We start from the raw sequence: 48,502 nt of genomic DNA, 5'->3' as shown, positions 1-48,502 counted from the left end.
CTAATAATCAGTGGGGGATGAAGAAAACCCCCACTGATTAAAGTTTCACTTTATGAAAAGGGAGAAAATGCGACTATAAGGTGGGGGATATGGCACATAGCTGATCATAATCGGTACCATCAAGCTCATATTAGTCAGTTAAGAAAACTATATAGAGCTAGATACACGCGAGATGAAAAATTTGAATTTTAATTATATTTAAATTGTTGTATAGTAGTAAGAAGAAACTGAACAAGGGGTTTTATAATGAAAGCTATAGCAGTAGGGATATTGGCATCATTTTTCTTTGCCTTTACCTTCGTTTTAAACCGGGCGATGGACTTAGAAGGTGGAAGCTGGATTTGGAGTGCATCATTACGGTACTACTTTATGGTTCCGATGCTTTTACTTATTGTCATGTATAGAGGAAACTTAAAGCAACTCTTTCAATATATGAAAAACAATCCGAAAGAATGGTTAGTTTGGAGTATCGTTGGATTTGGTCTCTTCTATGCACCACTTAGTTTTGCCGGAGCTTTTGGACCTGGTTGGCTCGTTGCATCAACATGGCAAATTACAATCGTCGCAGGGATTTTATTAACACCATTTTTTGCGGTAGATCCATTACATAAAAAACTCCCAATGAAGGAATTAGTTATGTCGGGTATTATTTTATGCGGTGTTGTACTTATGCAAGTAGAACATGCTTCTTCATTAGGAATTCGTGAAACTGTTTTATGTGTCGTTCCTGTACTTATTGCAGCGTTTGCGTATCCTCTTGGAAATCGAAAAATGATGCAAGTTTGTAAAGGGGAGTTAGATGTATTCCAGCGAGTTCTCGGTATGACTTTAGCCAGTTTACCATTTTGGTTTTTACTATCTGGTTATGAAGTATCAACAGGCGGACTACCGTCAAGTAGTCAAGTTTTTCAATGTTTTATTGTAGCAGTTAGTTCTGGCTTAATCGCAACGGTATTATTCTTCTTTGCGACAGATCTTGTAAAAGATGATCCACAAAAACTAGCAACAGTGGAAGCGACTCAGTCCGGTGAGGTTTTATTTGCGCTAGTAGGAGAACTTATCTTGTTATCTGCACCAATTCCGTCATCTTTATCTTGGATTGGTATGAGCCTCGTTATTATCGGAATGATACTACATAGTTATGTAGCGGTCGTTGTGAAGAAAGAAGAAAAAATAACTGCGTGATGAGATTAGCTCTTTATATAAAGAGCTAATCTTTTTTCATAGAAAGGAATGATGATATGAATTTGCAATGTGTTAAACAAATTGAGAAAGATCCCATATTAAATGTACTACTGTATGCAGTCGGCCCAAGTGAATCTAGCAAAAAGAAAGCAGTTTTATTTTATGAAAGCAATAAAGGGACTTTGCATAAATATGAGGAAAAGGCTTGCATAGGTATTGAAATAACCGGAGCAAATAAAGCGAGAATATGCCACATAGCAGTGGTACCGCAATATCGTCATAAAGGAATAGCGGTGCAAATGATAAAGGAAATAGTAAGAATGTATCAATTGACGTATCTAGAGGCAGAGACAGACGCTGAGGCAGTAAAATTTTATAAGAAAATGGGTTTTCAGATTCAAAGTTTAGGAGAAAAATATCCGGGGATTGAAAGGTTTCATTGTTATTTGGAAAAATAGTACGAAAATATGCAAATATATATTGTGTTTAGTTTGAAAAAAGTAACATTTACATTATATAATAAAGGTATCTGGAAAAATATAGATAATGGAAATTAGGTGTATAACACATGAGAATGGATAAAAGTAAATTTATAAAAATTGCTACTTCAATAGGGGTATCATCTTTTTTATTAACTGGATGTGGTGATTATGAAGAAGATACTGCTCAACAAGAAAGTACTGCTGTTAAAACAGATGGTGCAAAACAGGGAAATGAACAAGAAACATTAAATTGCGATGATAAAACGCCTACTAATGAAAATGTAGAAAATGATGAGTTATGTAAGGAAATGAATCCATCATTTTCATCGTATCATGAAAATTCACATTTACCGATACTTCCATTCGTAGCAGGATATTTATTAGCAAGCAGAACTTCAAATATGAATTATACAGCAAAACCAAATATAATGAAGAAACCGTATGCAAATAATATTATTCCATATCGTGAGAAAGACCAAAGTAGAACTGGTGGCAGCGGTGGAGGAGGATACTACGGTGGAACTAACAGCAACAACAATAATTCTTCTAATAAAGTGGATTTAAATAAACAACAGCCAAATTCCTCAAATAAAGCGACGCCAGATACAAATACGCCAAAATCATCTACGACACAAACGCCAAAAGTGAATTCAGGTTCAAGTGGAATTGGGAACGCAAAAGCGCCAGCCGGATCATAACACGAAAGGATAATAGAATCATGTATACAGAACAAGAGCAGAAAGAGTATATGAAAGTATGGTTTTCACTAGCGGAAGAGGCTGGTCGGAATGGATTTACTTGGCCGAGTCTATTAGAAAATGAAGAATGGAATCAATATATGGCAACAGGTATGTATCGTATGCCTGTAAACACATATACTGCTATTTCGAAAGCAACAGAAGAAATTATGTACGTGTTATATAGAACGTATCAATATATTCTCAATACGGCAGAAGATTTTCAAACACTAGGATTTCCTGCTGAAACATGGGAAATTGCGAGAATGAAACACACTGGTTTGTTTTCATATTTTACGAGATTTGACTTTATCGTAAATGGTGAAGATATAAAGTTAATAGAAGTAAATTGTGATACACCAACAGGTTATTTAGAGCCATCTGTTGCAAATGAAGTGTTGTGCCGTTATCACGATGTAAATCACCCAAATCATATAGAAGAGCATATTGTGCAGGCGTGGGAACAAATTAAACATGACTATAGTATAGATCCTAGAGAAACGATTTATTTTACGAGTTATGATTGGCATGATGAAGACCATCAAACGGTTCAATTTTTAAGAAGTTATTGTTTAGATCAATCAACGGATTATATAGGTATACAAGATATTGTCGTTGCAGATGATGGTATATATACGCAAAATGGTGAACGAATTCATTATTTATATAGACTATATCCAATTGAATATTTAGTTTCAGATGCTGATAAAAACGGGAAAAGAATTGGACTCCAGTTTTTAGATCATATTGCGCAAGGTAGAGTGAAAATCATTAATCCACCAGCTGCTTTTCTTATGCAAAATAAAAGTGTACTCGCATTAATATGGCAACTTTACGAAGAGGAAGTTTTCTTTGAGGAAGAGGAGCGAGGAATCATTCAGAACTACTTTTTACCGACATATTTTACAAATAAACCGTTTATAGAACGAAATGAATCATATGTATCTAAACCTTTATACGGCCGTGAAGGCGGAGGAGTATCTATATACGAAAATAATGAACTATTAGCTGAAGATAAAACAGAGTATTACTTTGAACAGCGGAAAATATATCAGCAATACATAGAAATGCCTGACTATACAATTGACACATGGGACGGTCCGTATACTGGTAAACTATTAATTGGTTCACACTGTATTAGCGGGAGAGCTGCTGGTTTATTTTTACGTGTAGGTGAGAAAATAACGGGAAACTTATCGATGTTTACTGGAGTTACAATTGAAGGATAAATGGAACAAAGAGCTCATCATTTTTGATGGGCTCTTTCGTTTAAATATATTGTTTTTATTGCTGTGATGTAACGCCTTCATGTTGCTTCTTTTGTTATATAAAACTAATTTATTACCATTTTTTGTGTAGATAAAAATGATTAAGTTAAAAATTAAGAAAAATATGATAATATATGTATGTAGTAGTTTAAAACAAAATGGGGGAACAATCGTGAAAATGAATGAAATAGTGGCAAGTACGCCATTGCCAAATACAATTAAAACAATTACAAATGATTTAAGAAAATTAGGATTAGAAAAAGGAATGACAGTTATTGTACATTCTTCGTTAAGTTCCATAGGCTGGGTATCTGGAGGCGCAGTTGCAGTAGTAGAGGCGTTAATGAATGTTATTACAGAAGAGGGAACGATCATTATGCCAACTCAATCTTCGGATTTATCTGATCCGAAACATTGGTCAAGACCACCTGTACCTGAAGAATGGTGGCAAATTATTCGGGATAACGTCCCAGCATTTGAGCCACATATAACGCCAACAAGGGCAATGGGAAAAGTAGTTGAATGTTTTCGTACATATCCGAATGTAGTACGTAGTAACCATCCATTAGGAAGTTTTGCTGCATGGGGAAGACATGCAGAAGAAATAACGATGAATCAGTCACTATCAATGAGTTTAGGAGAAGAATCTCCATTAAGAAAAATATACGATTTAGACGGATACATATTATTAATTGGTGTTGGATATGATTCCAATACTTCTGTACATTTATCAGAAGTACGTTCTGGTGCGTGTGAGTTAATAAAAGTAGGGGCACCCATTATAGAAAATGGTGAAAGAGTGTGGAAAGAATTTGTTGATATGGATTACGATTCTGACAAATTTGTAGAAATTGGTGTGGAATTTGAGCAAAAGGGAACTGTGAAAATAGGAAAAATAGGAAACGCAAAGTGCCGTCTTATGAAACAACGTGATATAGTTGATTTTGGAACAGAATGGTTTCGTAAGAAAAATTAGTAAGGGATGGTTACAATGAAGGGGAAAAAGGTATTAATTACAAGCGGTGGTTGTTTAGAAAAATGGGATCAAGTTCGTGGTCATACGAATATGGCAAAAGGAACAATTGGAAGAATAATCGCCGAAGAACTTATAAGTAAAGGGGCCTATGTTATATATTTACATGGTTATTTTGCGGAGAAACCGAATGATATAAACAATCAATTAGAATTACACCCATTTGAAGGAATTGTTGATTTACAAGATAAAATGAAGAGTATCATTACGCATGAAAAAGTCGATGCGGTTATTATGGCAGCGGCTGGATCTGATTGGATTGTGGAGAAGATTTGTGATCAAGAGGGCAATGTTCTTGATATGAATGGAAAAATCTCAAGTGATATAGCGCCAATTATACATTTTCAAAAGGCACCGAAAGTATTAAAACAAATAAAAGAGTGGGATCCAGAAACTGTACTCGTTGGCTTTAAACTTGAAAGTGACGTAAATAAAGAAGAACTGTTTGAAAGAGCGAAAAATAGAATGGAAGAAGCGAAGGCGAGTGTAATGATTGCAAATTCACCACATTCTTTATATTCGCGCGGAGCAATGCACTACGTAATTGGACAAGACGGTAAAGGGCAGTTCTGTAATGGAAAAGATGAAACAGCGAAAGAAATTGTCAAAAGGTTAGAAGTACTATGTAATCGCGTTACTGCTTCATAATTTTAAGTATTTGGATAAGAGTGAGTCCGCATAGTATATATTGGTAAGCGAAACTTTAATTTATGGGAATTTTACTTTTGCACAAACGTTAACCATTCAATATGGATACATAGAATAATTGGTGAGGAGTGAATTCTATGGAACATTTATTAAAGCAAGCTATTAAACTCCGGAAAGAAAAGAAATATGCGCAGTCTAAAGAGATACTCATCGGATTAACAAACTTTACGAGGGATGCAGAAGTACTTTATCAATGTGCCTGGATACATGATGTAATGGGTCTTGAAACAGAAGCTATGCCGTATTATGAACAGGCAATTGCAAACGGTCTTGAAGGGGAGTCACTTTGCGGCGCATATATCGGTCTTGGTAGTACATATCGTTGTATAGGCGAGTATGATAAAGCAATTACTGTTTTAGAAACAGGTTTGCAGCAGTTTCCAGATAATGATGTGATGAAAGTATTTTTGTCATTAGCGAAATATAACGTAAACGATCATGAATCCGCGATGAAATTATTACTTGAAACAGTCGTAAAAGTAGAAGAAGTTAAAGAGTTTGAACGGGCTATTTCATTTTATAAAGACCATTTAAACGAGGTTTTTAAATAGAGGAGTGAAAGTATGAGTGTCACACTTTCGCGAAGGCGAAAAGGTATATGGATTGGACTCGTATCTTTAATCTTATTATCAAACTATTTATTGTATGCTCTTCCGATTGTACCAGCTACTCCGAAAGAAGTTGTTCTTGGGTCATTATTAGATTGTATGTTTGTAATTCCGGTCATTACGTATTTCTTTATTATTCGAAAAAGATACTCGTTAACGTATATATTCCCTGTCGTAATAGCTGGTTATATATTTGCAAGATTTATTATTCCAAGCGACTATTTACAAGCTTTTTCATACGTTTCTTATATTATAGTTGCAGGAGAAATTGCTTTTGTATGTGTAGAGTCATTCCTTCTATATAAAATTGTTAGAAAGCTTCCTAACATAATAAAAAAATATAAAGAATATAAAAGTGAGTATTCTTCATTTTCTTATGCAATTGATGCTGCGTTTGACGCTGCTATGAAAAGAAATAAATTAGTAGATATTATTGTAACAGAGTGTAAGTTAATCTATTATGCATTTTTATCGTGGCGTGAAAAAGTACCAGAAGGTGAATACGTATACTCATATCACAAAAAGACTGGCGCAATAGGTGTATATATTATGATCATCCATGCGACCTTAATAGAAAGTATTGGCTTTCATTATTTGTTTCATCAATGGAATCCAGTTGTAGCATGGGTGTTACTTACTTTAAACGTATATGCAATGTTTTATTTTTTAGCTGAAATACAAGCAATGCGTAAAAATCCAATTATTGTTACGGAAAAAAAGATAATCATTCAAATCGGATTAGGAAAGAAAATTATTATACCTTTTACACAAATTGATAAGATTACGTTCTATAAAGGAGAACTTTTAAAGAAAGAGAAAGAGGTTCTTGACGCAACGGTGATGGAATTTATAAAGGAACCTCCAACATTTGAAATTATACTTAAAGAGCCGGCGAAAGTACAATTGTTATATGGGTTTTCTAAAACAGTAAGTCGTGTTCACTTAAATGTTGATGAGGAACGGAATTTTTATGATGTGATGACGGAGAAATTGAACCATGAATAATGCTACTAATTTTCATCGTACGTTTGGTGTGTATGGCATTTGTATCGAAAACAATAACATATTAGTAATAGATAAAATTAAAGGTCCATATAAGAACAGATATGATCTACCTGGAGGGAGCTTAAATGAAGAGGAGTCGTTGTTATCGGCACTCCGTAGGGAATGTAAAGAAGAAACTGGATTAGAAGTAAAGGTCATAAAGCAAGTAGGTACGGTTGATTTTCAATACCCTTCAAAGTTTAAAGATTATACACATGTACACCATATTGCAGTTTTGTATGATGTTGAAAAGAGTGCAGGGAAAATCATAGTACCAAAACAATTTGAAGGTCAAGATTCTTTAGGAGCGAGATGGGTTTCTATAGAAAGCATTACAGAAGACAATTCATCTCCACTTGTATGTAGTGCAGTAGAGTGGCTGAAAACAAATGAGCTTCCATTAGAAGTGAAAAAATATGAAGCATGGACAGTGAAAAACTCCTTCTAAAATAAGAGGGAGTTTTATTGTGTACTTGGAGACCAAATACTTCTTTATGACTATATAAACCGATATAATAAAGCTAGAAATAGCATAAGGGGAAACAAAGAATGAATAAATTACTAACATCCAAAAGTGAAATTATAGAAAGAAAAATACGATATGACTCGACAACAGTAGAACACACTTGTTTATTACTTGAAAAGCAGTTGCGAAGTATCGTGTTATTTCATGAGGTTCAGTATTCATTTACGATGAATACACATGATTCAAGTTTAACAATCCCGAAAGGCAGTTACACCATTGCATACTACTGGGAGGATCGTCCGTACAATTTATACATATGGAGAGATAAGGATGGAATGTATGTAGGCTCTTATTTTAATGTTGTAAAAAATACGCAAATAACAGATGAACTAGTGTCATTTGAAGACTTAATTATTGATATTTTGGTACTTCCAAGTGGAGAATATTTTATTTTAGATGAGGATGAGTTGCCTGAGTCTTTAGAGGAGTTTGAGGATGGTTATGTGAATGAAGCTCTTCATGTATTAGAGGAAATAATTCAAAAGACCCTTCCTCAAATGATTGTAGAAACAGAAAGAGTGAGGTTAAACTAAATTGTAATCGATTTGAAGATAGAATACGTGTTTAATGAAATTGAGTAGTCTCAAGTTATATAATCTAACTTTTTTGATAAGTCTAAGGTTAGATGTATATTTCTTGGGATTACTCTTTTTTGTGGAAATTAATATTGACTGAATATAGTTCAGTCGTTTATGATTGAATCAGATTCAGTCGAGGACAAACTTAGTAGGAGATGGCCTATGAAAAGAATATCAAAAGAACCAGATATAAGACGACAAGAGTTAATGGATATTGGCTTTGAACTATATATGAAAAATGGTATGAAAGGATTTGGCATAAAAGATGTTGTGAATCATGCAGGTGTAGCAACAGGCTTATTTTATTATTACTTCAAGTCTAAAGATAACTTTGTTGATGAAGTGTTAAATGATTTTATTGTGAAAAATATGAAGTTAATCGAAGAAGTACTAATTTCAAATGAACGGTCTGTCATGCAAAAGATGGAAGATTCTCTAAATATATTTTGGACATTTATTGAAAAATTAGCGCCTTATAAAAATGTGAGTTCTTTTCAGACAGAACAACATTTTCAACTGGAACAGAAATTATTCACGCGAATTCAGCCATTAATTCGACAAGTGATTGAAGAAGGGATGAAAACGGGGATTTTTAATACTGATAACTCATTACTAGCTTCAGGTTTTATTTTATACGGTCTTAGCAGTGTTGCTCATTCAGAGGTGAATTTGAATTTAGATACGAAGCAAGAAATGGTTAATTTAGTATTAAATACACTACGATATGATCAAAGAGAAGGAGAATGTATATGAAGATTATGATCGATGGAAACAATATTTCGAATGAACAACTTACAAAATGGAAAAGAGAACGTATTAAAAAAGTTTTAAATACATTAGGACATAAAGAGCAAGAATTAAATGATACAGACGTTATGATAAAAAAACTAACGGAACTAAAATTAAATTATTCATACGATGAAATGTATGATAAGTTGAAGTCTAAACTTAAATTAAGTGAAATGGGTATGCGTATCGCTACAGTTTTATCTGGTAATAGACGGAAATTTTCAAAAACAAGTATTTATTTAGATGGGATTACAGCAGAAGAAGCGATAAATGGGATTGACAGTTTTATGCTTGAACAATCACGTGAAAATAATCAGGTGAACTTGTCAGCTTGTCCTGATCACTATGTACTAAGACCGTTTGGGGAAAATGAATTAGAAGTTATCGAAACTACTGGTAATTCTCCATTTCCAGTTCAATTTTTTATTGTTTTTGGTGACGAAACGGGATTGAAGACACCTAGAGATAAGTCTTATCAATACCAATCAACAGGTGTTGCACGTATGAAAGACGGTACTACTATTGGTGGAGTTCGACATCAATTCAAAGATACAGATACTGGTATAGAAGTAAGTCTAGTTGTAGAGTTTCCAGCACTTTGTCCTAATAGCCTTATTAAATCGCACCAAATGCATTTGGCATGTGAGTTTTCTTATTGGTTACAGTGGATTAAGAACCATAAAAAATAAATAACAATAAGGATGTTCAAACGAACCATATGTATTTTTAAACAAAACCTAGTTGACTTATCGGAAATATTTGTATAATATGTACTTAATTCTATTACGTATTGCTGATTGGAGAAACCAAAGGCATTTTATCTATTGATAAAATGCCTTTGGTTTTTTTATTGCATAAATACTGAATCTGTTCATTTAGATGAATCATTTCAAGGAGGCGAAGAAGTGACTGTTTCAATTGATGGAGTATCAAAATATTTTTCGAAACAAACTCGTACTGTTCAAGTATTAGAGAATATTAATTTTCAATTAGAGAAAGGGGATTTTGTTACAGTAATTGGTCCGAGTGGTTGCGGAAAAAGTACACTATTAAAAATTATTGCAGGCTTAGACGGCGAGTTTGAAGGAGAAATCATTATTGACGGGGAGCGTATAACAAAACCGAGTAAGAAGCAAGGATTTATATTTCAAGAGCATCGATTGTTTCCGTGGCTTACAGTGGAAGAAAATATTGCGGCGGATTTATCATTAAAAGATAAGTATGTGAAGGATAAGGTAAAGGAATGGGTTGAAATTGTTCGGTTAGACGGTTTTGAAAAATCATATCCGAAAGAAATATCAGGCGGGATGTCACAACGTGTTGCGATTGCAAGAGCGTTGCTAAGAGATCCAAATGTATTGTTACTTGATGAGCCATTTGGAGCATTGGATGCATTTACCCGAAGTCATTTGCAAGAAGTACTGCTCAACATTTGGGAACAAAAAAAGACGACAATGATATTCGTTACACATGATATAGACGAAGCAATATATCTTTCAAACAGAATTGTCATCATGAGTGCAAAGCCTGGAAAAATACATAAAGTGATTGAAAATAATTTACCTTATCCGCGTAGTAAAACTTCGGAGTCATTCCAAGAAATTCGAAAGAAAGTATTACAGCAGTTTGAACGCGGGGGACTAATTCAAACAAGTATATAGGGAAAGGGTGAGTATATGTATAAAAAAATCAAAATTCTTTCTTTTGCATTAGCTATTTCTTTCTTTTTATTCGGATGTGAAAAAAGCACAGCAAGTAGTAAGAAGGAAGATGTAACAGTACAAATTGGTATTCAGCAAGGATTAAGCCCACTTTTATTGGCACAGAAAAAGGGATGGTTTGAAGAGGAGTTTAAAAAAGAAGGAGTTAAGGTGAAATGGACAGAGTTCCAAAGCGGACCTCCTTATTTTGAGGCAATCGCATCAAATCGATTAGACTTTGGTGAAGTTGGCAACTCTCCAGTTATTTCCGCGCAAGCAGCAGGTATTGAATTTACTGAAATTGCTAATACGAGTTATGCGAGAAAAGGAACAGGCATTCTTGTACAAAAAGATAGCAAGATTACGAGTGTAAAAGATTTAAAGGGTAAAAAAATCGCAGTAGCAAAAGGAAGTAGCGCATTTAATTTATTGTATCGAGCGCTTGATAAAGAAGGTATCAATGCAAAAGATGTAAATGTCATTCAGTTACAACCAGATGAAGCGCAGCCAGCATTTGAATCAGGATCAGTAGATGCATGGGCGATTTGGGATCCTTTCATATCGTTACATACGGTAAATAAAGGAGCGAAGGTGATTACAGATGGTGAACAATTAAACGTATCTTCCCCAGAGTTTTTAATTGCGAGAACAAAATTTGCGAAAGAGCATCCAGAATTAGTGGAGAAATTCCTTAAAGTATATGAAAAAGCACGTGTATGGCAAGATGAAAACTTGGATGAAGCAATAAAAATATACACTTCTGCAAAGAAAATAGATGCAGATATTGTAAAAGAAGTGTTTAATCACGACAAACCCATCTTAGTTCCGGTAACGAAAGAAATAGTTGCAGAACAGCAACAGACAGCAGATTTTCAATATAAGCTCGGTTCTATAAAGAAAGAAATCAAAACAGATAAAGTTGTAGATAATTCTTTCGTAGAAAAAGCAATAAAGGCGAAATGAAAAGAGGTTTTGTAAATTGGAAAATACGAAGACTGCTGTGAAAAGGGCGAGTTTAACGATTGGCAAAAGTAATGTCAATGTAAAAAAAGTGCGAAAGACAAATGTAAAAGTGTTAGTAAGAGCGATTACGATACCAATTGTCGTATTAATTATTTGGCAGTTAGCTGGCGTATTCGATTTAGTCTCTAAAACAGTATTACCAACGCCATTACATATATTTCTAGCTTTCCAAGAACTTATAAAAACAGGAGAGTTATACGGTCATCTAAGTATCAGTGTATTCAGGGCTGCGGCTGGTTTCTTTATTGGTGGGAGTCTAGGAATTATATTAGGAACGATTGTTGGGTTTTCAACGAGAAGCGAGCAATATTTAGATCCTTCAGTACAAATGTTAAGAACTGTGCCTCACTTAGCTGTTGCACCGCTTTTCGTATTATGGTTCGGTTTTGGTGAAACATCGAAAGTGTTATTAATTGCAGATGGTGCATTTTTTCCTTTATACGTAAACGCGTTTCTAGGAATACGAGGTGTAGATTCAAAGTTATTTGATGTTGCGAGAGTGTTAGAGTTTAGTAAAAGAAAATTAATTACAAAATTAATTTTACCTGCCGCATTACCTAACCTTTTACTAGGAGCAAGATTATCATTAGGAGTTGCATGGGTGAGTTTAGTAGTAGCAGAACTTATGGGATCTACAGAAGGTATTGGCTATATGATAATGGATGCAAGGCAATTTTCAAATACAGATATTGTATTTGTCGGTATTATTATCTTTGCATTCGTTGGGAAGTTTTCTGATTCACTTGTTCGTTTACTAGAAGTGAAGTTTTTAAGATGGAGAGATAATTTTAAAGGAGAGATAGGAAATTAACATATAAATTATTAGGGGTAATTTATATAGAGTATTTTAGTGTATGTTTCAACATAAATAAGGGGTGTGTAAAGGTATGGAATTATTATGGTTTATTCCGGCGTATGGAGATGGTCGATATTTAGGAACGACAAAACGAGGAAGAGCAGCTGAGTATGGTTATTATAAACAAGTTGCACAGGCAGCCGATTATTTAGGATATACAGGTGTGTTACTTCCAACTGGTCAAGGTTGTGAAGATCCATGGGTACTTGCATCGGCACTTGCAGCTGAGACAGAGAAATTAAAGTTTTTAGTAGCAGTTAGACCAGGACTAATGTCACCGACAGTTGCAGCGAGGATGGCTTCTACATTTGATAGAATTTCAGACGGGAGGTTACTTATTAATGTAGTAGCTGGAGGGGATCCAGTTGAATTACAAGGAGATGGATTATATCTTGAACATGATGAAAGGTATGAAGCAGCTGATGAATTCTTAAAAGTTTGGAAATCGACTTTGCAAGGTGAGACCATTTCACTAGAAGGAAAACATATTAAAGTTACAGATAGTAAAGTTGTGTTCCCACTAGTTCAAACGCCATACCCTCCTATATATTTTGGAGGATCATCCACTGCTGGAAAGGAAGTTGCAGCAGAACATAGTGATGTATATTTAACGTGGGGAGAGCCGCCAGAGCAAGTGAAGGAGAAAATAGAGGAAGTAAGAAAACTAGCAGAAGAGAAGGGGCGTTCAGTACGATTTGGCATCAGGTTACACGTAATTGTAAGAGAAACAGAAGAAGAAGCGTGGGAAGAGGCAGAACGTTTAATTCAATATGTAGATAATGAGACAATTGAGCTTGCTCAAAAGACATTTGCAAGATATGATTCAGTTGGTCAAAAACGAATGACCCATTTAAATGAAGGTACACGAGAGTCGTTAGAGATAAGTCCTAATTTATGGGCTGGCATCGGGCTTGTAAGAGGTGGTGCAGGTACTGCGCTTGTTGGAGATCCGCATACAGTAGCAAATAGAATAAAAGAATATGAAGCGTTAGGAATTGATACATTTGTTTTATCAGGATATCCACATTTAGAAGAGGCATATGAAGTGGCAGAACTGTTATTTCCTTTATTGAAGGAAGATAAGAAGCAAGAAAATAAAATTGTTGGTGAAATGATAGCTGATGCATATGCATTAAAAAAATAGTGAGAAATAAAGTGAAGCTTTCATCCTTTGGGTGAATTGTCCCAAAGGATTATTAGCCTTCACCAATTGGGTATTTAGAGGCAGTTTCACCTATGTTTTGCTTCATTTTGTTTACTGCCTGTTAATACGGGGTAAAAAACTCGCAAGTAAATGACTTGCGAGTTTTCATCGTAAACTATTAGAAAATATGATAAAATTAAATAGTAACTTAAGGTACGGTTGGTTGTTCAATTATCACTTCTCCAACTAGGAGGGGGGTGATAATAAGTGAGTGAAATAGCGTTGTTACTGCAAGGTGGACTGTTTCTCGTTGCATTGTTAACATTCGTCGTCGTTTTAATAGACAAGCTCAAAAAATAACAACCCACCTATGCCAATAGAATGTGGGTTGTTTTGTTTGTAAGAAACAAATAGGATAAATGAACAATCCAATCTGCTAAGTTACGTGGACTAGTGTGTAGCCGCACACTAGTCTTTTTTATTTATATACAATTTATAATTGGTTTATGTGATTGTATTGTTCTTTTCATACTTATTATAACACAGTGTCTTTTCATCAAGAAAGGAGACCGTATGTTCTGTTTCTAATTAAATAGAAGGTGACTTTTCTTTAAAGAGCCCGTCCATATACTGTTTTAAAGTTTGAACGTAAAATTCTTGCTTATTTACATCATTAACGCCGACAATTGGTGAAGGAAGTTCATATCTCTTTTCTGATAAATGAACGACAACATCAAAAATATCAAATAGACGAATGAAACAGAACAGGCCATCTTTATCACTTAATAAAATAAAGTAGTGGTTTTCGCTATTTGTATTTAATGTATTCCATAAAGAACTTTTGCTTAAATCGCGAACAATGCTCTTTTCTTTTAATTCCATGAAGTCGGCATTTGATAGGATGCTAGAAATATCAATCGCATCTGGATCTTCAAAATAGCCATCGACTGCTTGTACAGCGAAAGTATAAGCCATTTTTAATACACTCATTTTATACTTACGGTTATCTAAAAGTAATTCACGTTGAATAGAGCTAGCTACTTTCGTTACACGTTCTTCTTTCCAAATTTCATTATGTAGTGAAATATCGTGCTTTTTACATAGTTTCATAATTAATGCATTGGAATAAAGTATTTCGTCACTTACTTCAACAACATCCGTCTCAGCCGCTGCAAGTTCCTCACCATGCTCATTCGTATAGAGTGGGGAGTCAATCTGTTTTTTCATGTGCTCAATCTTAAACTGACTTAATTTATGCCGAATTAAAGGGCGATCAATATTTGTTGTCATTTGTTCATGACAAGTATCACAAATTGAGTTTGTGAAATAATATCCACATAATATTTCTGGGATGACATATTGTTCACTAAGTTCTTTCGTATCTTTTCTGCAAATGATGCATTGTGTCATTTTTATCACCTTTACCTGCAAATTTGTATGTAATCTCATTGTAGTGTATTTATTGGTATTTTGGAATATTGTAAAGGAAAATATTATGTGAAATTGTTACTTATTTTGGTACAATGAAGAGAAGTGCTAGTTTAAAGGAGGACGTTTTTTTGAAATCGAAAGTGCACTTTTGGACATTAGAAGTGCTAATGGTTGTAGCGATCATATTTATTTGCACAAAAATATCGTTTCTATTTCAACCGATTGGTATCTTCATATCAACGCTGTTTTTCCCAATCTTAATCGCGTTATTTTTATACTTCATATTTAATCCGGTATTAGTCTTTTTAGAGGAGAAAAAAGTACCTAGAAATTTAGCGATTTTACTGTTATATCTTTTTATCATAACATTAACTGCGGTTGGCGTTGGGGTAGTTGTTCCAACGATCTCACAACAGCTAATGGATTTAGTGAAAAATATGCCAGGCTATATAAAAGAGGGAAAACTATACATACAAGATTTATCCCATCATAGATTGTTTGAATGGTTATCTACGCAAAACTATGTTTCCATTGAAACAATTGAAAAAAATGCAATTGAATACTTAAAGGATATACCAAACACAATTACGTCGAGTGCAACGGCTTTATTTGGTATCATAACGAACGTCGCATTAGTTATTTTTACAGTACCGTTCATTTTATTTTATATGTTTAAAGATGGACATGCGTTTCCAGGAAAAGCGGTAAGTTTATTACCAGAGTCATACCGTGAAGAAGGGCTTCGTATCATTAAGGAAACGAACGAAACATTATCTGCATATATTCAAGGGCAAGCGCTCGTTTGTATATTTGTAGGTGCTTTTACTTTTATCGGTTATTTAATTATCGATTTACCGTACGCTTTTGTTTTAGGAATTATAGCTGCATTTACAAATATAATTCCTAACTTAGGTCCATTTATCGGTGCAGCACCAGCTGTTATTGTAGGTTTGTTCGTATCTCCGATGCAAGCGTTGTACGTAATTATTATCGTAACAATTGTACAACAATTTGAAAGTAACATCATTTCACCGCGTATTATGAGTTCAAAATTAAATATCCATCCGTTAACAATTATTATTTTAATTTTAGGGGTAGGTAACTTTGCGGGAATTATCGGAATGATCTTGGCGGTGCCAGTGTATGCAGTAACGAAAACAGTTGTATCGAACTTAGTGAGATTGTTTAAGACGAAACGAAGTAATCGAAAATAGTATATGTTTAGAAAGATACACCGCTTTTTAAGTGGTGTATCTTTTTGTTTATTAACCCAATGTTGAAAAGTGTACAAATGCAATTTTATTGTATATTTATTACATATCAAGTATAACGTTCAAGTTGTATAATATAGCTCCAATAAAACTATGTGGAATCCCTCTGAACTATCCAAATCATTTTCTTACAACGTGCTATCAACATCATAATCGACTCCTTTCAAGTTTTATATTTTTAAAGGATTATAGGTGAGTGTAGTATTTGCTTCTACGATTTCGAATTTCGTCCATAATCTTTTTGTATTGTTGCTCTTGTTTTAATTCATCTTCAGAAAAGATTTCTTTTTGGATTGTAATTGTTAAGAAGAAAAGATGAAACTTCATGATACATTCCTCCTTTCGAAAGGAATTATAGATGGCTACAGTAGTGACTTTGACGTTCTTTTACATCTTCCATAGCTTTATTAATTTGATGGTCATGCAATATCTCACTGTCCGAGAACTTAGTTTTTTGAATTGTGATCGTTAAAAAGAATACTTTAAATTTCATTAGATAAAACCCCTTTATAAGTTTATTAGAAAAGACGGCTGTAATAAGAAGCTTGACGTTCTTTTACTTCGTCCATAATAGTTTGAATGTGTTGCTCACGCAAAATCTCTTTCTGTGAAAGTTTACGTTTTTGAATGGTGATCGTTAAAAAGAATGCTTTAAATTTCATTAGATAAAACCCCTTTATAAGTTTATTAGAAAAGACGGCTGTAATAAGAAGCTTGACGCTCTTTTACTTCGTCCATAATGGATTGAATGTGTTGCTCACGTAAAATTTCGTTGTGAGAAAGTTTACGTTTTTGAATGGTGATCGTTAAAAAGAATGCTTTAAATTTCATGAAGGTAGTTCTCCTTAAAAATATATTTTTAATACATATGCGTATAATATGAACTTTTAATGTCAGTCATTTTATCAGTCAGTTGTTTTATTTGTTGTTTACGATGGATCTCAGCTTCAGTTAAAGTGTTTTTCTGAAGTACAGTCGTAAAAAAGAAAATATGAAAAGTCATAAATGAATTCCTCCTTTCGAAAAGGAATTACATGTGATCACAATAAAGTGCTTGGCGCTCCTTAACATCATTCATAGCTTTTTCTATTTGCTCATTATGAAACATTTTATCTTTAGAAATTTTATTTCTTTGAATCGTAATACTTAAAAACAATACGCTAATAGTCATCGAATGTTGCTCCTTTCTTTAAAAAATAATGTAAGAGACTAAAAAATCGCATAAAAAAGCCACAGGAAGATATAGTTCTCCTATGGCCAGGCGTGAAAAAGCCACAGGAAAGTATACGACCTCCTGTGGCGAATTTATGAATTAATCGAAATAATGTACGATTTTCAATTCTCCATTAGGGTGGTCGAATTCATATTGAATTGTCCAGAAAACACAGGTGCAGTTAACGCTAAAGTTAAAGCATGTAATTGTAATTTCATCATTTCCTTCGACCTCCTTTTAGAATATTTTTCTTACGTTAGTAAGTATATACAATTAATGGATAATTGTAAACATAAAAAATGAAAATTTTTAATTTTGATTAAAATGCGTATATTTTAAAGGGTTTTGAGAAGGTGTATTGTAATTAACGAAATATCGATAAAAATGGGGGATGCTAAATGAAATATATGCATCGTAATGTAGTTGTTATGCTAACAATTTTTTTATGTATTACTGCTTGTTCTAGAGGAGAAAGAATAAAAGAAATATCCGATGTTGAACCTGGTGATTTTAATAAATATGCAGGGACATACGTTGGGAATAACTCAGATGTAGTTGCAATTGTTAATCATTTACCTGGTGGTGAAACATTTCAAAGTGTAAGTTTAGAGAATGAAAGTATAAAGGTGAACTATGGTGCAAAAGGGAATGGCCCCCTTACAGAAGACATGGTTGAGACGTATTGGTTTGATGGTAAGGATACAATAAAGAAGAATTTTCTCTTTAATGCTATTTATCTAGCGATTTTAGTACCAAATGCAAAAGCTTTTGATTTCCAAGTAGAAAATAAAAAGTTTACGATAAAAAGAGAAGAAATACTACCAATATTGTATGAAAATTTTAATGATTTTCCAAAAGAAGATAATATATGGGATAAAAAGAAAGTAGTAAAGTTCCTTAATGATAATAACGAAAAAATGAATAGGCTTGTGAATGATAAAGATTTCCGAAAATCTTTATTTGTTAAACATCCAGTAAAGTAGTCGAAATAATTGGAGGGAAAAAGATGGAGTTAGTATACAAAATTACTTATCATAGAATACAGGCTCATTATTTACCTAAGTTAGTACAGGCAGTTCAGTTTGTTAGTGAAGAGAATTTATGGAAACAAGGGGAGTCTGTTAATTCAATTGGTGGAATCGTACTACATATTTGTGAACATATGCAGAGAAATACTAGTCGTTATAAAAATCCAAATATAGTTTTTGAAAAGGGAATCGAGGAGTATTTTCCAACAAAACGACAACATACTGAAGTTTTGCTACAGTACGTTGAAAAGGTATTTGATGAATGGGGAAAAGCATATATACAAGCATGGGAAGAAAAAAGACATATTGAACTTCATAGTTTATTACATTTAGTGGAGCACACAAGTTATCATTTAGGGCAAATAGTAGATCGTACAAAGTTAATAAAAGGACAACAATTTAACTTTTGTCAAAATGGTATAAATGAAAAGAATTTAAGAACAAGAGTTGAAACTTCAAAATTTTAGAAAGAGAGTCATTCTTAAACGAATGACTCTCTTTTTTTGTAAAAGAAATTTATGGAAATGAATATGTTTATGTGGTATGGTTAATTACATAAGTAATGAACCTATGAACCGAACTAAGGTGGTGAAATTGTGAAACCTACTCTGGAGCAAAATAAATTAATATACTTACAAATTGCAGAAACGATTGAATCTGATATTTTAAAAGATATATTGCTTGAAGAAGAACAAGTTCCATCAACAAATCAATTTGCGAAGATGTTACAAATAAATCCAGCTACTGCAGCTAAAGGGGTAAATGTATTAGTTGACGAAGGGATTCTATACAAAAAGAGAGGGATCGGAATGTTTGTTGCAAAAGGAGCAAAAGAAGTCGTACTTAAAAAAAGACAAAATACTTTTATGACCGAATATTTACCGAAAGTGTGGGAAGAAGCAAAAGTATTAGAAATATCAAAAGATGAATTGATGGATATGATTCAAAAAATTACGAAGGAGGGGAAAGAGGGATGATTCCACTTGAAACGAAAGATATAACGAAAAAATATAAAAAGAAAGTAGCAGTAAATGAAGTAACGATTTCATTGGAAGAGCATAAAATATATGGTTTGCTCGGTAGAAACGGTGCAGGAAAAACGACACTATTAAATTTACTTGCAGGCCAAATTACTTCAAGTAGTGGTAGCATATCAATATTTGGTGAAAATGTTTTTGAAAATAGTAAAGCAATGCAAAATATTTGTTTTGTTAGAGTGAAAGAAGAAGCACATTTCAGTTATAAAGTAAAAGATATTTTTAAGATGTGTAGCATGTTTTATAAAAACTGGGATGGAAAGTATGCTGAAGAACTCGCTAATAAATTTCAGCTTAATATGAAAGTGAAATATCATAAGCTATCACACGGTATGCAAACAGTTGTTGGAATTATTCAAGGATTAGCAAGTAGGGCACCAATTACTATTTTTGATGAACCAACTACAGGTTTAGACGCAGCACATCGTGAATTATTTTATAGTCTACTCCTAGAAGATTACGGTGAGTATCCACGAACAATTATATTATCAACACATCTAGTAGAAGAAGTAACCCATGTGATTGAAGATGTGATCATCATAAAAGAAGGAAGATTAGTTGTTCAATCATTGGTGGAAGATTTATTACAACAAGTTCAGATTATTTCAGGGCAAAAGGATAAAGTGGACGAGTTCTTGATCGATAAAAAAGTATTAAATCGAGAAGTTTATGGAAATAAGGGTATTGCTGTTATATGGGAAGAATTGTCTAATGAAGATTATGACTCTATTGAAAAATTAGGATTAGTAGTTGATGGAATAACATTACAAAAATTATTTATTCACATAACTGGTGGTGAAGTGAAATGACGATATTAATGAAGCAGTTAAAGTTACATATTAATTTTCATTATAAAGCAATTTTAATATTTTGGATTGTAGCCTTATTAATAAAAGAGGTTTTAAATGCTGCTCATTTAAATGGAGCGAACATTGGTTATTTACCCGAAATTATAAATAACCCTTCAATAGCAATTATGTTATTTATAGTAGGGAGTGTTTTCATCATACAAGATGAGCTATTTCGTTTAGCAGTTTCATTCGGTGTAACGAGAATACAATATTTTATCGGGGCAATTTGTTATATCGTATTGCAATCTGCATTATTTTCATTTCTTCAAGTTATGCTTTTACAAGATATAAAATATAATTTAGTAAATGTTAGTTTTGGAGAGCAATCGGTACAACAATTTATTTTGCACTTTTTATTTTATGTTACAACAGCATGTTTCTTTCAAGTGGTAGTAGTTTTTAAACAACGATTTCAGTGGATCGGTCTTATGATTGGTGGGACCCTTTTCTTATCAACAAATAGTGTACTTTATGGAGAAGCAGGGGTAACCGGTTTATTATTTACGAGTGATGGATCTTTAGTAGATATACCGTATTTTATTGTTATTTCAATTGGATTAACTGTTCTTTATATCATAACTAGTAGTATATTTATTCGTAAAGTATCATTCGAAAAAACGATTTGAAATATTATTAGATTACTATAGAGAGAAGGATAGTAAATGGGAGACACATCTTCACTCATTACAGTCTTTTTAGGGATTGCACTATTAATATTCTGGCGTCGTTATCGCTCCATGCATAAGCCAATAAAGGGATCAGGAAAACGTATGTTATGGCCATTATTATTTTTAACACCAGGGATTATATGGTTTTTTGGCCCCGTACATCCAGCTATATTACAAGTAGTTATAGCGGTATTCATTGGGGTACTTTTCGCTGTGCCGCTTATAGTATTAACAAATTATGAACGAAGAGATGATGGGAATATTTATACGAAAAAAAGTGTTGCCTTTTTAATTACTTTTATTGCACTTATCGTTTTAAGGTATGGTTCAAGGAAATATATTGCTAATTTAGATCAACAAACGATAGGTTTATTATTTTACGTCGTTGCAGTATCGTATATTATTCCTTGGAGAATTGCTTGTTATATAAAGTTTAGGAAAGTTTTGCGTGGGACTAGTAATCATGCTAAATAATTTGTTGATGTTCAAGGCTATCATAGAATACGATACATATTAAAATGAGAGGAAAGTAGAGGGATAAAAATGCGTACTATTTTAGTCTTTCTAAATAACATGTCCATCGATAAAATAGAGGACATTAGACAAAAACATGATCCTTTATTTAGATTAATTCCACCGCATATAACAATCGTATTTCCATTTAAGAGTAATATTTCAAATGATGAATTAAAATCTCATATTTTGAATTTATCAAAAGGGGTAGGCAAAATTGAAATTGAGTTTGCAAATCGTATCACTAGTGTAGGAAACTATTTGTTTTTAGAAGTTGAGGGAGGGAAAGAACAAATAGAAGAACTACATGACTTGCTGTATACAGGACCTTTAATCCAATTTTTAAAAGAAGATATTCCATACATACCGCATGTAACAGTCGGGAGAAAAGAAAGTGCGGAGTTAGCAGCTGAAGTAGCTAAGGAAATTCATAGTTTCCCTCAAAAGTTACAATGTGTAATTGATAGAATTAGTGTAGAGCGAATTGGAGAGAACGGGGAATCAATTATTGAATTTGAAGTACCGTTGCAAAAAAGCTGACAAAAGTCAGCTTTTTTTATTCGCAACATGAAGTAAAGCACCAATCGCACCGCTATTACCACCATCTTGTAAAAAAATAGGTATTTTATTTTGATATTTTGTGTAGCTACTAATAATATTTTGAAGATGTATGTTATTACATAGAGTCGAACCAATATAAATAATATGGTCAATGTTTTTTGTTTCGGCAAATTGAAGGCTTAATGCAGTAACGACTTCACCGACGAGTCCTTGTACAGTAGCAAGTATATCTGAGCTATTATAATTTGATTCTATAGTAGCGGCTTTACCAAAATTGCTTGCAGTTAAACTATTATCAATAGGGGAGAGAATACCGCCATAAATATCACCAACTGTAATATCTAATTCTTTTCTAGAACCTACTTTTGTTAAAGGGATCACATCTTCAAAATGCTCTAGATTTGTTAACAATTTTGAAAGTCCCATAATAGTACCACCGCCAACACCAGTTCCGCCAGCTCGAATATATTGGTCATTATAAACGTAATGAATAGAAGTACCTGTGCCGATATTTGTTAAAATAAAGTTGTTTATATCATACTTCTCTTCTTTTAAAATGTATCGGACGCCTATAAGAGTAGCTTCAAATTCATTTAGTTCTACTATTTTATATGAGTTTGAAAGTAGTTGCTGTAATTGTTTTGCTTTACCACCTGTAATACATATTTGTTTTTTACCAGTGTTTTGCTTAAGCCAATCTATTATTTTATTTTGTTCATTTGAATAAAACTTTTCAAAAGCTAATTGCATTTTTTCGTTCAAATAAGCAATTTTCGTTAATGTTCCTCCAGCATCGATACCGATCGTACTTTCCATTTACCTGCTCCTAACTACGTAATATGCTTTCGTGTTAAATCATACTCTCAACTAATGTAAGGAACACTCTAATCAGCTTGATATATTAATAGCTTTTCTATCGTTACAATCGGCTGATTATTAACAGTTGCGGTCCCTTTACCTAGAATAAAACCTCGGCGATTGCGAGTTAGCTCATAATGTAAATCAAGTTTATCACCAGGATATGCTTTTCCGTGGAATACAACTCCATCTAAAGAGGAGAGAAAGCCTAGTCCTTCAGAGTCACTCGTATGTACAAATGCACTAAGCTGAGCAAGTGCTTCTACAATTAACATATGAGGCATATGTTTTTGACTATCATTTATAAACCACTCATTATTTGTAATGAGTTTATATCCTGTAACGGATTCGCGTTGTTTTACATTTGTTACTTTATCAATCATTAAAAATGGATAACGATGAGGAAGAGTGTCCTTAATATGCATATGAAAGTACCTCCAATAAATAATACCCCTGCTACAGTTAAGCAGGGGAGTTATTCATTAATTTTTAACTAATTCATTAATTTTTTCAAGAGAAAAAATACCGCTATTCCTAATGTTTTCAATAACTTGTTGTAACACTTCTTTATCTTGAACGAGTGCAATACGTACAAAGCCTTCTCCGTGAGGTCCAAATGCATGACCTGGCGTAACAACGACATTCGCACGATCCATTAATGCGTATGCGAAATCTATAGAAGTCCAGCCGTTCGGAATTTCAGCCCAAACGAACATACTACCAGCTGGTTTATCGACATTCCAGCCAAATGTTTTGAACCCATCGATTAAAGTATCTCTACGTTCTTGATAAATACCGCGGTTTTTCTCGCAAAAAGCAGCGCCATTTTTTAGTGCAGCACATGCCGCTTTTTGAATTGGTAAAAACACTCCGTAATCTGTATTGGATTTAAACTGGGTAAGCGCACGAACAATTTCTTCATTTCCAATCATATATCCAATACGACTACCTGCTAAACTATAACTTTTTGACAAAGAGTTGATTTCTACGCCAACTTCTTTAGCGCCAGGTACAGAGAGGAAGCTAATTGGTTTATTACCATCAAAATAAAATTCAGCATAAGCAAAATCATGGACAACAATAATATTATGCTTTTTCGCGAATACAATTACCTCTTTAAAGAAATCTGCATGAGCCATTGCTGGAACCGGATTCCCTGGGAAGTTTAAAATCATCATCTTCGCTTTATCTGCAATTTCTTCAGGAATTAGCTCTAAGTTAGGTAAGAAACCATTATTTTTCTTTAAAGGCATGTAGTAAGATGTTGCTCCAGCCATTTGAATTCCTGTTTCATAAGCTGTATATCCTGGATCAGGAACTAATATAATATCTCCCGGATTCGCATAAACCATAGGTAAATGAACGAGTCCGTCCTGTGACCCCATTAATAATAAAACTTCTTTATCGGCATTTAATATAACATTATGAGTGTTGTTGTAATATTCAGTTACAGCTTCGTGAAATTCTTGAATACCACTTAATGTGTATCCATAGCTTTCTTTTTGATTTGCTGTATGTACCATTTCTTCTCTTACGAAATCAGCAGGTGGCATATCAGGATTCCCGATACTTAAATCAATCATTTTGTGGCCTGCTGCAATCTTTTCTTTTTTATAGGCCCCTAATTCACTAAATATAGAAGATTGGAATGCTTTCATTCTAGTTGCTAACGTGTAAGTCATCAAAACCCCTCCTAAAAACAGTGTTTTCTTTCTGCGTTTTTAATTATTCTGAAAACACATGAGTACATTTTATCATTTTTTTATGAAAATTAAAACGATTGACAAATTTAGAGGGAGGATAAAAATAACGCAGAAAACATTTTCTGCGTTTTAAATGAAGAGTAATCATTTCTTTTTATATGTACATAATTTTTCCACTGCATAAAAGTATACGTTTAATTTGCCATCGACAACTTTTAAAGTTTGATCTGATGTAAATGAGTTACCATAATCAATGTGATATACATTAGAATCCTTAACAAATGAACCTTTGTATAAATCATCTTTTTTCTTCGTTGTTTGCATCTCTACTAAATATTGAATGATTTTTTCTTTCTTTTCTTCTTTTACAACTGTTTCAAATTTATACGATACAGGACAAAGACCGTTTTTGTTATCAATGACTTCCCAAGTACCGTATATGTCATTATTGCTACATCCACTGAGTAGTATAATGAATAACGGAATAATGAATAGAACCTTTTTCATTTTGTACTCCTTTCTTTTCATTTTCGATAAACGTGCGAATGCGATACGAATATTGTAATAAATAAAGTTTAAATTTTTATAAAGAATTATTTAATTTCATATAAAGTGAAACTTTAATCAGTGGGGGTCTTACTGTCCATTAAATTGGGGAAGGTAGAGTTTTTAAAATAAAAAGGCATGAATCAAATGTAATCCAGATTCATACCTAATGTGCTATCTTATATTTTGTTTTTTGAGGATAAATGAAGCGGAAAGAAGAATGACAATGCCGTTTAAAATGTATACATTTACAATAGAAGAGGTTAGGTTAATTGCTCCCAAACCAGCGTTATCCAATATAGAAGTGAGTGCCGTAATTGTCAAAAAAATAATAGGCATTAGTAGTAAAAATATGAAGCCTGCCAAAACCCTTCTTTTAAAGCTATGTTGAGATAGGGAAATTGCTAAAAAGTTTATGATGCTAAACATAACGAATACAACAAAAAGGATAATAAATAACTGGATGCCATCAGACATTTTGCGCCTCCTATATACTTTATTTATATATTATATTCGAAAGTAAAATAGGTACTCCTTTAAATAATTTCAATAAGTGTATTAAATAAAATTATATATAACAAAAAGCATGAATTAATCTAATACTAATAAATCCATGCTTTTTGTTTATGTTATAAATTCGCAGATTGCGAAGGTTGTTTTTCATACTGTTTCTGTTTAGATAGCGATATGAAAATAATTAATAATGAAATAACTCCGAAGATTAGAACCATATATTGCAATCCAATCGTATCTAAGAAGAAGCCTGTGCCAAGTAAGACAATTTGGAACATAACTCTCTCAAACATATTACGGAATGAGAATAGACGGCCGTGATAGCTTTTTTCCACTTTCGTTTGGAAAATTGTCGACATAATAGGGAAGAAGCAACCGACACTAAAACCAAATAAACCAAATGATGTAAGAGACATCCATTTTATATCGCTAAAGAACAATGATAGATGTGCAAAAGCGGTACAAGCTGCGAAGAAATATAGTAACTTTTCAGGTTTGAAATGGTCCGATAAACGTTTAATAACGAAGGCACCCAACATAAATGCGATACCTTCAATTGTATATATAAATCCTTTAATCGTTGGATCATGTTGCATTTCGCTAATATTAATTACCATTAAATTAAATCCAGCTATAAATAATAGCGGGATAATACTTAATATAAGTGCTGTGAAAGCAATCGGAATTCCTTTTAAAATACGAAATACTTCCATAAAGCTATTATCTTTTGCCGCTTGTTTACTTGGTGTTGTTGATTTCTTATCTTCGAATTGTAGGAAGAAAGTTGAGAGGAATAATAAAGCGTACGCTGCCATTGAGAAGGCATACATATACTGTAAACTCATTACAACTAAAAGAATTCCACCTAGTGAAGTACCTGCAATACGAGCGATTGTACCTACATTCATATGTACACCGTTCATTTGTAATAACTCATGCTCACGTACGATGAGCGGGATTACAGATTGTAATGCAGGGAAATAAAATGCTGCTGAAATTTGAAGAGCAACCATAAATGCAATCATAAAGGCAATACTTTCAAATTGGATAGCGAAAAACATAAAAATAACACTTATAACACGACCAAACCCGGCGTAAAGAAGAACTTTTTTCTTTTCATATTGATCAATTATGCGACCTGCCATAGGACCAACTAGAACACCAGCTAATAGTCCGATAAATAATATAACTGATTTCATGAAATCAGAAGGGACATATTTTTGCATAAACTCAAGGTTACCAAGAATACCAAGCCATAACCCTAGACCAGCAATAAACTCCCCGATTAAAACAATCCAAACATTTTTATTACGCCACATAATATAAAACCTCTCCGTCTTTTAAAATGAAAAACTCGTATATAAAACCTCCTTATTTTATGTATTATTAGTAACGAACTTTTTAGAGTCAGAGTCTATATTACGTGTTTCATCAGCGGATTTCAATCTTTTTGATTTATCAAAAAATAAAAAAGCAAGAACATATAACTATGTCTCGCTTTTCTCAATTGCAAAATTAAACATTAGATTCACTTAGCAGCATTTACGCTCTTGTCCAATAGCTAAAGCGCTAAAAGATAGAGGACCAACAACTTCTGCACTTGCACCACTAGTAAGGTTTTCTACAGTTAATGAATATTCGTGTGTGCCACTGCTAACATTTTGATCTATAGCTTGAAATGTTTGAGTGTAGAATTGCTCAGAATCTGTAGATTCAATACCTGCTTGTGCATTGAAAATTTCGAAGTTATCACGGAAAATTCGGAATAAAACTTGTGAAGTCCCAGATATACCTTCTACACCAATTGTAGCGATTAATTCTACTCGATTATTACGTGAATCTCTACTTGAAATTCTTACTTTCAAATTTGCTAGAATTGCTTTATTTGGAGAAGCTGGGATTGCAAAAGTGGTTTCACCCGTTTTACTTATAGGTTGAGTAGCTTGGTAATCAATGATATGAGTCATATTCGTCACCTCCTCATATACTAAAATATGAAAGTAGCAATCGAATGGCTTGGACAAATAATGGAATATTTTAATAGAGTCGACAATAATTGATGAAAAGGGTAACTTACAAAAAAGCATCAGGATCTTATCACCTTATTGTGATAAGATCCTGATGCTTTTTTGTCATTAGGCCGAATATTCTTCTTTACGTACTTCGAAAAATTCATTACGACGTAAGTAATTATAAACTTTCTCGGATACCTCTTCTTCTTCAGACATTAAGAAACGATGATCAAAAGCATAGAAGGATTGACCTTTAATTAATTTTACGTAGTAAATTTTACACGCCTCCTCTAGCGAAATTAGTATTTACTTAATATTATGATGACCTATAAGTATGTGAATCATACTTGAAGTTTCAAAGGATTGAAGCTAAACAAAATAAAAAAGCTTACAAAATTGTAATGTTGTTGTCACGTTTTCCGATAGTTAAAAATAACCAATCTCTTCTATACTACAAATAAGTTACATAAAATAAGGGGGTAAAAAGATGGATGAAGTGATTGGAGAAGTGGTAGCAGGTATTTGTGAATTTGTGGTGGAAGTAACAGTAGATGCTATTGGGAATTTAGTTTCCGGAAATGATGAGGAAAAAGAAACATTATAATAGTTTGTAAAAGTATACAGATGATCAAACTAAAAAGGTTGATTTCTAAAGAGAAGTCAGCCTTTTTAGTTTTTACATTATATTAACATTATTTGAATATTCATTTGTTATTATGTTTGTGGAACGCATAAAGGAGGTGAATAAATAAAGATGTCAAATTTAGGAACTGATTTATCTGATTCTCGTTTGATTGTGGCGAATGTGGAGGAAAAGGAATATCACTTTATTGTTCGTGAACATCCGATTGTAGGGGGGATTATATCGCTATTGGAAAATGGAAAAGAATATGGTTTAATAAATAAACAAATTGCTAATAAAGATAAATTTATTAAATCGGAGCTTGCTAAATTAGATTATTTTAACATAGATGTTCTATATCATACACCTGGATGGATATGGATTGGCATGGATCAATTTGGTTTACATGCTCGTGAGGCTACTTATAACGAAATAGACATTATTATGAAGTTGAATGAGGATTATATTATATAGATGAAAAAGTAAAAATGTAATTGATATTTAGTGAGGTTAGGGGACTAGTTTCCGTAACCTTTTTTGTTTAATATTGAAACGGAAAATAGATATGATGTAGGACAGTATGATAAGAAGTGAGCTGAAAAGAGGATTTGAAAATACATAAAGAGAACTTTAATTATTATATGAATTCTATATGTCAATAACAATAGAAAGAAGATGATAAAATGAGTAAAGAAGAGCTTGTGAAACAACAGTTTGGTAATAATGCAGAGAAGTATGTAAAAAGTAAAATTCATGCTAAAGGACCGGATTTACAATATGTAGTTCAACAAGTTGAGTCTCGTCATAATAATCGTCTTCTTGATATTGCTACTGGCGGAGGACATGTTGCAAATGTATTAGCTCCATTGTTTCAAGAAGTAGTTGCCTTAGATTTAACAGAAAAAATGTTAGAGAATGCGAAAAACTTTATTATAAGTAATGGACATGAAAATGTATCTTTTGTCGCTGGAAATGCTGAAAGTTTGCCGTTTTCGGATCGTTCATTTGATGTGATAACATGCCGAATTGCAGCACATCATTTTACGAATCCAGATCAGTTTGTTTATGAAGTAAATCGGACGTTAGAAGATAATGGATTGTTTATTTTAATAGATAATGTTTCACCGGAAAATAATGAATACGATACATTTTATAATTTTATAGAAAAAAAGCGGGATCCGAGTCATGAACGAGCGTTGAAAAAAACAGAATGGATTACCTTGTTAGAAAAAAATAGTTTGCAAATGCTGTCATGTCTTACTTTTGACAAGAAATTTGAATTTGACTGGTGGTGCGATATGATGGATGTACCTTTGCAAAAACGAGCGAAGTTAACAGAATGTATGATGAAAACATCACTTGAAATACAAGAATTCTTTAACATTCAATATGAAAATAATAAAATTATATCGTTTTATACTGAAATGGCATTGTTTATATGTAAAAAAAGCGGGACATTAAAAAGATAAATTCCTTGCAGTCTTTTCAAAGTACGTTATACTTAGTACAGAGAAAATGAGAATTGAGGAAAAGTAATAATGATTCGCGTACGTATTGAAGGAACTGAAGAAGAAATGCTTGAATTTATGGAGAAAATGCCAGATATTCCTGGATTTGAAAAAACACATATGAGAGAACCGAGAAAAGGAAATAATCCAAAATACGATTCAAGTAAGAATGTATTAGCATATTTATCTTATAAAAAGATCGAAGTCGCCAATAAATAGGCGGCTTTTTTAGTTTGCACTGTTTCACAGCCTTGTCTTTTTTACATAATAATAATAGTAGATTATGCTGAAGAGGGGTGAGGATAGTTAATAAGAAAATCATCTTTTTTGGAGACTTTGGTATTGACGATGCTGTGGCGTTAATTTATGCAAATAAAACATGTAAATTAGATATTATAGGTATTGTTGCTGAATATGGAAATGTATCGCGAGAAATCGTAACGGAAAATGTGTATTTTTTAGAAAGATACTATGCTACAGAAGTAAAGATCATTGAGGGTGCAGCAAGACCGATGACAGCTGAAGAACCTTTGTTTTTTCCTGAAATTCATGGAGAGCACGGCCTAGGCCCCATTATTCCACCTGAAATGAGGATTTGTAAACGGGAAAATTTTTGTGAATTAATTAAATTAATTGAGCCTTGTCCAGAAGATATTATTATCGTAGCGACAGGACGATTAACAACATTGGCAACATTATTTTTATTATATCCAAATGTAATGGATAAAATATGTTCGTATTATATTATGGGCGGTGCGTTTTTATTTCCTGGTAACGTTACTCCTGTATCGGAAGCAAATTTTTATGGAGATCCAATTGCTGCAAATATTGTAATGAAGTACGCAAAGAATGCGACTATTTATCCATTAAATGTAACGCAACAGGCCCTAATTACGCCTGAAATGGTGGATATTATTAATAAAGAAGGAACAGGACAGGCAAAGCTTATTAAACCAATGATTGATTTTTATTATGAGAATTTTTATAAAAAAGAATACCCTGGTATTGCTGGAAGTCCGATTCACGATTTGCTTCCGTTCATTTCATTTATAAATGATGATATTTTTGAATATAAAAAATCTGCAGTTTGGATTAGTACGACAAATGATGTAACAAGAGGACAAAGTGTGGCTGACTTTAGAAAAATAGCTGAGCCAACAAGGTTTGATGATCGGCCAATACAAAGAATTGCGGTTGGTTTTAACTATCCTGCATTCAAAGAAGAGTTTATGCGTACAATATTGAAGCCTGATTGCCCATAATATGAGAAATATGAAGGGTTTCCACCACTAATCCAAAAACTAGTTGTTCATTATTTTGAAATAATCTAATAGTTGAGCTGTATGAATAACTTATGAAAAATGTAGCATAACTAATGGTAAGCAATTGTTTCTAATTATATTTTGATTGGTGAAATATAAAGGAGGTTATCATATGATTTGGTCTTTAATCGTTGGTGGTATATTAGGATGGTTAGCTAGTTTAATTACTGGCAGGGATGTACCTGGTGGTGTAATTGGTAATATTATTGCTGGTATTATTGGTTCTTGGATTGGTGGGAAATTACTTGGTAGTTTCGGCCCAGTAATCGGCGGATATGCAATTATTCCAGCTTTAATCGGTGCGATTATTTTAATCTTCATCGTAAGCTTCTTATTGCGAGCAATGCGAAAATGAATGTAAGGACTGTTTACATTTGTAAGCAGTCCTTTTTATATGTTATGCTAGTATTATACAATCAGGAGGTGTCAGCATTGAAAACATTTACAGTAAATTTCCATCAAGAAGATAATGCAAAAGCGACAACAGTACATAAATTAAGTGAAGAGGACTTCAACAAAGCAACAGAAAAAGGTACTCGTCATCTATTTGATTTAGATACAAACGTTGGATTCTTCGTATTCTTTGACGCAGAAGATGCAGAAGGAAATGATCAATACTTAATGCTACAATATGAAGGAGATCATGAAGAACCAACTGCGTGCTACGGATTTGATTTAAAACTATACTATCAATTTTTAGCATTATACTTAAACGATCTTGAATTCCAAGGTGAAACAGATGAAGAAGAGGAAGAGTATGGTCCAATTCATCATTTAGCTCACTTACTTTATCATATTGTTGAAGATGGAAAGTCAATCGAAGTGTAAAAATACATATGTAAAGCTGTCCTTTTGGGGCAGCTTTTTTCTATTTAAGGAAGGATTGCAGTGTAAATGGCGAGAAGGGATATATAAGGAGATGGAAAAATGATAAACAATACAATTCCAAGTTTTTTAAAATTATGGGAAAGCACCGACGTAGAATTAGCGGTCCTCAATCAATACTTCACTTCGCATCCAGAGATATTTGAAGAATACTTTAAGTATCATTGCAGAAACATTACCGACTATTATTCAAGAGATAACGAATAAATATCGTAATAAATATAGCTTTGATGTAAATATGAAATTCCACATATTTGTTGGAGCTTTTGGATCTAATGCATTCGTAGAGAGGGAGATCATGGGAGATATATTTTTTGCGGTAGAAAAATTATCTCCAGATTTGAATCATCTTCGTGTTATGGTTGCTCACGAAATAGGGCATATATATCATAATGTTATGTTACAAAATAATGGAATGGATTGGGAGAAAGCTGAGTGGACCGATGCGGCAGTTAATTTGTATCGTGAAGGTGTTGCAACATATGTATCAAAGCAAATTGTGAAAGGTTTAAATGAATCAGTGTATTACTCATATGACGATGATGGTGAACGTTGGTTACAATATTGTATAGAAAATGAAGAACAAATAAAGAAACGTTTTTTGGAAGATTATATAGAAGGATGGACGTTTGAAAAAGAGAAAGAGTGGTTTCGGTTATCTGGCGGACAATATTTTGGGTACAACCGACTCGGTTATTTTTTAGGAACAGCTTTTGTAGAATATGTTGCACAAGCATTGGGCGAGAGTGAAGTATTTACTTTTTGGAACAAACACAATTTGAAAAGATCTGTAATGGATTGGTTATCGAAATGAATCAGATTATGATAGGGGGCTGAAATGTATGAGAGTGTATGTGAAGATAGGTATGTTATTTCTCGCTTTTACATGCATTTTTGCATTAGTAGCATGTAAAGGAACGGACGAAAAAAAGGAAACAGATCCAACAACGGAAAATAGTAAAAATGAACAGAATAATACTTCTGAAGAAAAGAAAGAGCCTGATGAAAAATCAAATAATGAAGGATCAACAATACCAAAGCCAGATCCAAGTACGAAAGATACAGTAATCAATCAAAAATCAATTAACCACGTTAAAGAATTGTTTGAATTAGCGAAAGAAGGAAAAGTACCTAACGTTCCGTTTGCAGCGCATACAGGAGATATTGAAGAAATAGAAAAAGCGTGGGGGAAAGCAGATAAAACGGAACAAGCAGGAAATGGAATGTACGCTACCTTTACAAATAAAAATGTTTCCTTCGGTTTTAATAAAGGATCACAAGTTTTTGATGTACGCTCCTATCACGCAGAACTAAAATCAATTACATTACAAGAAATAGAAAAAGCATTAGGAAAACCAACTTCAGTTAAAGGAAATGGTGAAGATAAAATATATGTATATAAAGTAAACAATCAGTTTGAGTTAAAATTCATTATTCCAAAATCGACTGGTAAGGTAAATCATATTTCGGTATTTTCACCTGAGGATAGTATTAATAAAATGGCAGGGTAGGATAATAAAAAAGGATGTCACAAAAGTCGAAATCGATGACCATGTGACATCTTTTTTTGGTGTAAATAAGAAACTTCCTTTTATAAAATATGATGGGGATGCTCTAAAACATCTTTTTGAATATCTTTTCTTCTTTTCTTACGCTCTAAATTTTGAACAAAAAGAACTTGAATAATGCCTCCAATTGTTAAGAAACAAGCACAAATATAAAATAGCATACTGCCGTTTAGTTTACTTAATAAAACCGCACCGATAACAGGACCGCACGTTCGAGATACATCCCAGTGTAAGCCGTAAATTGAAAAATACAATCCACGTTTATTTGTAGGAGCGATTTCTGAAACGAATCGAAGTAAATGGTTGAAAGCAACACTTTCTCCAATGACTAAAAAGAGTAATGTGAAAAATAATGACAAGATTGTTGCTGAAAATCCATAGCCAATTGCAGCTATCGTAAAGCAGGTGTAAGCAATAAGTATGATTTTCGCCATAGAAAATTGTTCAGACCATTTTACAAGGAAAACTTGTAGAGTGATTTCCATAAGAGCTTTGCATGTTGTAATAAAAACGAGTATGCGATCGAAATCCGGAAGTGTATGTTTCACGAAAATAAGATAATTTGTTTCAGTTTGTGCATAAAAAAAGCTAATAGGAATTGTAGTAATCATTAGTCCAAATACGGCGTAATGTTTGTGTACAAATTGCTTTGGAGATGATACTTCAAGCTTTTGCGTTGGTGTTGTCATTGCCGGAGCAGTTTCTGGAAGCTGCGTCCAAACAACGACTGCATATGCTATAAGTGTAATGCTTTGCACAATAAATACATATTCAGGGTGAGTCTTATAAAAAATAGTACCAATTAAAGGACCGATTAGAGTACCTATTGCTCCCATCGTTTGCAGAAGTGAGAAGATTTCTGCTTGCTGCCCATGTTTTGTTAAATCAGCAATTTGTGCACGTTGAGCGGGAATATATAAGGAACGGCCAATACCATTTATAACGTATAATAATGCAAAGATAAAAACAGATTGAGCGAAAATGAAACTACCGATTGCAACACCTTGTAGTAACAATCCTAGTAACATAATTTTCTTTCGTCCATATTTATCAGTAATTCCACCAGCAATTAGTGTAAATACAATGTCTGAAAGTGGTTGTAATCCGAAAATAAGCATAGTTATTATGATATTACCGTTTAACATTTTATCAACGTAAATAATCATAATGATGGCTAACATGGATTCTGTTGTTCGGGTTAATAATTCGCCGCACATTCTTATAATAATTGGTTTGTTATAACGTAGTAAGAGATTGGTCAATATTAATTCCTCCTTTCTATATTGAAATGATAAGATGAAAGGAGAAAGAGAAAAAGGGTAGAAATAAAAGGGGTTATTTTTCACCTTTTAGGGGGAGTATGATGTTTATTTTAGATCAATATATTGAACTATGGTGTGTCTACGGTAAAGGGAGACGAGAAGGAGAACGATTAGAAGTAACCGTACAAATGATAGCAGAAACATTATTTTGTACAGAGCGTAATAGTAAATTAATTATAAAAAAATTAGAAGAGTTACATTGGATCACTTGGTTTCCAGGTCGCGGGAGAGGGAATCGTTCTAAATTAATATTTCAAAAGCAACCAATTCCACTAATTTTAGAAAGAGGAAAAGAATTAACGAAAAAAGGAGATGTGAAAAGTGGAATCTCATTTGTAGAACGCTACAGCTCACAATTTCCATCAATAAAGAAAGAGTATGAAGCTTGGGTAGATTCTATATTTGGTCATCAAATAGAACGGACATCTGAAGGAAGAAAAGATGTACTTCGTTTGCAAGTACAAATGAACCTGGACATCGCTTTAGATCCGGTTTACGCTACGATGCGCTCAGAATGTCATATGGTTAAACATCTTTTTGATACACTCGTATATGTAAATGAAGAAACAAATTCTATAGAACCAAGGCTTGCTTTTCAATGGGAATATAATGATGCTGAAAAGGTATGGACTTTTTATTTACGAAAAGGCGTTCGTCTTCATAATGGAAAACGACTCACTGCACATCATGTTATACATTCATTGAATCGATTTATGAAAGCTGAAAACAACCCACACGCATGGATGTTACAACATGTTGAAAGTTTCCGTGCAGTGGATGAATTTGTTGTTGAAATTCAATTACATACGGTAAATAGGATGTTTTTACATATGCTAAGCGCAGAACAGTGTTCTATCGTAATTGAAGATGAAGCAGGAAACTTCATAGGTACAGGTCCTTTTATATTACGAGAGAAGAATACACATTTATTTGCATTAGAAGTACATGATTTATATTATCGTGAAAGACCTTTTCTTGACCGAATTGAACTATTGAATGTGGAGCAAAATGTAAATACTTATGACGTGTTAGTAAAGGCGCAGTATAAAGATAAAGAAAATCTCAATAAAGAACTTTCACGGCTTGAATCGAACGTGACATATGTAACGTGTAATCTTGTAAAAGAAGGGCCAATGCAAGATGAACTGTTTCGGAAAGCGCTATATAAAATTATTCATGGCGATAAAATCGTTCAAGAACTCGGCGGAGAACGTGGAGAAGTGGCAAAGAAACTAATATTAGCAAATGAAAGCATAGTAGAAATTGAGGAAGATATCGAAAGTTTAATTAAGAGAAGTACGTATCATAATGAAGTGCTACAACTATATACATTTACAGGACGAGATCACGTTGAAGATGCACAATGGATACAAAAAGAGTGTGCGAAGTACGGGATTCGTGTAAAAACTAATTTTCTTGAGCTAGAAGAGTTATTGGAAATAAATACGATACAAAAGGCTGATATGATGCATGATAGTGCAACAATTAGCGAACGAATAGAAGATAGTTTACTATATATGTTCCTTACAAAAAACAGTTTTATTCATGGGCAAGGCAGCATGGACTTTCATAAATCACTGTCCTCTTATTTTAAACAAGAACAAGTAGAGAAAAGAGTTACACTGTTACACGATATTGAAGACACTTTGTTACGTCAAATTCATATAATTCCTTTATACCGTAACAAACAACAAGTAACTTCTCATGAAAAAGTACAAAATATAATGATTAATTCACAAGGGTGGATTGATTTTTATGAAATATGGTTTACATGTTGATATATAAGGGTTTTTACGCATTTTATAAGATGCGTGAGAACCCTGTTTTTTTGTGTGAAACAGGGTTATTTTACACATTGTTACGTTACTTGTGATAAAAGTCTATTTACAGCGTAACAGTGTTATGTTACATTGTTATCAGGAAGGAGTGTTATACAGTTGAGTACAGATTTAATTTCAAAAAAAGATTTATTAGAACTTACTGGTATTTCATACGGACAATTATATAGGTGGAAAAGAAAAAATTTAATACCGGAAGATTGGTTTGTACGAAAGTCTACATTCACGGGTCAGGAAACATTTTTTCCGAAAGAAAAGATATTAGAGCGTATTGATAAAATTCAAACGATGAAAGAGGATCTATCACTTGATGAACTAGCAAATATGTTTTCGCCGAGTGTGAGGGAAATTCTTTTAACGAAGGAAGACATTTTACGTAAGGGGATTGCATCAGAACCAGTTTTACAATTTTTCATAGAACAAACGAATAAAACAGCGGAGTTTCAATTTGTAGATATTCTTTATGTGTACATGTTAGAAGAATTACTACAATCGGGAGAAATTAGTTTAGAAGAAGGAAAAATGGTCTTGCAAGTTTTACGTGAAAATTATGAAGCAATGAAACATAAAACGTGTGACTTAATCATTATTCGAAAGTTAGGGATTTCTACATGTTTATTAGTTTCAAACGTGGACGACTTAATTTTTGAAAAAGGCACCAAAATCGTTTTACGCGAAGCGATTATGAAATATACCGAAGCATTAAAAACTAAATTGTTGTAATGGAGGAGTAAGTATGCGTACAGATAATTTGATTATAAATGGTTACGGTTCATCGAATGGCGGTGAGTTTCATAAAGTGCAATTAAACGGAAAAGGAACTGTGAATGGAAATGTCGAATGTGAGCAATTTGAATGTAACGGTTACGGAGCAGTTACTGGCGATTTGAAAAGTAACAGTGCACGAATTAGCGGATCTGGTAAAGTCGATGGCACAGTTCATGCTGAAACGATGCGAATTGATGGAAAAGCTACAATTACGCAAAATGTAAAGGCAAACAGTTTGAAAATTGCAGGAAAAGGTACGATAGGCGGGAATGTCACAGGTGAAGAATTCAAAGTCAATGGTCAAGCAACAATTGACGGTAATTGTGAAGTGGATACTTTTTCTTCAGAAGGACAATTTACAATTGGCGGATTATTAAGCGCTGATGAAATAAATATTAATATTCACGGTACATGTCGCGCGAAAGAAATTGGTGGTCAAACGATTAAAGTAAGGCATAGATCAGGTACATTAAGTAGGCTATTTAAAACAGTATTTGGCTTGCAGTTAGAAGCTGAACTATTAGAAGGGGACAATATTGATATTGATTATGCTCACATAAGAACGGTAAGAGGAAACAATATTACAGTAGGACCGAACTGTGAGATTGAATTCATTGAATATACAGGTGTTCTTACTGTTGATAAAAGCGCAAATGTAAAAGAAATTAAGCAGGTTTAATGGGAGGGAGAAAGCAATATGGAACATCCACATAGTCTCACAGTAAATGGTTCCGGCAATTCAGCAGGCGGAGATTATAATAAAGTGAAGATTCGCGGTGAAGGAACGATTTCTAATGATATGAGCTGTAATGAATTTAAAACGTACGGCACGAGTGATGTACGGGGTAATATGAAAGTGAAAAATTATGTTGTGTATGGAGATAGTGAAGTACAAGGAAATGTAGATGCAGAATATGTAAAAGTATACGGTAATACACAAATTCATGGTGATGCACATATTGAAAAAACAAAAGTTAGAGGTATGATAGATATTGCGGGGAAGTTTTCAGGTGATTTTGTCGATGTAAAAGGTGCTTTAAATGTTAGGGGAAATATTGAAGTAGAAGATTTATCATTAACTGGTGGTCTTGAAAGTGATGGATTACTTAATGCTGAAAATATTCAAATCTCACTTCGTTATGAAGGAAGTAAGGTAAGAGAAATTGGTGGTAAAAACATTACGATTCGTAAAAAAGCGAGATTTCTTCCTTTTATTAGTCATGTTGGAAACCTCCAAACTTCAATTGTGGAAGGAGATGATATTTATTTAGAACATACGATTGCTGAAGTAGTGAGAGGAAACAACGTTACAATTGGCCCTGGGTGTGAAATTAGTGTTGTAGAATATCATACTAGTTTTAATCAAAAGGGTAATGCAGTCGTTAAAGAACATAAACAAATATAAGTAGTACGAGGGAGAGAAAGGTTATGGTTGAGAAGAATAATAAGCTCGGCTTTGTTGTGGCGGGCTTATTGCTAGGTATTTTAATGGCATCAATGGATAATACCATTGTCGTAACAGCGATGGGAACGATTGTTGGTGACTTAGGAGGTCTTGAAAACTTTGTATGGGTCGTTTCTGCCTATATGGTCGCAGAAATGGCAGGCATGCCGATATTCGGTAAACTATCAGATATGTATGGTAGAAAGAGATTCTTTATTTTTGGTTTAATCGTTTTTATGATTGGTTCGGCACTTTGTGGTACTGCTGAAAATATTACACAGTTAGGTATTTATCGTGCCATTCAAGGTATTGGTGGTGGGGCATTAGTGCCGATCGCGTTTACTATCGTTTTTGATATTTTCCCTCCTGAAAAACGCGGGAAAATGGGCGGTTTATTCGGAGCAGTATTTGGTTTATCGAGTATTTTTGGACCGTTGCTTGGCGCGTATATTACAGATTATATTAGCTGGCACTGGGTATTTTACATTAACTTACCGCTTGGCATTTTAGCACTTATTTTTATTACATTCTTTTATAAAGAGTCACGAGTTCATAGAAAGCAAAAAATTGACTGGTTTGGTGCAATTACTTTAGTTGGTGCAGTAGTTTGTTTAATGTTTGCTTTAGAGCTTGGCGGACAAAAATATGACTGGGATTCTAGCTTTATTTTAAGTTTATTTGGTGCATTCGCTATTTTAATTGTTACATTTATTTTTATTGAACGAAAAGTAGAAGAGCCGATCATATCATTTGAGATGTTTAAGCAGCGCTTATTCGGAATGAGTACAATTATTGCATTATGTTACGGTGCTGCGTTTATGTCAGCAACTGTGTACATACCGTTATTCATTCAAGGTGTATACGGTGGTACCGCAACAAACTCAGGATTACTACTATTACCGATGATGTTAGGATCAGTTGTAACAGCGCAATTAGGTGGATTTTTAACGACGAAGCTTAGCTACAGAAACATTATGATTATTTCTGCTGTTATTATGCTAATAGGACTATTCTTATTAAGTACATTAACGCCAGAAACAAGTCGTGCATTATTAACAGTGTATATGATTATTATCGGATTTGGGGTTGGTTTCTCATTCTCTGTACTAAGTATGGCGGCTATCCACAACTTTGGTATGGAACAGCGAGGGTCTGCGACTTCAACGAGTAACTTTATTCGTTCATTAGGCATGACGCTTGGTATTACAATCTTCGGAATGATCCAAAGAACAGGTTTCCAAGATCAATTAGAAGAAGCATTTAAGGGTATGAGCGGAGGAATGAATACAAACGCTTTAGGAGATTCAAGAGCTATTTTATCAGAAGCGGCAAGATCTCAAATCCCGCCGCAAATATTAGATAAAATTATTGATGCTCTTTCTAGCTCAATTGTCCAAACATTTATGTGGGCATTGGTACCAGCTGGTTTAGCATTCATATTTATTTTCTTTATGGGAAATGAGCGTATGGTAATGAAGAAACAACAAAAGAATAAAAAGAGCGAAACATCTAAAGCGTAATGAAAAAGCTCCCTTCCAATTGGAAAGGAGCTTTTTCGTATGTACGGTTTTAGATTAGCCTTCGATGATTTCGTATTCTTCGTCTGCTAATAATAAAATTTGTGTTTTCTTACCTTTGTTTTGAACTTCGATTACATCGTAAGCACCTAGGTCTCTTATTTTGCTTTGAGAAGCGTTAACCATAACTTCAATAGAATCAATTAAGATATCTTCTTCAATGTATGATTCAGGCAATGCCATATCTTCAGTATCTAATACACATGCGTATAGATTTTGTAAGTTTTCAGCAGTTGGATTTTGTTCTTCAACATCAATGATGTTTTTTACTGCTTCCATATTTTCTTCTTTTGCTTGGTATACTTTAATTTTAGCCATTGTTTTAATCTCCTTTATAACGTAATCGTAGAGGCTACACTTCATTATAACGTTTTTTTTATGAAAGATGAAATCGTTATATGTATTTATAGGGAAATTTATGCGTTATTACTCATTATTGGCGTAATTTCATTATTAATGAGATGAGTAGGTAGCTATATTCCTACGTTAAAGTTATATTGTCCAAGCTTATCTCATATCCCCCTCATATTATGTGTATGAGATAAAACATATAGAGAAGGGATGGGGTGTAAGTGGGTTGTGAGCCGAAAAGAAATTATCGATGTTTCCAAAAGGATACGAGTTAAGAAAAATAGATGAACATATTGTAAATAACTCTACATTACATAAAGTCTCTGAAGATTTTACAAGTCAATTTCAATCAGTTGAAGATTATATAAACCGAGGTATAAGATATTGTGTTTTGTATAAAGGAGAAGTTGTATGCGGTGCATCATCATATAGCATTTATGATAGCGGGATTGAAATTGAAGTAGCGACTAATTACAATCATAGAAGAAAAGGGTTAGCGACTATAGTTAGTGCAGCACTAATCTTGGACTGTTTAGAAAAAGAGATATACCCAAACTGGGATGCAGCGAATACTACATCTGCAAAACTAGCTGAAAAACTAGGATATGTTTTTGATAAGGCGTATGATACTTATTTTGTGGATAATAGATGAAATCGTATTTTCAAATAAAAGAGCAGTTAGCAAAAGCTAACTGCTCCTCTCCAAAGGGGGAATGGAGAGATACAATCATGTTACTTACATTATTGACGGGAGGTTGATTTTTAATCAATCTATTATAAAAGTTGAGATAAAATATTTTTAATTAACCCTGAGGATCCAATTAAGAGTACTGATAAAAAAACGATTGAGAATATACTTTTTTTAGGTTTTTTTAATTCTATGTATATGTTAATAATGGCACCAATTGCAACTACAGTAAAGATAACGAGTCTTACTACATCTATCATAAATAACGCTCCTTTTAATTACTTAATTGTATTATATAGGAATTCGCGTTTCGATTAGTTTATTTAAATACGATTTAAGGTAATTTTAAACAAACTAATCTTTTATACAAAAGTAAGGTTAAGGAAAAAGATAGCGTAAGTAGTAATAGTATATCTTGTAGAAGCTGATGTAGACCAAATAAAGTAGGGTTATTATCTATGGGCAAGTATAACTAATATATATACTCACTTTAGGTACCTTTACAACTTAAATAATAAAACATGCTTTTCATAATGATCCAAACACCAATTATATTTTTCTAGAATAATTGGATGAACAAATTCTTTCGTAGTATCGACCTCAGTATAGCCATATTTCTTATAAAAGTTTTCTAATTCCTCAAAAGGAAGGCAATATACATGTTGTACTTGTAATTTCTTCGCAGTTTCTACTAAAAATGAAACAAGTTCCCCAGCTAATTGTAGACCTCTAAATTTAGGAAGAATAAGTATCCCACCCATTTCTAAAGTATCTTCATCTATTTGGACTAATCGTCCAATACCTGCATACTCATTGTTGTATGTAATAATTGCAACTTTATCTCTTTTTAAATCACTTCGTACAAATCCTATTGAGTCATATTGATTATTAATCCATTCTAAATCATTAGATGTAGCCATTTGGATACTCATAGACATCCTCCTTCGGAATACTAGCACTATCTTTATTATATAAAACATAAGATGCTATATCAAAAGAACTTTGATATAGCACATTTGCAAAATTTATTAGTTGAAGTTGTGGATTTGCTGGTATTCAAATGATAACTTCAACTAAAAGAGGATAAGAACCTTGTGAATTTAGTGTAAAACTAGTTCGTGTGTTTGGTAACGCATTATTATTTAAGCGTATAGAGTTTATAGGTTTATTTTAATTGGTGTAGCTACTATATTATTGGAACTAGTAAGGAAATATAATAATCACCAGCCTGAGTGATAAAAATCGTATTAGAATTTAGCAAAAAAACCTCCTGAAAAAGAAAAGGGATTTAAAAATAAGAGCACTTCGAAAAGTGCCCTTCAGTAACGACTACTCATTCTAAAAAGAAAGGATGCAATATATCATATGAAGTTAAGTTTATTTAATTATGGGCCTTTTATATAAAATTTTTATTTTGTTCCGAATAAAAAGGTGGTTGTTTCCGCAACCACCTTTCAGTAAAATAAAGCACTTTTTATGAAATAAATTATGGATGATCCCTAAAAAAGGTTATAGGATATACTCACATTTTTATAACTAAAGTGACGAGCTCAGGTTATAAGAAAGGAACAATTATATTGTATGAAATCTAGACTAGATTCGTTACAAAGAAAGCTGTCTTCTTATTAGAAGGCAGCTTTCTTTTATTAAAAAAGAAGTAGAAATAAAATAGAAGATTAAGTTACTTGTCCAAACAAATTTTTTGAAAATACATAAGATGCTAGTAGTTAGTCAATATTTTAATATTGCCAACTTTTTAGACTAAAAGGAGTGGTTTTATGTGTGATTGTGAAGTTTGTAGAAGAAAGAAAAAACGGGATCCATTAAATCGGTATTCTGAACCAAAAAAACAGGATTCAGAACCATTAAATTCTTATTCGTTTAGTAAAAATGCTAATTTTTTAGAAGAAGCTATACAAACAGATGAGATTGATCAAGTTTCTGAGGAATATATTGAAATAGTTGATTCAGCAGATGTACAAGTTACTACTACAGATACAAAAGCTGCACTATCTATCCAAGCGGCATTACAAGCAGCTATTGTGGTTGTAGTAAGTATTTCTATAGCAGATAGTGAAAAAGCAGATAAAATAACACAAGAATTATTTCAAAAATCATCTATTAAACAAATTAATAGACAAAAAACAATCATTAAAAATTCTAGAAACGTAACCGTAACAACTACTGATACAGATATTGCAGTGAATATTCAAATTCTCCTTCAAATTTTATTAGCTTTACTAGTTAAACTAAACATTTTATAAGGTTTCTAACTTGTTTATATTTAGCGATAAGGGTTTACTCTAAGTAAATGTTTTTTGTTGTAATATGTGGTACAAGCTTGGACTTCTTATTATGACTGAACTAATATTCAAGATTAATGGGAAAGTAAGTGTGGAAAACAAGAGTAAAGGTTAAACACATTATTTAACAGTAAATGAAACTTATGTTTATGTGAAGTGAAGGAAAGCTGACTTCTTATTAGAAGCCAGCTTTTTTATTTTATTAGTAAAAACGTTGAAAAGATAATATTCAGTTACTTGTCCAAGCAATTTGTATTAAAAAACATATAATGCTTGTAGTTATTTAAAATCTTTGCAGAAAATTGATTGGAGTGAATATTGTAAATGGATGATTTAAACAAATTTTCTTCCTTTAAATTTGATAAGGATCAAAAGAATATAATCATAGACCTTTTACTCTCAGATATTTTGAATAGGCATGGGATAAGTGAAGAAAAGTTAAAAGATTTATCACCAGAAAAAAAGCAGCAAATTAAAAATATTGTTTCAGAAATACAATCACAGGTTAATAATTATTTAGATTGAAAGGGGGTGAACATATGGACAAAAAATGTCATTCAAATGAAAATAAAAAGTGGAGTGCATTAGATTCTTCAAATCCCCATCCATCTTTTAAAAATGCTAACGTTTCAGAAGCAGCTGCGCAGGAAAGTAAAACTTACCAAATTTCTGAAGAATCTATTACAATTGTTGATTCAGCAGATGTAGAAGTTACTACTACAGATACAAAAGCTGCATTATCTATTCAAGCAGCTTTACAAGCAGCTATCGTGGTTATAATAAGTATTTCTATAGCAGATAGTGAAAAAGCTGACCGTGTAGCGCAAGAATTGTTTCAAAAATCATCTATTAAACAAGTTAATAAACAAGAAACTGTTATTAGAAATTCTAGAAATGTTACGGTTACGACTACGGATACAGACATAGCAGTAAATGTTCAAATTCTTCTCCAAATTTTATTAGCTTTACTAGTAAAATTAAATATTTTATAAAATGTTTAACCCCTTTTTTAGATACAGTGTTTCTTATAGGAGAATGTAGTACAGGCTATAAATATTTATCATAACTGGACTAATATTCAATATCGCCAAAATAATAATACAAACAATCTGATGGAAAATAAAGTTTGGTTATTGTATAAAAATCTAAAAGCCATTTCCTTTATTATTGGATTTGGCTTTTAAATTTTAAAAAGTATAGATTTTAAATGGTTAAATAAAATTAAAGAATTAAATACAAAAACTCACAAAATTATTCGTGTTATAGAAAAAATAAAAATAAAAAAGTGGTTTAAATGACATTACTTTCATTAACAGTTCAAGTTTTGAAGAATAGTGCATACAATATAAAGTGTTTTCCTTTCTTCATTTAAGTTTTACGTATATAATTTAAAAGTACTATTTTTATTTTATATTTTTTATATTTATAACAGAATAGAGGTTTAAAAATGGGTGTTAAAATCATTACGGATAGTGCGGCGGATTTACCGGTAGAATTGCTGCAAGCATATGATATTGATTTAATTCCACTCCGTGTTTATGATGAAGCAGAAACAGAGTATTTAGATGGAGTTACATTAGAGTCAGTTACATTATTGCAAAATATGAGAGAAGGCGCTGTTTATAGAACGTCATTGCCTTCCCTTGAAACTTTCCAAGAAAAATTTGTTTCTTATGCAAAAGAAGGTAATCCTTGTATATATTTAGCTTTTTCATCTGAACTGTCTGGTACATATCAATCATCAGTTCTCATTAAAGAGGAAGTAAAAGAAACATATGCTAACTTAGATTTAGAAATTATCGATACGAAATGTGCCTCGCTCGGTCAAGGGCTTGTCGTATTAGAAGCTGCTAAAATGGCGAAAGACGGTGCATCAAAAGAAGATATTTTAAAACGTGTTGATTTTCTAATGAGCCATATGGAACATATCTTCACTGTAGCTGACTTACAGTACTTAGTGAGAGGTGGACGTTTAAGTAAAGTCGCAGGATTTATCGGTGGTTTACTAAACATTAAGCCAATCTTAAACGTGGAAGAAGGAAAGCTTGTACCACTTGAAAAGGTAAGAGGAAAAAAGAAAGTACTAAGCCGAATTGTAGATATTATGGAAGAGCGCGGAAAAGAACTTAAAGGTCAAACAATCGCAATGACTCATGGTGATGACATAGAAACAGCTGAAGCTTTAAAAGCATTAATTACAGAGAGATTTGGCTGTGAAGTATTTATCGTAAATACAATTGGAGCAGCAATTGGAGCACATACAGGACCGGGTGTTATAACGTTATTTTTCTTAAATGAAGTCGAGTAAAGGATTGATCTTTTGATCAATCCTTTTTTCTTATTAATCTGTAATAATCGGTCGATATGGTATCGGTGAAGATAAAATCATCGAAGTTTTGACTGTTCCAAATGGTATAACGATATCAATTAATTCCTCTAATTCTTTCATAGAGTGAACCGCTACCTTTAAATAATAGCTACTTTCACCTGTTACTCGATGACATTCGAGTATTCTATATTCTTCGTAGATTTTCTCCTCAAATTTTTTGCAAGGAATCTTTAGATTTTCAATTCTTAAAAATGCTTGAATTGATTTTCCTACTGCATCTAATGATATCCGTGCAGTATATTTCTCGATTATTCCAGTATCTTGTAATCTCTTTAGCCTTTCGGTAACACTAGGACGGCTGAGGTGTAAGTGCTCAGTCATTTCTGTAATCGTCATTCTCGCATCTTCTTGTAGTAATAACGTAATTTTCTTGTCAATTTCATCCATGAATTATGCTCCTTTGCAAAATTGAAATTAAATTTCCGAAATAAATACATAATATAAAATCTAATGTTAAATTACATACACTTTTGTATATTGAATAGAATGATAACTTTCTATAATTAAAATATAAATGGAGGTGCATGTAATGTCTAATCATTTTGGTGAAACAATTTCTATTAAAAAGGGAACAGCCTTATACGTCGGAGCGGTTCTAGGATCAGGAATTCTTATATTACCTGGTATGACAGCGAGTGTAGCAGAGGGGAATGCAATTGTTTCTTGGCTTGTTATGATATTACTTAGTATTCCACTTGCATTCACATTCGCATTTTTATCGATAGAGCATCCAAGTGCTGGTGGAATAGCTACTTTTGCAGAAAAAGCTTTCGGTAAAAAGATAGGTGCTATTATAGGATGGTGTTTTTTTATTGCAGGTAGTGTTGGGCAAATCGTAGTCTCAATGACTGGTGGAATGTATATAGTGAGAGTGTTTGATTTATCATCATATTTTTCTTACGTTATAGCGCTTATTATTTTAAGTACTTCAATTGTTTTCAATTTATATGGGTTAAAAATGAGTGGGTGGTTTCAAGTATGTATTGGTGTATTAACTTTCTTTATTTTAATTGTAACAATTATTAGTTCACTACCTTATATTGAAATGAAAAATATAAATGTACATATTTCTATGCAAGAAATAAATCCAATTTTAGAGGCATCAGTATTAATTTTTTGGTCTTTTTTCGGCTGGGAAGCTATTGCAAGTTTAGCTCCAGAATTTAAAACACCTAGAAAAAGAAATATTATTTTATCTACGGCATTTGCGATTGTTATTATTGGAGTTTTATATATTGGTATTGCATTATCCGTAATTGGAACGAAATCTTATCATATAAATGCTGATAATACTACAGCTCTCGTGCTTGTAATCAAGCAAACTTTAGGTGAACAATTTGCATGGGTAATTGGATTTTTAGCTTTTATCATTTGTTTAGGGACGACAAATGCCTTTATTGCAAGTATGGGTCGCTTAGGTTATTCACTAGGGAGAGAAGAAATTGCACCTCGTTATTTAGGATATATTAATAAAAAAAGAGAAACACCAACAAATGCAGTAAAAGTTGTAGGTTGTATTGCAATAATAGGTTTGCTGATAAGTTTCGTTTTTCATATTAGTATAGATAAAATTGTATTAATACCGAATTCGTTAGGAATTGTTACATATATAGTAGGTACTGCGGCTGGGATGAAATTAATAAAGAATAAGTTAGGTGAATTTTTTTCTATAGTAGCTTTTACATGTTGTGTAGTAGTTTATCCTTTTATTGGAGGAGTAATATTGATTCCAGTGGCAGTAGCATTTATCTGTTTGTGTTATGTGCGTTTCAGTAGCGTAAGCAAAGAGCATAAATAAGAATGTTTGTATAGAAATCTAAATATTAAAATATATTAAAATTTTACCATTTCATCTAAAATCGGCAAGGATACCCCCTACTTCAATTGTGTGAAGGGCGATAGCCCAACGATAAGTGGGGGAGGAATTGCCGGTAGATACGGTATGGTACGTTAAAAATCGTAAGATTCTGTACCATATCAAGTATCTGAAACTTCCACCTTGCCTCCTACTTTCTCTACTTAAGTTGTTTG

Annotated in this window: 61 protein-coding genes and 4 pseudogenes; 45 read left to right on the top strand and 20 right to left on the bottom strand. The window is 33.0% G+C overall.

Translation table 11 applies throughout. The features are described from left to right. Positions 1–48: 48 nt before the first annotated feature. The 18 genes and pseudogenes from RTP99_RS26585 to RTP99_RS26500 form a co-directional block, all read left to right on the top strand. Positions 49–192: pseudogene (locus RTP99_RS26585) on the top strand (DinB family protein); the annotation flags it as partial. 54 nt (positions 193–246) lie between these two features. Continuing rightward, a complete protein-coding gene (locus tag RTP99_RS26580; RefSeq protein WP_000643664.1) occupies positions 247–1,185 on the top strand; it encodes a DMT family transporter in 939 nt (312 codons plus the stop codon). 56 nt (positions 1,186–1,241) lie between these two features. After that, positions 1,242–1,643 carry a GNAT family N-acetyltransferase gene (locus RTP99_RS26575; RefSeq protein ID WP_001053113.1) on the top strand — a complete coding sequence of 134 codons (402 nt, stop codon included), beginning with the start codon at positions 1,242–1,244 and terminating at the stop codon, positions 1,641–1,643. 110 nt (positions 1,644–1,753) lie between these two features. Next, entirely contained in the window at positions 1,754–2,365 is a 612-nt protein-coding gene (locus RTP99_RS26570) for a hypothetical protein (protein ID WP_001242159.1), read from the top strand. Between the two features lie 20 nt (positions 2,366–2,385). Continuing rightward, positions 2,386–3,633, top strand: a complete 1,248-nt coding sequence (locus tag RTP99_RS26565; RefSeq protein ID WP_000287878.1) for a glutathionylspermidine synthase family protein — start codon at positions 2,386–2,388, stop codon at positions 3,631–3,633. Positions 3,634–3,850: 217 nt separating this feature from the next. Beyond that, the gene (gene aacC, locus RTP99_RS26560; protein ID WP_129017028.1) at positions 3,851–4,648 is read left to right on the top strand and encodes a BA2930 family N-acetyltransferase; all 798 of its coding nucleotides are present in this window, start codon (positions 3,851–3,853) and stop codon (positions 4,646–4,648) included. A gap of 6 nt (positions 4,649–4,654) precedes the next feature. After that, a complete protein-coding gene (locus tag RTP99_RS26555; RefSeq protein ID WP_116733401.1) occupies positions 4,655–5,353 on the top strand; it encodes a phosphopantothenoylcysteine decarboxylase domain-containing protein in 699 nt (232 codons plus the stop codon). 137 nt (positions 5,354–5,490) lie between these two features. Beyond that, a complete protein-coding gene (locus RTP99_RS26550) occupies positions 5,491–5,964 on the top strand; it encodes a tetratricopeptide repeat protein (protein ID WP_000400626.1) in 474 nt (157 codons plus the stop codon). 12 nt (positions 5,965–5,976) lie between these two features. Next, positions 5,977–7,026, top strand: a complete 1,050-nt coding sequence (locus RTP99_RS26545; RefSeq protein WP_000117483.1) for a hypothetical protein — start codon at positions 5,977–5,979, stop codon at positions 7,024–7,026. Further along, positions 7,019–7,513: an NUDIX hydrolase gene (locus RTP99_RS26540; protein WP_001057917.1), complete on the top strand. Its 495-nt coding sequence runs from the start codon at positions 7,019–7,021 to the stop codon at positions 7,511–7,513. Before RTP99_RS26545 ends, RTP99_RS26540 begins: the two co-directional genes overlap by 8 nt. 101 nt (positions 7,514–7,614) lie before the next feature. Beyond that, positions 7,615–8,124, top strand: coding sequence for a ribonuclease FAU-1 family protein (locus tag RTP99_RS26535; RefSeq protein WP_001037887.1), 510 nt, complete (start codon positions 7,615–7,617; stop codon positions 8,122–8,124). A 207-nt stretch (positions 8,125–8,331) separates the two neighbouring features. Further along, complete coding sequence (locus RTP99_RS26530; RefSeq protein ID WP_000822615.1) at positions 8,332–8,922, top strand: TetR/AcrR family transcriptional regulator; 591 nt, start codon at positions 8,332–8,334, stop codon at positions 8,920–8,922. Beyond that, positions 8,919–9,647: a hypothetical protein gene (locus RTP99_RS26525; RefSeq protein WP_000699957.1), complete on the top strand. Its 729-nt coding sequence runs from the start codon at positions 8,919–8,921 to the stop codon at positions 9,645–9,647. Before RTP99_RS26530 ends, RTP99_RS26525 begins: the two co-directional genes overlap by 4 nt. 216 nt (positions 9,648–9,863) lie before the next feature. Then, positions 9,864–10,619 carry an ABC transporter ATP-binding protein gene (locus RTP99_RS26520; RefSeq protein WP_000218592.1) on the top strand — a complete coding sequence of 252 codons (756 nt, stop codon included), beginning with the start codon at positions 9,864–9,866 and terminating at the stop codon, positions 10,617–10,619. A gap of 15 nt (positions 10,620–10,634) precedes the next feature. Continuing rightward, on the top strand, positions 10,635–11,621 hold the full coding sequence (locus RTP99_RS26515) for an aliphatic sulfonate ABC transporter substrate-binding protein (protein ID WP_000277001.1): 987 nt from the start codon (positions 10,635–10,637) through the stop codon (positions 11,619–11,621). Positions 11,622–11,637: 16 nt separating this feature from the next. After that, positions 11,638–12,492 (top strand): ABC transporter permease, encoded by an 855-nt coding sequence (locus tag RTP99_RS26510; RefSeq protein WP_000432151.1) that lies wholly within the window; start codon positions 11,638–11,640, stop codon positions 12,490–12,492. A 76-nt stretch (positions 12,493–12,568) separates the two neighbouring features. Then, positions 12,569–13,681: an FMNH2-dependent alkanesulfonate monooxygenase gene (ssuD, locus tag RTP99_RS26505; RefSeq protein ID WP_000422276.1), complete on the top strand. Its 1,113-nt coding sequence runs from the start codon at positions 12,569–12,571 to the stop codon at positions 13,679–13,681. Between the two features lie 267 nt (positions 13,682–13,948). Continuing rightward, positions 13,949–14,041, top strand: coding sequence for a putative holin-like toxin (locus RTP99_RS26500; RefSeq protein WP_001289320.1), 93 nt, complete (start codon positions 13,949–13,951; stop codon positions 14,039–14,041). A gap of 228 nt (positions 14,042–14,269) precedes the next feature. Here the strand turns inward: RTP99_RS26500 and RTP99_RS26495 are convergent, their stop codons facing one another. Continuing rightward, the gene (locus RTP99_RS26495; protein ID WP_000189685.1) at positions 14,270–15,091 is read right to left on the bottom strand and encodes an HNH endonuclease; all 822 of its coding nucleotides are present in this window, start codon (positions 15,089–15,091) and stop codon (positions 14,270–14,272) included. A 149-nt stretch (positions 15,092–15,240) separates the two neighbouring features. On the opposite strand from RTP99_RS26495, the gene RTP99_RS26490 reads away from it, so the two are divergent. Continuing rightward, the gene (locus RTP99_RS26490) at positions 15,241–16,326 is read left to right on the top strand and encodes an AI-2E family transporter (RefSeq protein WP_000837888.1); all 1,086 of its coding nucleotides are present in this window, start codon (positions 15,241–15,243) and stop codon (positions 16,324–16,326) included. 243 nt (positions 16,327–16,569) lie between these two features. On the opposite strand, the gene RTP99_RS26485 is transcribed toward RTP99_RS26490, so the two are convergent. Genes RTP99_RS26485 through RTP99_RS26460 form a run of 6 tightly spaced genes read right to left on the bottom strand, consistent with a single transcriptional unit; the run spans position 16,570 to position 17,554 of the window. After that, on the bottom strand, positions 16,570–16,710 hold the full coding sequence (locus RTP99_RS26485) for a YrzI family small protein (RefSeq protein WP_000668490.1): 141 nt from the start codon (positions 16,708–16,710) through the stop codon (positions 16,570–16,572). A 25-nt stretch (positions 16,711–16,735) separates the two neighbouring features. Continuing rightward, a complete protein-coding gene (locus RTP99_RS26480) occupies positions 16,736–16,876 on the bottom strand; it encodes a YrzI family small protein (protein ID WP_000669812.1) in 141 nt (46 codons plus the stop codon). Positions 16,877–16,901: 25 nt separating this feature from the next. Then, positions 16,902–17,045, bottom strand: coding sequence for a YrzI family small protein (locus RTP99_RS26475; RefSeq protein ID WP_000668966.1), 144 nt, complete (start codon positions 17,043–17,045; stop codon positions 16,902–16,904). A gap of 25 nt (positions 17,046–17,070) precedes the next feature. Next, positions 17,071–17,214 carry a YrzI family small protein gene (locus RTP99_RS26470; protein ID WP_000668957.1) on the bottom strand — a complete coding sequence of 48 codons (144 nt, stop codon included), beginning with the start codon at positions 17,212–17,214 and terminating at the stop codon, positions 17,071–17,073. Positions 17,215–17,242: 28 nt separating this feature from the next. Next, positions 17,243–17,386 (bottom strand): YrzI family small protein, encoded by a 144-nt coding sequence (locus RTP99_RS26465; protein WP_000142732.1) that lies wholly within the window; start codon positions 17,384–17,386, stop codon positions 17,243–17,245. 27 nt (positions 17,387–17,413) lie between these two features. Further along, complete coding sequence (locus RTP99_RS26460) at positions 17,414–17,554, bottom strand: YrzI family small protein (RefSeq protein WP_000156180.1); 141 nt, start codon at positions 17,552–17,554, stop codon at positions 17,414–17,416. 440 nt (positions 17,555–17,994) lie between these two features. Here RTP99_RS26460 and RTP99_RS26455 point away from each other — a divergent pair, with 440 nt between their 5' ends. The 7 genes from RTP99_RS26455 (at position 17,995) to RTP99_RS26425 (ending at position 22,233) form a co-directional block, all read left to right on the top strand. After that, entirely contained in the window at positions 17,995–18,579 is a 585-nt protein-coding gene (locus RTP99_RS26455) for a DUF4825 domain-containing protein (RefSeq protein ID WP_000876555.1), read from the top strand. A gap of 23 nt (positions 18,580–18,602) precedes the next feature. Continuing rightward, a complete protein-coding gene (locus RTP99_RS26450) occupies positions 18,603–19,091 on the top strand; it encodes a DinB family protein (protein WP_000424648.1) in 489 nt (162 codons plus the stop codon). A 129-nt stretch (positions 19,092–19,220) separates the two neighbouring features. Beyond that, positions 19,221–19,601: a GntR family transcriptional regulator gene (locus RTP99_RS26445; RefSeq protein WP_000805194.1), complete on the top strand. Its 381-nt coding sequence runs from the start codon at positions 19,221–19,223 to the stop codon at positions 19,599–19,601. Next, positions 19,598–20,470 (top strand): ATP-binding cassette domain-containing protein, encoded by an 873-nt coding sequence (locus RTP99_RS26440; protein ID WP_000612472.1) that lies wholly within the window; start codon positions 19,598–19,600, stop codon positions 20,468–20,470. Before RTP99_RS26445 ends, RTP99_RS26440 begins: the two co-directional genes overlap by 4 nt. Then, on the top strand, positions 20,467–21,138 hold the full coding sequence (locus RTP99_RS26435) for a DUF4052 family protein (RefSeq protein ID WP_000153892.1): 672 nt from the start codon (positions 20,467–20,469) through the stop codon (positions 21,136–21,138). Before RTP99_RS26440 ends, RTP99_RS26435 begins: the two co-directional genes overlap by 4 nt. Positions 21,139–21,174: 36 nt before the next feature. After that, complete coding sequence (locus tag RTP99_RS26430) at positions 21,175–21,654, top strand: CcdC family protein (RefSeq protein WP_000502989.1); 480 nt, start codon at positions 21,175–21,177, stop codon at positions 21,652–21,654. A gap of 69 nt (positions 21,655–21,723) precedes the next feature. After that, complete coding sequence (locus tag RTP99_RS26425; protein ID WP_001259222.1) at positions 21,724–22,233, top strand: 2'-5' RNA ligase family protein; 510 nt, start codon at positions 21,724–21,726, stop codon at positions 22,231–22,233. A gap of 6 nt (positions 22,234–22,239) precedes the next feature. On the opposite strand, the gene coaW is transcribed toward RTP99_RS26425, so the two are convergent. The 8 genes from coaW to RTP99_RS26385 all read right to left on the bottom strand — a co-directional run bounded on the left by coaW (position 22,240) and on the right by RTP99_RS26385 (position 28,162). Then, positions 22,240–23,070, bottom strand: a complete 831-nt coding sequence (gene coaW / locus RTP99_RS26420) for a type II pantothenate kinase (protein ID WP_000446256.1) — start codon at positions 23,068–23,070, stop codon at positions 22,240–22,242. Between the two features lie 68 nt (positions 23,071–23,138). Continuing rightward, a complete protein-coding gene (locus RTP99_RS26415; protein WP_000547666.1) occupies positions 23,139–23,537 on the bottom strand; it encodes a 3-hydroxyacyl-ACP dehydratase FabZ family protein in 399 nt (132 codons plus the stop codon). A 57-nt stretch (positions 23,538–23,594) separates the two neighbouring features. After that, positions 23,595–24,794 carry an LL-diaminopimelate aminotransferase gene (locus tag RTP99_RS26410; protein WP_000222683.1) on the bottom strand — a complete coding sequence of 400 codons (1,200 nt, stop codon included), beginning with the start codon at positions 24,792–24,794 and terminating at the stop codon, positions 23,595–23,597. A 165-nt stretch (positions 24,795–24,959) separates the two neighbouring features. Continuing rightward, a complete protein-coding gene (locus tag RTP99_RS26405; protein WP_000756368.1) occupies positions 24,960–25,322 on the bottom strand; it encodes a hypothetical protein in 363 nt (120 codons plus the stop codon). Positions 25,323–25,535: 213 nt separating this feature from the next. Then, complete coding sequence (locus RTP99_RS26400; RefSeq protein WP_046647399.1) at positions 25,536–25,838, bottom strand: hypothetical protein; 303 nt, start codon at positions 25,836–25,838, stop codon at positions 25,536–25,538. A 152-nt stretch (positions 25,839–25,990) separates the two neighbouring features. Then, on the bottom strand, positions 25,991–27,193 hold the full coding sequence (locus RTP99_RS26395) for an MFS transporter (RefSeq protein ID WP_000269241.1): 1,203 nt from the start codon (positions 27,191–27,193) through the stop codon (positions 25,991–25,993). Between the two features lie 213 nt (positions 27,194–27,406). Beyond that, on the bottom strand, positions 27,407–27,841 hold the full coding sequence (gene exsC, locus RTP99_RS26390; protein WP_016717751.1) for an exosporium protein ExsC: 435 nt from the start codon (positions 27,839–27,841) through the stop codon (positions 27,407–27,409). A 168-nt stretch (positions 27,842–28,009) separates the two neighbouring features. Further along, entirely contained in the window at positions 28,010–28,162 is a 153-nt protein-coding gene (locus RTP99_RS26385) for a YqbF domain-containing protein (protein ID WP_071680000.1), read from the bottom strand. 478 nt (positions 28,163–28,640) lie between these two features. On the opposite strand from RTP99_RS26385, the pseudogene RTP99_RS26380 reads away from it, so the two are divergent. The 8 genes and pseudogenes from RTP99_RS26380 (at position 28,641) to RTP99_RS26345 (ending at position 33,734) form a co-directional block, all read left to right on the top strand. Next, a pseudogene (locus RTP99_RS26380) lies at positions 28,641–29,002 on the top strand (hypothetical protein). 189 nt (positions 29,003–29,191) lie between these two features. After that, entirely contained in the window at positions 29,192–29,977 is a 786-nt protein-coding gene (locus RTP99_RS26375) for a class I SAM-dependent methyltransferase (RefSeq protein WP_046647397.1), read from the top strand. 69 nt (positions 29,978–30,046) lie between these two features. Further along, complete coding sequence (locus RTP99_RS26370; protein ID WP_000621879.1) at positions 30,047–30,235, top strand: DUF3970 family protein; 189 nt, start codon at positions 30,047–30,049, stop codon at positions 30,233–30,235. Positions 30,236–30,312: 77 nt separating this feature from the next. Beyond that, positions 30,313–31,278, top strand: coding sequence for a nucleoside hydrolase (locus tag RTP99_RS26365; RefSeq protein ID WP_001223676.1), 966 nt, complete (start codon positions 30,313–30,315; stop codon positions 31,276–31,278). A gap of 172 nt (positions 31,279–31,450) precedes the next feature. Further along, positions 31,451–31,693 carry a GlsB/YeaQ/YmgE family stress response membrane protein gene (locus tag RTP99_RS26360; protein ID WP_000638307.1) on the top strand — a complete coding sequence of 81 codons (243 nt, stop codon included), beginning with the start codon at positions 31,451–31,453 and terminating at the stop codon, positions 31,691–31,693. A 77-nt stretch (positions 31,694–31,770) separates the two neighbouring features. Next, positions 31,771–32,166, top strand: a complete 396-nt coding sequence (locus RTP99_RS26355; protein WP_000847587.1) for a hypothetical protein — start codon at positions 31,771–31,773, stop codon at positions 32,164–32,166. 99 nt (positions 32,167–32,265) lie between these two features. Next, positions 32,266–33,037: pseudogene (locus RTP99_RS26350) on the top strand (DUF5700 domain-containing putative Zn-dependent protease). Positions 33,038–33,065: 28 nt separating this feature from the next. Next, entirely contained in the window at positions 33,066–33,734 is a 669-nt protein-coding gene (locus RTP99_RS26345; protein ID WP_001267134.1) for a YjgB family protein, read from the top strand. Between the two features lie 80 nt (positions 33,735–33,814). Here RTP99_RS26345 and RTP99_RS26340 read toward each other — a convergent pair whose 3' ends face one another. Then, complete coding sequence (locus RTP99_RS26340) at positions 33,815–35,053, bottom strand: MDR family MFS transporter (RefSeq protein ID WP_000183217.1); 1,239 nt, start codon at positions 35,051–35,053, stop codon at positions 33,815–33,817. A gap of 101 nt (positions 35,054–35,154) precedes the next feature. Here RTP99_RS26340 and RTP99_RS26335 point away from each other — a divergent pair, with 101 nt between their 5' ends. The 5 genes from RTP99_RS26335 to RTP99_RS26315 all read left to right on the top strand — a co-directional run bounded on the left by RTP99_RS26335 (position 35,155) and on the right by RTP99_RS26315 (position 40,683). Next, positions 35,155–36,891, top strand: coding sequence for an ABC transporter substrate-binding protein (locus RTP99_RS26335; RefSeq protein ID WP_000470183.1), 1,737 nt, complete (start codon positions 35,155–35,157; stop codon positions 36,889–36,891). Positions 36,892–37,050: 159 nt separating this feature from the next. Continuing rightward, positions 37,051–37,674: a YhbD family protein gene (locus RTP99_RS26330; protein ID WP_000102249.1), complete on the top strand. Its 624-nt coding sequence runs from the start codon at positions 37,051–37,053 to the stop codon at positions 37,672–37,674. A 13-nt stretch (positions 37,675–37,687) separates the two neighbouring features. After that, complete coding sequence (locus RTP99_RS26325; protein ID WP_001258376.1) at positions 37,688–38,398, top strand: bactofilin family protein; 711 nt, start codon at positions 37,688–37,690, stop codon at positions 38,396–38,398. 18 nt (positions 38,399–38,416) lie between these two features. Continuing rightward, on the top strand, positions 38,417–39,124 hold the full coding sequence (locus RTP99_RS26320) for a hypothetical protein (protein ID WP_000400896.1): 708 nt from the start codon (positions 38,417–38,419) through the stop codon (positions 39,122–39,124). A 23-nt stretch (positions 39,125–39,147) separates the two neighbouring features. Then, positions 39,148–40,683 carry an MDR family MFS transporter gene (locus RTP99_RS26315; RefSeq protein WP_000229615.1) on the top strand — a complete coding sequence of 512 codons (1,536 nt, stop codon included), beginning with the start codon at positions 39,148–39,150 and terminating at the stop codon, positions 40,681–40,683. A 54-nt stretch (positions 40,684–40,737) separates the two neighbouring features. On the opposite strand, the gene RTP99_RS26310 is transcribed toward RTP99_RS26315, so the two are convergent. Beyond that, positions 40,738–41,058 carry a hypothetical protein gene (locus RTP99_RS26310; RefSeq protein WP_001062732.1) on the bottom strand — a complete coding sequence of 107 codons (321 nt, stop codon included), beginning with the start codon at positions 41,056–41,058 and terminating at the stop codon, positions 40,738–40,740. A 277-nt stretch (positions 41,059–41,335) separates the two neighbouring features. On the opposite strand from RTP99_RS26310, the pseudogene RTP99_RS26305 reads away from it, so the two are divergent. Beyond that, a pseudogene (locus RTP99_RS26305) lies at positions 41,336–41,743 on the top strand (GNAT family N-acetyltransferase); the annotation flags it as partial. 122 nt (positions 41,744–41,865) lie between these two features. Here the strand turns inward: RTP99_RS26305 and RTP99_RS26300 are convergent. Both RTP99_RS26300 and RTP99_RS26295 read right to left on the bottom strand, forming a co-directional pair. Further along, positions 41,866–42,039, bottom strand: a complete 174-nt coding sequence (locus tag RTP99_RS26300) for a hypothetical protein (RefSeq protein ID WP_046647385.1) — start codon at positions 42,037–42,039, stop codon at positions 41,866–41,868. Between the two features lie 240 nt (positions 42,040–42,279). Then, complete coding sequence (locus RTP99_RS26295) at positions 42,280–42,711, bottom strand: GNAT family N-acetyltransferase (RefSeq protein ID WP_000027221.1); 432 nt, start codon at positions 42,709–42,711, stop codon at positions 42,280–42,282. Positions 42,712–43,557: 846 nt separating this feature from the next. Here RTP99_RS26295 and RTP99_RS26290 point away from each other — a divergent pair. From RTP99_RS26290 to RTP99_RS26275, 4 genes are all read left to right on the top strand, one after another. Next, positions 43,558–44,043, top strand: coding sequence for a spore coat protein (locus RTP99_RS26290; RefSeq protein ID WP_000332787.1), 486 nt, complete (start codon positions 43,558–43,560; stop codon positions 44,041–44,043). A gap of 363 nt (positions 44,044–44,406) precedes the next feature. Continuing rightward, positions 44,407–44,607, top strand: coding sequence for a hypothetical protein (locus RTP99_RS26285; RefSeq protein WP_000342255.1), 201 nt, complete (start codon positions 44,407–44,409; stop codon positions 44,605–44,607). 14 nt (positions 44,608–44,621) lie between these two features. After that, positions 44,622–45,074 carry a spore coat protein gene (locus RTP99_RS26280; RefSeq protein WP_000358153.1) on the top strand — a complete coding sequence of 151 codons (453 nt, stop codon included), beginning with the start codon at positions 44,622–44,624 and terminating at the stop codon, positions 45,072–45,074. A gap of 455 nt (positions 45,075–45,529) precedes the next feature. Further along, positions 45,530–46,390, top strand: coding sequence for a DegV family protein (locus RTP99_RS26275; protein WP_000538289.1), 861 nt, complete (start codon positions 45,530–45,532; stop codon positions 46,388–46,390). Positions 46,391–46,423: 33 nt separating this feature from the next. On the opposite strand, the gene RTP99_RS26270 is transcribed toward RTP99_RS26275, so the two are convergent. Next, positions 46,424–46,858: an Lrp/AsnC family transcriptional regulator gene (locus RTP99_RS26270; protein ID WP_000343327.1), complete on the bottom strand. Its 435-nt coding sequence runs from the start codon at positions 46,856–46,858 to the stop codon at positions 46,424–46,426. 142 nt (positions 46,859–47,000) lie between these two features. On the opposite strand from RTP99_RS26270, the gene RTP99_RS26265 reads away from it, so the two are divergent. Continuing rightward, a complete protein-coding gene (locus RTP99_RS26265; RefSeq protein ID WP_000064907.1) occupies positions 47,001–48,269 on the top strand; it encodes an APC family permease in 1,269 nt (422 codons plus the stop codon). Positions 48,270–48,502: the final 233 nt, after the last annotated feature.

The organism is Bacillus sp. (in: firmicutes) (assembly GCF_031983925.1).
Lineage (GTDB): Bacteria > Bacillota > Bacilli > Bacillales > Bacillaceae_G > Bacillus_A > Bacillus_A pacificus.
This window is presented reverse-complemented; position numbering and strand designations above follow the sequence as displayed.

Bases quoted from the DNA above. Each gene is read 5' to 3' on its own strand.
- RTP99_RS26470 (WP_000668957.1), bottom strand. From the start codon at position 17,214: ATGAAATTTAAAGCATTCTTTTTAACGATCACCATTCAAAAACGTAAA.
- RTP99_RS26465 (WP_000142732.1), bottom strand. From the start codon at position 17,386: ATGACTTTTCATATTTTCTTTTTTACGACTGTACTTCAGAAAAACACT.
- RTP99_RS26275 (WP_000538289.1), top strand. From the start codon at position 45,530: ATGGGTGTTAAAATCATTACGGATAGTGCGGCGGATTTACCGGTAGAA.
- RTP99_RS26435 (WP_000153892.1), top strand. From the start codon at position 20,467: ATGACGATATTAATGAAGCAGTTAAAGTTACATATTAATTTTCATTAT.
- RTP99_RS26460 (WP_000156180.1), bottom strand. From the start codon at position 17,554: ATGACTATTAGCGTATTGTTTTTAAGTATTACGATTCAAAGAAATAAA.
- RTP99_RS26280 (WP_000358153.1), top strand. From the start codon at position 44,622: ATGGACAAAAAATGTCATTCAAATGAAAATAAAAAGTGGAGTGCATTA.
- RTP99_RS26450 (WP_000424648.1), top strand. From the start codon at position 18,603: ATGGAGTTAGTATACAAAATTACTTATCATAGAATACAGGCTCATTAT.
- RTP99_RS26285 (WP_000342255.1), top strand. From the start codon at position 44,407: ATGGATGATTTAAACAAATTTTCTTCCTTTAAATTTGATAAGGATCAA.
- aacC (WP_129017028.1), top strand. From the start codon at position 3,851: ATGAATGAAATAGTGGCAAGTACGCCATTGCCAAATACAATTAAAACA.
- RTP99_RS26555 (WP_116733401.1), top strand. From the start codon at position 4,655: ATGGTTACAATGAAGGGGAAAAAGGTATTAATTACAAGCGGTGGTTGT.
- RTP99_RS26400 (WP_046647399.1), bottom strand. From the start codon at position 25,838: ATGTCTGATGGCATCCAGTTATTTATTATCCTTTTTGTTGTATTCGTT.
- RTP99_RS26565 (WP_000287878.1), top strand. From the start codon at position 2,386: ATGTATACAGAACAAGAGCAGAAAGAGTATATGAAAGTATGGTTTTCA.
- RTP99_RS26295 (WP_000027221.1), bottom strand. From the start codon at position 42,711: ATGAGTATCCAAATGGCTACATCTAATGATTTAGAATGGATTAATAAT.
- RTP99_RS26370 (WP_000621879.1), top strand. From the start codon at position 30,047: ATGATTCGCGTACGTATTGAAGGAACTGAAGAAGAAATGCTTGAATTT.
- RTP99_RS26480 (WP_000669812.1), bottom strand. From the start codon at position 16,876: ATGAAATTTAAAGTATTCTTTTTAACGATCACAATTCAAAAAACTAAG.
- RTP99_RS26570 (WP_001242159.1), top strand. From the start codon at position 1,754: ATGAGAATGGATAAAAGTAAATTTATAAAAATTGCTACTTCAATAGGG.
- RTP99_RS26515 (WP_000277001.1), top strand. From the start codon at position 10,635: ATGTATAAAAAAATCAAAATTCTTTCTTTTGCATTAGCTATTTCTTTC.
- RTP99_RS26325 (WP_001258376.1), top strand. From the start codon at position 37,688: ATGCGTACAGATAATTTGATTATAAATGGTTACGGTTCATCGAATGGC.
- RTP99_RS26375 (WP_046647397.1), top strand. From the start codon at position 29,192: ATGAGTAAAGAAGAGCTTGTGAAACAACAGTTTGGTAATAATGCAGAG.
- RTP99_RS26550 (WP_000400626.1), top strand. From the start codon at position 5,491: ATGGAACATTTATTAAAGCAAGCTATTAAACTCCGGAAAGAAAAGAAA.
- RTP99_RS26315 (WP_000229615.1), top strand. From the start codon at position 39,148: ATGGTTGAGAAGAATAATAAGCTCGGCTTTGTTGTGGCGGGCTTATTG.
- RTP99_RS26455 (WP_000876555.1), top strand. From the start codon at position 17,995: ATGAAATATATGCATCGTAATGTAGTTGTTATGCTAACAATTTTTTTA.
- RTP99_RS26335 (WP_000470183.1), top strand. From the start codon at position 35,155: ATGTTTATTTTAGATCAATATATTGAACTATGGTGTGTCTACGGTAAA.
- RTP99_RS26575 (WP_001053113.1), top strand. From the start codon at position 1,242: ATGAATTTGCAATGTGTTAAACAAATTGAGAAAGATCCCATATTAAAT.
- RTP99_RS26580 (WP_000643664.1), top strand. From the start codon at position 247: ATGAAAGCTATAGCAGTAGGGATATTGGCATCATTTTTCTTTGCCTTT.
- ssuD (WP_000422276.1), top strand. From the start codon at position 12,569: ATGGAATTATTATGGTTTATTCCGGCGTATGGAGATGGTCGATATTTA.
- RTP99_RS26535 (WP_001037887.1), top strand. From the start codon at position 7,615: ATGAATAAATTACTAACATCCAAAAGTGAAATTATAGAAAGAAAAATA.
- RTP99_RS26310 (WP_001062732.1), bottom strand. From the start codon at position 41,058: ATGGCTAAAATTAAAGTATACCAAGCAAAAGAAGAAAATATGGAAGCA.
- RTP99_RS26485 (WP_000668490.1), bottom strand. From the start codon at position 16,710: ATGAAGTTTCATCTTTTCTTCTTAACAATTACAATCCAAAAAGAAATC.
- RTP99_RS26405 (WP_000756368.1), bottom strand. From the start codon at position 25,322: ATGAAAAAGGTTCTATTCATTATTCCGTTATTCATTATACTACTCAGT.
- RTP99_RS26395 (WP_000269241.1), bottom strand. From the start codon at position 27,193: ATGTGGCGTAATAAAAATGTTTGGATTGTTTTAATCGGGGAGTTTATT.
- RTP99_RS26270 (WP_000343327.1), bottom strand. From the start codon at position 46,858: ATGGATGAAATTGACAAGAAAATTACGTTATTACTACAAGAAGATGCG.
- RTP99_RS26265 (WP_000064907.1), top strand. From the start codon at position 47,001: ATGTCTAATCATTTTGGTGAAACAATTTCTATTAAAAAGGGAACAGCC.
- RTP99_RS26430 (WP_000502989.1), top strand. From the start codon at position 21,175: ATGGGAGACACATCTTCACTCATTACAGTCTTTTTAGGGATTGCACTA.
- RTP99_RS26345 (WP_001267134.1), top strand. From the start codon at position 33,066: ATGAGAGTGTATGTGAAGATAGGTATGTTATTTCTCGCTTTTACATGC.
- RTP99_RS26410 (WP_000222683.1), bottom strand. From the start codon at position 24,794: ATGACTTACACGTTAGCAACTAGAATGAAAGCATTCCAATCTTCTATA.
- RTP99_RS26495 (WP_000189685.1), bottom strand. From the start codon at position 15,091: ATGACACAATGCATCATTTGCAGAAAAGATACGAAAGAACTTAGTGAA.
- RTP99_RS26290 (WP_000332787.1), top strand. From the start codon at position 43,558: ATGTGTGATTGTGAAGTTTGTAGAAGAAAGAAAAAACGGGATCCATTA.
- RTP99_RS26320 (WP_000400896.1), top strand. From the start codon at position 38,417: ATGGAACATCCACATAGTCTCACAGTAAATGGTTCCGGCAATTCAGCA.
- RTP99_RS26300 (WP_046647385.1), bottom strand. From the start codon at position 42,039: ATGATAGATGTAGTAAGACTCGTTATCTTTACTGTAGTTGCAATTGGT.
- RTP99_RS26530 (WP_000822615.1), top strand. From the start codon at position 8,332: ATGAAAAGAATATCAAAAGAACCAGATATAAGACGACAAGAGTTAATG.
- RTP99_RS26545 (WP_000117483.1), top strand. From the start codon at position 5,977: ATGAGTGTCACACTTTCGCGAAGGCGAAAAGGTATATGGATTGGACTC.
- exsC (WP_016717751.1), bottom strand. From the start codon at position 27,841: ATGACTCATATCATTGATTACCAAGCTACTCAACCTATAAGTAAAACG.
- RTP99_RS26425 (WP_001259222.1), top strand. From the start codon at position 21,724: ATGCGTACTATTTTAGTCTTTCTAAATAACATGTCCATCGATAAAATA.
- RTP99_RS26440 (WP_000612472.1), top strand. From the start codon at position 19,598: ATGATTCCACTTGAAACGAAAGATATAACGAAAAAATATAAAAAGAAA.
- RTP99_RS26415 (WP_000547666.1), bottom strand. From the start codon at position 23,537: ATGCATATTAAGGACACTCTTCCTCATCGTTATCCATTTTTAATGATT.
- RTP99_RS26475 (WP_000668966.1), bottom strand. From the start codon at position 17,045: ATGAAATTTAAAGCATTCTTTTTAACGATCACCATTCAAAAACGTAAA.
- coaW (WP_000446256.1), bottom strand. From the start codon at position 23,070: ATGGAAAGTACGATCGGTATCGATGCTGGAGGAACATTAACGAAAATT.
- RTP99_RS26360 (WP_000638307.1), top strand. From the start codon at position 31,451: ATGATTTGGTCTTTAATCGTTGGTGGTATATTAGGATGGTTAGCTAGT.
- RTP99_RS26540 (WP_001057917.1), top strand. From the start codon at position 7,019: ATGAATAATGCTACTAATTTTCATCGTACGTTTGGTGTGTATGGCATT.
- RTP99_RS26525 (WP_000699957.1), top strand. From the start codon at position 8,919: ATGAAGATTATGATCGATGGAAACAATATTTCGAATGAACAACTTACA.